Below are 42,740 nucleotides of genomic sequence, written 5' to 3' on the forward strand. Positions count from 1 at the left end.
GGCGGATGGATGCCGGGATCCGGCATCCATCCGCCCTCCCTGTTTGCGGAAGGCAATGGGAGGTCAGCCGATCGGCCTCGTCGAGCCGCGGAGGATCAGTTCGCCCGGCAGTTCGACGCGCTCATGGTGACCGTCGTCATGTCGGCGCAGCCCGCTGACCAGTTCCACGGCCTTGGCCGCCATGTCCTGCAGCGGCTGGCTCACCGAGCTGAGCGGGGGACTCAACCGCGATGCGCGCGGTTCGTCGTTGAAGCCGATCACGCTGATGTCGTCTGGGATTGACTTGCTGAGCATCTGCGCTGCGCGGTAGACGGAGGCAGCCATCTCGTCGTTGCAGGCGAAGACACCGATGTGTCCCTCGCCTGTGAGCACGCGCAGCAGCGAGTCGCTCACCGACGCCTTCGTCCAGTCCGAGTCCACGTGCACAATGTCGCGGCCAGGGGCGAACTCCTCGATGGCTTTGCGGAATCCCTCCTCACGGGCGCGGCCGAAGCGATACTGCGGTGTACCCGTCAAAACCACGAAGCGGTCCGTGCCGGACAACGCAAGATGACGGCCCGCGTCGTGGCCGCCGCGCCAATCCGTGGTGCCGACACTTGCAAGGGTTCCTTCCGGGTCTGAGCGTGGCTCGAGGAGGACGACGGGTATACGCAGTCCCCGCAGGTTGTCCAGCTGGCCGCGGGTGGGTCGGATGATCCCGATCACGACTCCGGACGGTCGTCTGGTCGCGACGCGGGCGGGCCAGTCATCATTCGGATCGTCGCGCTCAAGGGTCAGAACGAGGTCGTAGCCGCGTGCGAACGCCGCCTTCCGGGCTCCGGTGACGACGGCGTTTGTCCACCAGTCATCGAAACTGCCCAGGACGAGCTCAATGAGCCGCGGATCCAGAGTGGTGGGCCGGCCCCGTGTCACCGCGGACCGGTCATATCCGAGCTCATCGGCCGCGGCCAGGACCCGCTCGCGCAGGTCACGACTCAGTTCGCCGCGTCCGGACAGGACGCGTGACGCAGACGCGAGCGACACGCCCGCGCGCTCGGCGACCTTGCTCAGGGTCACGCGTTCTTCCGGGACATCCATCCGCTTATTGTGCCCTCCTGTTATTGCGCAAGCCAGCACGAACTTGCGCAATATTCAAGGGGAGCGTTGAGAATACACCAACCCGGCTCGTACTTTGAATCCGCACCCAAACCCTGCGTGAGGTTGCGCACACTGCCAGACAAAGCCGCTGAGCAGTCAGTCGCACACTGAGCGACAATACAAAGGAGTATGAAATGCAACGCAAGCATCTCGCCTTGCTGGTTCCGATCGCGGCCCTCGCGCTCGTTGCCACGGGCTGCACCAGCGCCGGCTCAGGTGGCGGACCGTCCGCCTCCGGAGGGGAGAAGGACACCCTGACCCTCGCCTTCGAGACGGACCCCTACGGCTGGGATCCGTCAAGCCAGCCGGGCTATCAGAACTGGCAGGCCGAAGCAGTCTGGGACACGCTCGCCTTCTGTGGCGCAGACGGTTCGCTCTCACCCGCCGCGGCCGAGAAGTTCGAGGTCTCGAACGAGAACAAGACATTCACTGCACATCTGCGTGAGGGCATGAAGTTCTCGGACGGCACTCCAGTCGACGCGGACGCCGTCCAGGCGTCCTTCGAGTACCTGATGGAGAACGGTGGGTCGACGGCCGACTACAAGGGGATCACGTTCGACTCTCCTGATGAGCAGACGATCAGCATCACGTGGCCGGAGTCGCAGCCGGTGATGGAGAACAAGATCTGCTCCCCGAAGCTGGTTCCCGCGGACTACCTCGCGGCCGGCAAGTTCGACGTGCCGGTCGGATCTGGCCCGTACGTGCTTGACACCGACAAAACCACCACCGGGTCCGTCTACACGTTCAAGAAGAACGAGGACTACTGGGGTGCGAAGGACTACCCGTACCAGAACCTGGTGATCAAGACTTTCGCGAACGAGGCGGCCGCGGTCGCCGCTCTGAAGACCGGCCAGATCGACGCGGGCCTTGTGGGGTCGGCCGATGTGGAGCAGGTCGAGGGAAGCGGATTCGACGTCCTCAAGCAGCAGGGCCAGACCACGCGTCTGCTCCTCACCGATCACCTCGGCGAGGTGGTGAAGCCGCTCGGCGATCTCAAGGTGCGTCAGGCGATGAACATGGTCTTCGACAAGGAGTCCATGGCGAAAAACCTGTACCAGGGTCTTGCCGAGCCCACGCCGCAGGTCTTCCGCAAGGGCACCGCCGCGTACATCGACGGTATGGAGGACCCGTATCCGTTCGACGTGGATGCCGCAAAGAAGCTCATGGAAGAAGCAGGGTACGCGGACGGATTCGATCTGGAGCTTCCCACCATCGAGGGCCAGAACTTCGAGACCCTGATGCCATATGTCACCGAGCAGCTCGCGAAGATCAACATCCGCGTCACGCAGGTTCCGCTTTCCGGCGCCAACGCGATCACCGACCTTCTGAGTGGAACGTATCCTGTGGTGCTGTGGCAGCTGGGCAACCTCGGCAACTCGGCGCAGCAGATCTACGTCGAGTCGACCCCTGAGGGTTGGTGGAACCTCGAGCACCAGCCGGACGAGTACGTCGACTCACGCTGGGCTCAGATCGCGACGGCGACGCCGGAGGAGTCGGCGAAGCTGCAGAAGGAGATCAACCAGTACCAGGTCGACCAGGCATGGTTCGCACCGATGGTCTACATGGGCACGAACTTCGCCTACGACGGGAACAAGGTCGTCATCGACCAGGTCTCGGACCAAGAAGCCCTGACTCCGAAGCTGCGCGACTTCAAGTAAGCCGCCGGCGACCTGCGTCTGGAGAAATCAACCATGTGGCTTTCACTTGCACGAAACCTCGGCCGGTCCATTGCCGTCCTGCTGGTCGTCACCTTCGTGACCTTCAGCCTGATGTTCGGCAATGCGTCGGGAATTGCCAAGGCCGTGCTCGGATTTTCGGCCACGGAGGAGGATGTCCAGGCGCAGGTCGCCAAGCTCGGACTAGACCGACCCCTGCTGGTGCAGTATGGCGACTGGCTGTGGTCAGCGCTGCAGGGCGACCTCGGCCAGTCCTTGTACACCGGAGAGTCGGTCACGAGCGCACTCGCCAACCGTGTCCCCGTCACTCTCGCTCTCATCGTGATCACTCTGGTGTTCACCGCGATCCTCAGCATCGCTCTCGGCGTCACGGCCGCAGTGAAGGGAGGGGGTGTGGACCGGTCGCTGCAGATCATCTCCGTGGCGGGCACGGCGATCCCGTCCTTCATCGTCGCGATCGCTCTCGTCTACTTCTTCGCGATCCAATGGCACATCTTTCCGGCAACCGGATACGTCTCACCCAGCGAGAGCGTCTCCGGATGGATGGCCTCTCTCGCCCTCCCGGTGACCGCGCTGCTGATCGGTGCCGTCGCTGGCGCCGCGCAGCAATTCCGCACCTCCGTGCTGGATAACCTCGGCAAGGACTTCGTGCGCACGCTGCGTGCCCGCGGCATCAACGAGCGGGAGATCATCCTCCGCAACGTGCTCCGAAACTCAGCCGCCCCTGGCCTGACCGCATTGGCGCTCACCGTCATCGGCCTGCTCGGCGGTGCCGTCTTCATCGAAGCGGTGTTCGCGCTGCCAGGCATGGGCCAGCTCGCCTACACCGCCGCGCTGATCAGTGACGTCCCTGTGGTGATGGGAACCGTGCTCGTAACGGCCGTCATCGTGCTGGTCGTCAATTTCCTCGGCGATCTTGGCATCGTCATTCTCAACCCGAAGGCGAGGACCCGATGAGCATCGAAACCGAAGGGGCCATGCTCGAGGAACGAGCACTCGAAGCGCGTCCGCCTCGCCGGCGATCGACGCTGCGCCGGCTGCTCCGCAACCCGATCGCCGTCGCCGCGCTCGTGTTCCTCGCGCTTGTCATCATCGTCGCGATCCTCGCTCCCTGGATCGCACCGTGGGGACCGCAGGAGACGGATCTCGACGCGACCAACGCGCCCCCCGGGACGCCCGGACACCCGCTCGGCGGAGACAGCGCAGGACTCGACATCCTCTCCCGCCTGATCTGGGGCTCGCGGCAGACGGTCCTCGCCGTCGTCATCGTCCTGATCGTCTCCCTCGTCGTCGGTGTCACCACGGGGCTCATCGCCGGCTTCTACCGCGGCAAGTTCGAAGGCGTGGCAGGATTCATCACCGATGTGGTGATGTCCCTCCCCGGCGTCGTGCTGCTGATCGCGCTGTATGCACTCACCGGCCCCAACATCGCACTTGCCATGGCGGTCTTCGGCCTGATCGTCGCGCCGACCTACTACCGACTGGTGCGCTCGATCGTGCTCGGAGTGCGCAACGAACTCTACGTCGACGCCGCACGGGTGGTCGGGCTGAGCGACAGCAGGATCATCGGACGCCATGTGCTGTGGGCAGTGCGCGCGCCTGTGATCATCCACAGCTCGTTCATCATGGCGGCGGCGATCGGAATCGAGGCAGGACTCTCATTCCTTGGTTTGGGCGACCCGACGACGGCATCATGGGGCGTGATGCTGCAGCGAGGATTCGCCGGTATCTACAACAACCCCTGGGCGGTCCTCTGGCCGGCGCTGGCGATCGGCCTGAGCATCCTGAGCCTCGTCCTGCTGGGCAACGCCCTCAGCGACGTGCTTCAGGAATCAGCGAGAAGCACGATCCCCACTCCCCGGCAACGCGAAGCGCTGCTCTCCACCGCGCAGCTCCGACTGCCGGTGGGCGACGCCGCCAGTGCCGAGCTTGACGGCGACGCCATCCTCTCCGTCCGTGATCTGCGGATCGGATACCCCGGGCCTGGAGGCACAGTCGCAGAAGTCGTGCACGGCGTCGACCTCGACCTGCGGAAAGGCGAGGTGCACGGGCTGGTCGGCGAATCAGGATCCGGCAAATCGCAGATCGCCTTCGCAACACTCGGAATCCTGCCGCGAGAAGCCCTCGTCATCAGCGGACGGATCGAACTCGATGGCGTCGATCTGCAGGCCGACCCCGCCGCGATGAAAGCAGCGCGCGGACGACGCATCGCGTACATCCCCCAGGAGCCGATGTCGAACCTGGACCCGTCCTTCACGATCGGCTCGCAGCTATCACGTGGGCTGCGCTCCTCACGGCCGATGAGCAAGAAGGCAGCGAACATCAAACTGCTCGGGCTGCTCGACCGGGTCGGCATCCGAGAACCGGAGCGGGTCATGAAGCTGTACCCGCACGAGATCTCCGGAGGAATGGCGCAGCGCATCCTGATCTGCGGAGCCGTGGCATCCGACCCCGACATCATCATCGCCGACGAGCCCACCACCGCCCTCGACGTCACCGTCCAGGCCGAGGTCCTCGAACTGCTCCGCGAACTGACCGACGAGCGTGGTCTCGCGATGCTGCTGGTGACCCACAACCTCGGCGTGGTGGCGGACCTCTGCCACCGGGTCAGCGTGATGAGAGCCGGGCACATCATCGAACACGCCGATGTCGATCAGATCTTCGCCGCACCGAGCGACCCTTACACCCGTGAACTGCTGGTCTCCTCCCGCAGCGTCGAACTGATGGCGGACCTGTCATGAGCGCGCCGCTGCTCGAAGTCCGTGACCTCGTCGTCCGCTACCGCGGGCGCCGCCGACAGGAAACGACCGTGATCGATCATGTGTCATTCGACCTTCACCCGGGAAAGACGTTGAGCCTGGTCGGCGAATCCGGATCGGGCAAGACCACCATCGGCCGCGCCATCCTGGGCCTCGCGCCAGTGTCCGAAGGAACAGTCCGCTTCCGCGGTGACCTCATCAGCGGCGTCACACGATCGAAGCGACGCCAACTGGCCACCGACATCCAGGTCGTCTTCCAGGACCCGTACTCCTCGCTCAATCCCGCGATGACCGTGGAGAACATCCTCGTCGAGCCGCTCAATGCCGCCGGCGTCGAGGGCGGGCGTCAGAAAGTACGTGACCTCCTAGATGCAGTGGGATTACCGGTGGACGCCGGTGGTCGCTACCCGCGCGAGTTCTCCGGAGGCCAACGGCAACGGGTCGCGATCGCCCGAGCCCTCGCGCTCAACCCAGCGATCATCGTCTGCGATGAGCCGACGAGTGCGCTCGACGTGACGACCCAGGCGCGCGTGCTCAAACTCTTCAAGGAGATCCAGAAGAACACGGGCGTGGCCTATCTCTTCATCAGCCACGATCTCGGCGTCGTCAACGAGATCAGCGACGACATCGCGGTGCTCTTCCGCGGGCAGATCGTAGAGATCGGGCCCGCGCAGCAGGTGGCGACCGCCCCGAGGGACGCCTACACGCGACGACTTCAGATGGCCGCTCCCATCGCCGATCCCGCCAAGCAGCGGATCAGGCGGGCGCAACGCCTCGCCCTCATCGCCACCGAGCAATCGGGCGTAGATGCCTGAGCCGCTCGCGTCCGTGATCTCGCCGGGCCTGGCCGTTCCGGCTGAGTACAACCCGATCGTCCCGGGGTTCTTTCCCGATCCGACCATCTGCCGCGTGGGCGATGACTACTACCTCGCGCATTCGAGCTTCGAGTACTTCCCCGGCGCTCCGCTGTTCCACAGTCGAGACCTGACGTCGTGGACACAGATCGGCAACATCCTCACGCGCCGTTCGCAGTTCCGGGCCGGCACGTCCGGGCCGTCGACGGGAATCTACGGCTCAACCCTGCGACACCGTGACGGCCGGTTCTGGTTCATCACCACCAATGTCAGCGACTTCGATGCAGGCCAGGTGCTCGTCAGTGCGATGGATCCGACGGGACCGTGGAGCGAGCCCGTCTTCATTCCACAGGCGATCGGAATCGACCCCGACCTGAGCTGGGACGAGGATGGCACGTGCTACCTGACGTGGCACGTGCTCGACTTCACCGTCGGCGGCCAGGGGATCCGTCAAGCGCCCATCGACCTCGGGACAGGCAGGCTGCTCGAACCTGAGTACCCGGTCTGGCAGGGAAGCGGTATGCCCATCGCGGAAGGACCGCATCTCTACCGGATCGGCGAGCACTGGTACCTGATGCTCGCCGAAGGCGGAACCGAGCGAGGCCACAGTGTGACCATCGCCCGCGGCCCGAGTCCTCGAGGTCCCTTCGAGTCGTGTCCGTGGAACCCGGTGTTCACGCACCGCAGCAGCGATCATCCCGTCCAGAACGTCGGCCACGCCGATCTGGTTGAAGGTCCTGACGGGGAGTGGGCGGCGGTGTACCTCGGCGCCCGCCCTCGCGGCTCGACACCGGGGTTCCACGTGCTCGGTCGTGAGACCTTCCTCAGCGGTGTCGAGTTCGTGGATGGCTGGCCTGTGTTCAACGAGAGACGGTATGTCATTCCGACGCCCAGCACGGGGTTCCTCGACGACTTCACCGCCGAGCGCTTGGACCCGCGGTGGGTGGTCGCCGACGGCGAGCCGGACACGATCCTCGACATCGCGTCAGGCGACGGGGCCCGATTCCGCACATGGGGGACGCCATCCTCGTTCCTCTGCACGCGCGTCCGCGACTTCGTCTGGACAGCGGATGCCGAGATCGAGCACGCCGGTTCGATCGGCCTCCGGCTCGATGATCGGCACTGGTGCGGACTCATCGCCGAGAACGGCGGAGCACGGGCGGTGGTTCAAGTCGGCGACTTCCGGTCAACGCTCGCCAACGTCGACCTTTCTGGGCGGCGGTCCACGCTGCGCATCTCCGCCGTCGCGCCCAAAGGCAAACCGCTGCCGTTCGGCTACGCGGGGCCGGACGACGTCGTGCTCTCGGTGGGGGAGGGACGTGACTTCACCGAAGTCGCGCGATTCGATGGCCGTTACTTCTCCACGGAGGTCGCAGCCGGGTTCACCGGCCGGATGCTGACCTTGGGATCGYCGTCGTCCGAGGGCAGGGTCCTTTCCTTCCGCTACGCACCCACATCGGACTGATCCGCTACCGGGGGAGTTCTTTTGCGCAAGCAATCGGCGTCCGCTTCCCGACGGGTTTGTATTGGTTGCTGGTCCTTTCGCTTTCACGCGTTGGGCGCGTATCGCGATCCCTCGGTGATGCTTCTCTCACTTGGAGCACCTCAGATGTCAGATTCACGCGCCTCCGCTTCACGCCCGTCGTACGGCGACACGTCCACCGCGAGTCTGCTCGCGGTGGTGGCAGGTCGTCCGCTGCATCCGGTGGTGTTCGTAGTGGTCCTCGGCGCGCTCACTGCGCTTGGTCCGTTCACGATGGACCTCTATCTGCCGGCATTTCCGATGGTGGCAGAGGACCTGCACACCTCCGCCACCATGGTCCAGGTGACACTCACGGCGACCGCCGTCGGTCTCGGGATCGGTCAACTGGTAGTGGGCCCCTTGAGCGACGCAGCCGGGCGCCGGATTCCGTTGATGGCGGCGACTGCACTGCATGTGGCTTGCAGCGTGATCATTGTGGTCGCACCTACGATCGAACTGGTTGCGATCGCTCGATTCGGTCAGGGATGCGGTGCCGCGGCCGGCGCGGTGGTGGCGTCGGCGATGGTGCGCGACGTGTTCGGCGGATTGCGGCTTGTGCGGATTGGCGCGCGCATCGCGCTCGTCAATGGAGCGGCGCCGATCATTGCGCCCGTCCTCGGCTCCCAGTTGCTGCTGTTCACTACGTGGCGGGGCGTGTTCGCAGTGCTCGCGCTGTTCGGGATGGCGGTTCTGATCGCCGCAGCGATCCTGCTGCCGGAGACGCGTCCGCGCAGTCGACGTATCGAATCCACGACGACCGCTCGCGCGCGCATCGCGATTCTGCTCAGAGATCGCGTCTACGTCGGGACCGTGCTGGTGTCGTCGATGGTCTTCGCGGCGATCGTGAGCTACCTCTCCACTTCCCCCTTCGTCTTTCAGGAGGGATTCGGTCTGTCGGCACAGGCGTTCGGTTGGCTGTTCGCCGTATGCGCGATCGGCCTGCTGATCGCGACCCAACTCGCTGCGCGTCTGATGCGCCGTTACCAACCGGCCAAGCTCCTCGGCGGCGCACTTCCCGTTCTGATGTTGAGCGGCCTCGGGTTTGCGCTGATTGCGGTCAGCGGGGGTGGATGGGTGTGGGCGCTGGCTGCCGGGTTCGTGCTGGTCGCGGTACACGGCTTCACCAATCCGTGCACTCACGTGCTGATCTTGGCCGACCACCCGAACGAGTCCGGAACGGCTGTCGCACTCAGCGGCTTCGTCAACTCCGTCGTCGGCGGCTCGCTGTCGCTCCTGCCCGCAGTCCTCGGAGGAGTCGGGATGCTGTCACTCGGCATCACCGTCATGGTTGTGTCGGTGATTGCCCTGATCCTCCTGTGGCTCATCGTCAGACCGCGGCACGTACCGCCTCTTTCGATCAATTGAGCAAGACAATATCCGCGGGCGCCCCGTCAAACGGCGGCATCGCCCGGCTCCGATCCGAGACACCGAAGAAGGTTCAAGATGTCCTCTCACGCGACGTACAGCGACGCACGCTTGAGCCCCGAAGAGCGCGCAGATCTGCTTCTCGCCGAGATGACACTTCGTGAGAAAGCCCACCAGCTCGTCTCGGTGCCGCCGTGGTACCTCGTGCTTGCAGACGGAAACGACCCCGCCGAACGTGCCGAGTGGCTCGCCAAGGCACCGGGCCACATCTGCAACTTCGGCGTCGACGACCCCGCGACGATGGCGCGCATCGTCGGCGATTTGCAGCGCACCGCGATCGAAGGCACACGGCTCGGCATCCCGCTGCTCGTGCACATCGAAGCCTTGAACGGCGTCCTCGCCGGCGGGCACATGGTGTTCCCGACGTCGATCGGACTAGCCGCCACCTGGAGCCCGGACCTCGTGCAGGAGATGGCCGACACCATCCGCCGTCAGCTGACGCGGGTGGGCGTTCGCCAGGCGCTTTCGCCGAACATGGATGTCGCGCTCGACCCCCGGTGGGGCAGGGTGCACGAGACCTACGGCGAGGACCCGTACCTCGTTGCCGCGCTCAGTGTCGCCTACACACGCGGCCTGCAGGGCGACGACCTCCGCACCGGCGCCATCGCGACCGCCAAGCACTTCGTCGGCTACGGTCTGCCGACCGGGGGTGTGAACCTTTCCTCGTATGAAGGCGGCCCCCGGCGGACGCGCGACCTGTTCGCCTACCCGTTCGAGGCCGCGATCCAGCTCGCCGGCCTCGCCTCCGTGATGAACTCCTACAGCGACGTCGACGGCGTCCCCGCCGCCGCGAGCCCCGAGATCCTCACGACGCTCCTTCGCGACACCATCGGCTTCACCGGGTTCGTCTCCAGCGACTACATGACGCTTGAGCACATCGTCACCCGTCAGCGCGCCGCAGCCTCCGCGGGAGATGCCGGGCGTCTCACGATCGCCGCAGGGCTCGACACCGAATTCCCCATTCCCTATGGCTACGGTGACGCGCTCGTCGCGGAGGTGGAATCCGGTCGTGCGGACATCGCCCACGTCGATCGGTCCGTTCACCGCATCCTCACCGCGAAGTTCCGGCTCGGACTGTTCGAGAACCCCTACCCCGCCGAGCGGATCGACATCGCCGAGGTTGCGGCGGAAGGCATCGATCTGTCCCGTGAGCTCGCGCGTCGCTCGGTCGTGCTCGTCAAGAACGATGGGCTGCTCCCGCTCGTGTCGGCAACCACGAGCGTGGCCGTCATCGGCCCGCACGCCGACGCGGTGAAGCTGCAGTTCCCGACCTACAGCTACCCCGCCTTCCGCGACATGACGACATTCATGTCGGGAGGCGGCATGGGCAACATGGTCGGAATCGATCCGGGCATGACGGCATGGAACGACAGCCTCTTCGCCTCGATGCCGATCGAGGATTTCGTCCGTGACCGCCTCGACGCGACATCCCTCGTGGAAGAAGTCAGCCGGCACGCCTCGGCGGTGCACCTCGCACAGGGCAGCAGCCTGACCCGCGACCTCGGCGAGGATGCGATCGCCGACGCGGTCGCCGCCGCCCAGGCCTCCGACGTGGTCGTCCTTGCCCTCGGCGGCGCGAGCCTTTGGTTCAATGGCGAGCGTACCGAGGGGGAGGCAAGCGACTCCGCAGACATCTCGCTGCCCGAGGCGCAGACGCGGCTGGCCGAAGCGGTGGCGGCGACGGGCAAGCCGGTCGTTGTGGTGCTCGTGCAAGGCCGGGCGTACACGCTTCCGACGGTGATTCAGGATGCCGCAGCCGTCGTCGTCTCGTCGTACGGTGGGCCGTTCGGCCCTGCTGCGGTGGCCGACGTGCTGTTCGGCGCCGTGAACCCGAGCGGCAGATTGCCGTACAGCATCCCTCGGCACACCGGCCAGATCCCCGTCTACCATCACCAGCGATACGGCACGGGATACCGCAACCCGCTGCCCCCCGACGTCGACCGCCACTACCTCGACATGCCGGCGACACCGCTGTACACGTTCGGGCACGGGCTGAGCTACACGAGCTTCGCGTTCTCGGACATGTCAGCGGATGCCCAGATGACGACGAGCGGCGAGACGCAGATCGCCGCGACCGTCACCAATTCGGGACAGCGCGCGGGCGACACCGTGGTGCAGCTCTACGTGAGGGTGAACACGGCGGGAGCAACTCGACCCGCTCAGCAGCTTGCCGGCTTCACAAGGGTTTCACTCGAGGCGGGGGAGTCACGGCGGGTGACGTTCACCCTCTCTGCCGCGCAACTCGGGTACACGGACATCGGCGGCGAGTTCGTTGTCGAGCCCGCCTCAGTCGATGCGTGGCTGAGCTTCGACGCGGAGACCCATCCGGTGGAGGCTGCGCTGCGCGTCACGGGTCCCCGGCGAGTCCTCGCCAGTTCCGACCGAGAGTTCCTCTCTCACTGCACGACGGCTTCGGTCTGAGGAAGGGTTGTCATCGTGAGCGTTTCGAGATTCAACACCGGCTGGCAGGTCGCGCCGAACGTCAGCGTGTTCTCCGAGATAACGGGAGGCTCTACTTCGGCCGTGGACGTCACGCTCCCGCACGATGCGATGCTCGCACTTCCACGGCGCGCGGACGCCGCCAGCGGGTCGTCGAGCGGCTACTTCGAAGGTGGGGCGGTGACCTACCGCAAGGAGTTCGAGGCGCCAGACGCCTGGCGCGAGCGCGTCATCGAGCTGGAGTTCCAGGGCGTCTACCGCGATGCGATGGTCTACCTGAATGGGATCCTCATCGGTCAGCGACCGAATGGATACTCGCCGTTTCGGGTGCGCATCGACTCTGCTCTGCGCTACGGCGAGACGAATCGGCTGCGTGTGGACGCTCGCGCGTATCGCGACTCGCGGTGGTACTCGGGACTGGGCATCTACCGGGACGTGCTCCTTCATGATCTTCCGGTCACGCACCTGGTGCCCGGCGGAGTACGTGTGACGACCCCCGACGTCGACGACGAGCGCGCCGTGGTGGAGGTCGCCATCGAGGTCGCGAACCCGGCACGTCTGGCATCCACGAGAGGCATGCGTGTCCGCGTAGTAGATCCGGCAGGTGTGGAAGTCGCCTCCGGTGAGGCCATCGTCACCACGAGATCGGGCGAGACTTCAATCGCCCGCTTGCGGCTCTATGTGACCGAGCCGCGACGGTGGAGCGTCGAGTCGCCGGACCTTTACGAGGTCGTGACCGAACTCTTGGACGATGGCGAAGTGCAGGATTCTGCGACGGTCGCCCTCGGCATCCGCACCCTCCAACTCGACCCGCAGCGGGGCTTGCGCATCAACGGCGTCACGACCAAGCTCCGCGGCGCGTGCATCCACCACGACAACGGCGTCCTTGGGGCGGTGTCGGTGCCAGAAGCCGAAGAGCGCCGCATCCGCATCCTCAAGTCCGCCGGGTTCAACGCGATCCGCTCGTCCCACAACACCGCCGGCCCGGCACTCTTGGACGCCTGTGATCGACTGGGGATGCTGGTGATCGATGAGGCGTTCGACATGTGGACCGAGGGCAAGCAGCCGTTCGATTACTCGCTCAACTTCACCGAGTGGTGGCAGCGCGACATCGAGGCGCTCGTGCGCAAGGACTTCAACCATCCGAGCGTGATCATGTACTCGATCGGCAACGAGATCCTGGATGCGGGCAAACCGCTGGGCGCTGCGATCGGCCGTGACCTCGCCGAAGCGGTCCGAGCGCTGGACCCCACACGGTTCCTCACCAACGGCATCAGTGGATTCGTGGCCACCCTTTCGGACACGGTCCCAGAGATCCAGGCCGAGCTGGGCGGTATCCCGGGCGGAATCAATGACACTCAGGGTGTCGGCAAGGCGATCCTCGATAGGGTTGGACGCTCGGAGTTCGTCACCGCAGCGACGGCCGAATCGCACTCCGTCGTCGACGTCGCCGGCCACAACTACGCCTCATGGCGATACGAGGAGGAGCGCGATCGCTTCCCGAACCGCGTAGTGCTTGGCACCGAGACGAATCCCAAAGACATCGCCGAGAACTGGAGCCTCGCCACTCGTCTTCCTTGGGTGCTGGGCGACTTCACCTGGACAGGATGGGACTACCTCGGCGAAGCCGGCCTCGGGATGGTCTCTTACCCCGAAGACGGCGCCAGCTGGGATGCCGACCGATACCCGGCACTTCTGGCCTTCTGCGGCGACATCGACATCACCGGTCATAGGCGGCCGGCCTCGTACTTCCGCGAGATCGTGTTCGGGCTGCGAGCCGAGCCATATCTCGCCGTCCACACGCCACGCGCGGACGGTCGTCACCCCGCGACGCTCGACTGGGCGTGGACGGACAGTGTCGCGGAGTGGTCGTGGGATGTGGCGTCGGGCACCCCGATGACCGTAGATGTCTACAGCGATGCGGATGAGGTGGAACTCACCCTGAACGGCGCAAGCCTGGGTCGCCTKCCCAGTGGGCCGACCCACGGGTTCCTTGCGTCCTTCACGGTGCCGTACAAGCATGGCGAGCTGACGGCCGTGAACTGGCACGATGGTGAGCCGGCCCAGAAGACGACGCTTCGGTCGTCGCACGAGGTACGCCACCTGCACGTCGAAGTCGAAGCGGTGAACCAATCTCACCTTCGCCGTGAGCACGAGTACGTGTCGATCGCTCTGACCGATGATGAGGGGCGCATCGTCCCGTTCGATGATCGGCGCGTCACGGTCATCGTCACGGGTGATGTGCAGCTGCTCGGACTCGGATCCGCCAGGCCCAGCACGGAAGACAGATATATAGGCGACGCGTGTCGCACGTATCAGGGCCGGGCGCACGCGGTCGTACGACGGATCGACGGCGGAGAGGGGAAACTCTCGGTGGAGTCGGACGGACTCGACCCCATCAGCATCGTCATCTGATGAGGTCCTCGGGCGTGGCGGCGGACGCGCTCGCTCGCGGACTCGCGCCTGCCGAGCTCGTGCCCGCATTTTGCGCAACGGACTCCACTTCTGCATGAGTTCGGGCACCGTGGGCTTATGACAATTGCGATCGAGTCACGATGAATGCGGCCCTTCACCGGAAGATCGTCGACGGCCGTTACTACCTCGACGGGAAGCCATTGCTGATCGTCGGCGGTGAGTTGCTCAACTCCAGCTCGAGCACACCCGCGGCGATCGACCGTTCCCTCGACACGATGGCGGCATTGGGGGTCAACACTGTGCTCGCGCCCGTTGCCTGGGAGTCGATCGAGCCGAAGGAAGGCGCCTTCGACTGGTCACTTGTCGACCACCTCCATGCCGCTGCGGTGAGGCGCGATCTGCACTTGATCCCACTGTGGTTTGGAACATGGAAGAACGGCATGTCCACCTATGCGCCCGCCTGGGTCAAGGTGGACACCGCGCGGTTCCCACGCATCGAGACACCCAGCACGGGACGCACCGAATCCGTCACACCCTTCTCCCCGGAAGGGTGCGCTGCGGATGGGAACGCATTCTCCGCCTTCATGAGACGGCTGCGAGAACTCGACGACGGCCGCACCATCCTCCTCGTGCAGGTCGAGAACGAGGTCGGCGTGCTGGGCGATGCGAGGGACCACTGCCCGGAGGCTCAGCTCGCATGGCAGCAACCTGTGCCGGATGGCGTCATCTCCGCCGTCGACGACGCGGGCGAAGGGCGCCTCCGGGCTGCGTGGACGGGCGCGGGGAGCCCCCGAGCATCTTCGTGGGATGAGACATTCGGTGCTGAGGCTCCTGAGGCGTTCATGGCGTATGAGTACGCCAAATACGTCGAAGCCGTCGCGGCCCTCGGCCGGAGGGAGTACGACATTCCTCTGTACGCGAATGCGTGGGTGGATGCGAATGCCGAGAGCGATGGAGGCAATTCCTCCCTCTTGCTGGCCGGCGGTGTGATGCCTGGTGTATATCCGAGTGGCGGTCCTCTTCGTCACACCGCCCCGATCTGGCGATCCACAGCGCCGACCCTGGACCTCCTCGCGCCCGACATCTACTTCGGCTCGTTCGATGCGATCGCAGCGGAGTATCGGGCCATCGACGATGTCCTGTTCATCCCCGAGATGATGAGCAACCGTGTCGGCATCGGGCACATGTTCCAGGCCGTCGGCGCGCACGGCGCAATGGGAGTGTCACCGTTCGGGATCGATGAGCTGCCGGACTCGAATGCGGATCTTCCCTACCTGCGCGACGCATTCCGAGTGCTGCGCGGGGTTGGACAGATCCTCGCCTCCCTCCCTGGCGCCTCGGCGCACGGCTTCACGTTGACGCCGGACGACCGCTCGACGCACTTCGACGCTGACGACGTCCGCTTCGAGATCACCGCCGACCATCTGGAGGGCGTGTTCCCACCTGATTACCCGGGGTACGGGTGCATCATCCACACGGCTCCAGATACCGTTTTCGTGGCTGGCCGAGGATTCGCCGTCACGCCAACGGTGCAAGACGGGCGGGTGGGCATTCTGACGGCAGAGGAACTGGAGTGGCACGGCGCGGACTGGCGAGTGACGCGAAGACTCAACGGCGACGAAGCCGGCAGGACGGTTCGAGTCACCTCGCTGCATCAGAAACAGCTCGAGCTGTTCCCGATCCCGCAGAACCTGCGGTCGACCGGCATCGTGCGGATCAAGACATACCGCTACTGAGTTCGACTCTGGTGTAACGCCCGAAAGGAACCGTGATGAGCCTGCGACCAATCCGTTGCCGGGTCCTTGGTCCTCCTTATTCACGCCCGCGGTGATGCTGCAGATCCCACGGGCTAGCGCGCGGTGATTTCGAGTCGCCCGTCAGGGTCCCCCAAGGGTCCCCGCGCATTTCGAGAATGACGATTCCGGGCGCTCCTCGAGTGCATGCAGTGCGTGGAGTGTGACCCGCCGAAGCACGGGAATCACCTGGTGAGGCCGGAGATGCGCAGGATTCCGCGGCAGGACACATATCGCAGCGACCGCGGAGGGAAACGCCGATTTCACCCTGCTAAGGTGGAGACCCCTCACGGGGTCCGAGGGTTCAAATCCCTCCGTCTCCGCTCACTGTTTTGGCCCTCGATCCCTTGAAAACACTGGGATCGCGGGCCATAGCTTTCTCATAGAATCGCCGTTTGCGTAAGGAATGCGTAAAGTCGCGGGCACATCGCTCGTGGCCAGTCGCGCATGCGATCCCGAATGGTGTTGAGGACTTGGCGGTACGACGGGTTACTCCTCGCTCGAGACAAGCTCTACGAGCCCACCGCTCACCCAGCTCGCGACCTCTTCGAGCTCGGCGGGGCTGAGCTCGATCCGGGCGCCCCGGCATAGCCCGAGCACGTTCTCTGACCAGATCGCAGCTAGATCGGAGGCCGTCGGCTCGCCTTGAAGGTCGGCGCCTGCGAAGAGCAACCCATTGATGACGAAGTTGATCGATGCACGCCCGATCGGGGAATCGCTCTGGGCACACTCGTCGCGGACACGCTTCGATGTCTCTGTGCGACTGAACGGGAACAGTGCGAGGTCGAAGGCGAGCTGTTCCAGCAGCGCACGGTACGCCGACTGGCTGAGAGGTGGGACCTCGGTGATGCTGCTCACCTGACGTTGCAGTTCGTCCGGCCCCGGAGCCGGGGCGGCGCTGGTGGGGGTCGGCTCAGGGATGTCTGCCTGGCTGAATCGCGTCGCATCCCACACATATCCGGGAGTGCGGGTGTCGACCGACAGATCCGGGAGAGTGCGCTCGAGCCATGCGCTGAAAGAACCCGAGTCATCCCAATTGGAATCGCGAAGGTATGGCTCAACACGGAGAGCGGCAGCTGCCGCCGCTGAGAGGGCCACAGGACGGGCTGCGGACTCGGCGAGATGGCGAACCGCATTGGCAGCGGCTCCTGGATTCGCGGCTGCGGCCGTTGTTGGCTCGGCAGAGTGGCCGGTACCTGACGTCGTCTGACCCTCCACCGCAGGGGCGGGCTCATGCGGCTCCGGTCTGGTCAGGAGGGCAATCAGTGCGTCCGCTCCCAGGACCGTGTCTGCAGAGGCCCGATAGGCGGCCGCTGCTGGCCCTGAAGTGATGATCGTCACATGACGGTCCGCCGCGCGGCAACGCGCAATGAGCGGGGTGAAGTCGGCGTCCGCGCTGAGGAAGATGAACTCATCGAACGTGGTCCGCGCGCTCAGTGCGTCCACGGCGTCGAGCACGAGGTTGATGTCTGCACTTGACTTGCCCTGCTGCGTGAGTGAGGGGCAATCGACCACTTGGAATCCGGCTCTGGTGAAGTTGGGTCGGTAGCGAGAGAACGGTGCCGGGTTCAAGTAGCACTTGCGAATCAGGAAGCGGCGGGTGAACGGCCCATCCACGTCGGACCCTGTTGCAAGGATGTCGACCCAACGCGMAGGATCTTCAGCGAACGACTTTGCCGCGTCGGCATCGAGGCGCTGGAGTCCTGAGTAGACGTTGTCGAAGTCGACGAACATGGCCGAGCGGAGTCTGCGCGATCCGAGCGGCCCAGCTTCACCATGAGTCACGATCACCATCTTGCCCGGCGAGATCCGATGTGAGGCTGAGCCGAGCCGGTTGACGGCTCAGGATCGCGTAACGCCCTTGTTCTGCACTTCTTCCGTTTGCAGCGCACGTAGACGTTGACCTCGCAGGGTTACGGCTGGACCATCTCCCACGTCACGTTCGAGTCGTCGAGCATGGTCACGTTGATGACGTAGCTGGACCCTGACGCGCCTGTCGCGGTACACGAGAACACATCGCCGACGTCAGATGACGGGTTCGGGGGACACGTGACGACTACCGCCTCGCCCGTCTGTGCGGTCGCCCAAGTCCCGATCTGCGATTCCAAGGCCGGGACGTCGAGCTGGTTCGCGTTCACGATCATCGTGCCGCCGATCAAGACGAGGAAGATGGACGACACCACGAGGGCGAAGATCGACTCCCGCTTCTTCGTGGGTCGCCGAATGGCGATCACAAGGCCGATGATCGCCAGAATGAACGCAGCGACCACCATGAGGATGTTGAGCGCGCCGAAGACGAGTCGCATCACTGGATCTGCGCCCGTCAGAAACCACAGGATGGCGCTGACGCCTAGCACGAGCAGCAAGATCAGAATGAGAGATGCCTTCGCCGGGCCGTTTGTCGACGTCAGCGGTGCTGAGGCGTATGAAAAGGAGCCGTACGGCTGGGGTTGCCCGTAGTGCGGACTCGTCGCGCTGGACCCTGAAGCGGTGCGGGCTGGCTGGCGCACGGGTTCGGCAGGGCGAACGTGCTCTGTCCAGCGAGTGCCGTCCCACCAGCGCGTTTGCTGGGTGTTGCTGTCGTGCAGCCAGCCGGGCGGGGGTCCGCCCGCGCTCGTTCCATCTGTCATCGTCTCCCCAGTCACATGAGCGGCGCCCCCGCGCCCGGCCTAAAGAGAAACGTATCGGGTCGTGACGACAGACTCGCGACACGTATCCCCGCCACTCGGTCAGGCGTCATCGTGGCTACCCATCTGCCACACGCCAACCTTTGTCGCTGCTCGATCAAGAGCGCTGGCCACCGCGTCGAGGTCCTCTTCAAACAGGTCCGAGTACACGTCGAGCGTCATGGCCGCAGACGTATGGCCGAGCATGCGCTGGATTGTCTTCACGTTCGCGCCCGACTGCACGGCCAATGACGCAGCCGTGTGCCGTAGGTCATGAATCGTCATCAGCGGCAGGTCAGCTTTCGCGAGCGCGGTCTTGAACCATGACTTCGAGCCATCACTCGTCCGGGTGCGCCGCATGAAGCCGCCGTCCCGAGCTGAGAACACCAGCCCGTCGCTCGAACTACCTGCGGTTGCGACCAGGAGCTCCTCGACGAGAAACGCCGGAACCGGGACGAGCCGGCCCTTGTGTGACTTCGTCGTACCGACGTGGATCTGACCGTGCACCTCGACCGCATTCGCGTGGATGTGGAGCCGACCCTTGGCTGCGTCGATGTCCTTCACACGTAGCGCGGTCGCCTCGCCCCACCGGATGCCGGTGTACGCAAGCAGCAGCACGAGCAGAGCACGATCGCCGGAGTGCCGCGCCAGCCGCATGACTTCCTCGTGGGTGAGGTAGCCGTGCCGGCCACGGGTCTTCCTCGGCAGTCCGATCCTTCCCATACGCGCAGGGTTCGATGCGATTCGGCCGTCATAGACGGCGTCATCGAGGATGCTGGCGAGCACCCCGAACGTCCGGATGGTGACCGTCGCCCCGAGCTCGCCCGTCAGCTTCGCGACCCAAGCGCGAACGTCGGTGTGTCGAATGTCCGCCACTTCCCAGCGTCCCCAGATCGGCTTCACCCTCAGACGCCACGCGGTCTCTACCGGAGCAAACGAGGATGGCTTCATCGACGCCCGCTTCGCTTCGAGCCAGATAGGCCCAAGCGTCTCGATGGTGACCTTGGCAGCCTGAGGGTCGATGTACGCACCCTTCGCACGCGACGTCTCGATCTCGGCGAGCCAGACCTCGGCATCCCGCTTGCGAATGAAGCCACGCCTGCCGCCGTGCGAACCGTCGGGCTTCTTGTAGCGGACCTCGTACCGCTTGCCCTTGGCCGTCGTGTAGGCCTGGACGCTACCCACCAGCCGGTCGACCGGCGTTGTAATTCATGCCCTCGAGGCGGCCCGCCTTGCGCGCGTCGATGATCCACTGGGATGCGGTGCGGTGGGGGATGCCGAGTTCGTGCTGGAGCAGCTTTGCCGGCGGCAGTCCAGCCAGGGCCGCGCTGCCGTAAAGCAGTTCGACGACCTCCATGCGAGCGTCTCCTCCACCGCGCTTGACGACCTCGGCGGCGACACGAGGCGGAAGGATGCGGCCGGCGGCCGTCGTCAGCTGATCCACCGACAGCCATTCCGCGAGCGGATCGTCCTCGTCCTCGAGCGTCAGGAAGATGCAGCGTGGGGCTGCCATCTGCACGATCGCCTGCATTCCCACCTTCGCGACGGTGGGGTAGTTGAGTTCGACGTCGTCGCGCGTGGCGGTGTTCGTTACGCCCTTGATCACATAGCGACCCTGGGAGCGCACGTAGCGGGCCGTGACGGTTGTCTCGACTCCCACTGCCGCATCCGTCGTCGTTGCCACGAATGCGGGCGCGATGCGCAGTGCGGACCCGATGGGCTGGGTGGCTTCACGCCACGTGACCCTCCGACCATCGAGTGTCTTCACGTCGACTTTCACCTCCCTAGTCTGTCTAACCGCACGGCGCTTCTGCATTACCTCTTGCATAGGGTATCAGAAAGTGCTTCACTGAGGTTAAACCTACTGGAGGATATGCAACGGAGGGTCAATCGTGTTCACACTCACACCGATCGACTGCACTGATCCGGACCACACCTACCTCAGCCCCTTCGAGCTGGCCGAACGCCTGAGGTGTCCGCTCAGTCGGCTAACAGGGTGGCGAAAGTACGGCGGTGGCCCGGAGTTCACGAAGTTCGGCAAATCGGTCGCATACAGCGTTCGCGCCATCCACGACTGGGAGAAGGCGAATACCCATCGGCAGATCGGCGATGGTCGACTGAGCATGGGGCGGCGGTCGAGATGACCAGGGTTGTCGTCTACACGACAGGTGACGCCTGCATGCAGTGCAGGCTGACAAAGCAGGTGATGGATGCTGTCGGCCTCGCGTTCGAGAGCATCGACATCACCGAACCCGCCCACGCCCGTGATCGCGACCATGTGACGCGCGACCTCGGCTACGCGAGTGCTCCGGTCGTGGAGATCGATGGATGCGAGCACTGGTCGGGATTCGAACCCGAGCGCATTCGGGCGCTCGCCGCACGTTTCCAGCTTTCATCGGGCATCGAGGAGCGCTGAACCATGGCTGAGGCCTTTCGGGAGGGCCGGGGCCGGGAGGCGGCCTCCGAGGAGGAACGGATTGAACGGAAGCGCGCGAGCGCTCTGCGATACAGCGAAAAGCACGCTGACCACATTCGACAGAAGAGTCGGCAGTGGAAGGCCGCGCATCCGGAGAAGGTGAAGGAGTACAGAGACCGGTTCAATGAAGTACACCGAGATCGCGTCCTCGCCGAGAAGCGCGATTACGCCCGCCGACGTGTAGCTCAACTTCGCAAGGAGGCGGCAGAGAAGGAAGGCCGCCGCGTGAAAGCGCGGAAACGCTACGCGGCCAACCCGGAGGCGCACCTCGAGTATCAGCGGGAGCGCCGCGCGGCTCAGCGAGCAGCCGACCCGGAGGGATACCGCGAGGCGAAGCGGCTGCGCAACAAGCGGTGGCACGACACTCACCGCGAGCAGGAGAACGCGAAGCTGCGCGCCAAACATCGCGAGAATCCCGAGGCGAAGCGCGAGGCGGCGCTGCGCTACTACGCCGAGCACGGTGGAGAGGTGAAAGAGCGGCGCCGCGCGTACTACTGGGCGAATCGGGAGAAGCAGCTGGAGAAGCAGAGGCAGTGGCGGGCGCGGGAGAAACGCCGGCGCGAGGTCGGGCTTCCCGCGCGCCGGATCCACCGGCTCCCACAGCAAGAGCTCGCCGCGAACCGCGAAGCGGCCGACGACTTCTTCACCCGTCCTCGCAGCCCAGGAGATCTTGCGGTTCTCCGCAGTGAGCCGAAGCCCACGCCCAAGGAACTCGCCGTGTGGGCGCGAGACTGCGAGCGTGCTCGCATCGCATCAGCCATCGCCGAAGACGCTGACCGCGCGCGTCCGGTTCGCACGAGCGAGCAGCGGGCGCGAGAGGCGACTGCACGGGCCAAACGAGAAGCGGATGCCGCGGAGCAGGCTCGCATGGACGCGATCGCCCGCCTCATCAACGACCGACTCCGCCACGAACCGCGCCGCACTGCGCCGGTGCATGCGCCGCGTCCCACATTCACGATGACATCTGGAGGACTATCGCTATGAACATCCTGACGAGAGGAGCCGTCGTGTTCTTGGAGCCCGAGGTCGTCGACACCGTCCTCGCCCGCGTAGCCTCGGCGACATTCGCCTACTACCCCGGGAAGAACGTCGAAGAGGTCGGATACACCGTCTACGAGGACGTCGACTGGGCGATGGCTCCGGCACGAGGGCTGGACCCGCTCGTGCGCGCGGAATGGCGTCGGCGAATCGCCGAGGTAATCTCGAACCCTGACGCCGATCGTCGTGCCTTCATCGCCGATCTCAGGGCGCTGGCAGGGCCGCGATGACCAGCCCTCCGAGCGCGAGAGTGTGGCGGACGTGTCCGGCTTCGCGCCGGGCTTTCGATGCTTCTATGTGTGTCAAGCGGTCCGTGATGAGTGGTCGTCGGGGTGGTTTCCTTCCTCCGACGGCGAGAGGGTAGCGGGGAGGTGACGACTCCGTTCCTGTCGTGCGCTATTTGCAGACTCCGCTCTCCGCTGCGCTCCGAGCTCCGCTTATCAACCGCTCACTCGGGCACTCCGTCCTCACCTCCCCGCGTGATCAGCCGATTGTCGGAGCGAAGGTGACGCTCGAGGAGGATCCATCGGGTGCGCTTCCATAGAGCGGTCAAGAGTCACAGACGGCATATGCTCGGCCCTCCGCTTCGCTCCGGGCCTCCGCTATTCCACGACCCGGCACTCCGCCACCCCCGACCGCTTGATGCGCCAATGTCGGAGGGATGGACGGAACTGGGCTAAGGAATGTGGATACCGAGGAGCGCCGTAACTGAATGTCTGTGCCCCGGATCACACTGGCCCCAACAAACCCCTCCGAGAGTCTGAGGTTGCCATGAACACGCAGACCGTCTTCGTCATGGCGTTCACTGCGCTCGCGGTGTGCAGCGTCGCCTTCATGCTCGTCCTACCCGCGCTGGCGTCGGCAGCTGTGCACGGCAACCGTCGCGGAGGGCTGAGACTTGCAGTCCTGTTGGGGGTGCTCACTGCCGCCGCGGTCGCGATCTCCATCGCGCTCGGCGCGAATCCGGAGGCTTACTCGACCCTGGCTTGATCGCTGCTCAGCAGCTTTCTTGGCTGGGGATCGTGGCTCAAATCGAGATACCGCGGTCAGGTTGCGGCGCCGGAATGACCGGCGTGGGCGCCGGTGCGGGGCTGGGCGGACGCGAAACCGAAGTTGCCTCCCTTATCGCAACCAGTTGGCGGACAACGTTCGCCTCGACGGTCGGCCGCGCGACCGAGTCCTGCGGGAGCCCGAGCTCGGGAAGAACCTCCCGCAATGCGAGCTCATGCAACTCGATCAGCACCTCTGCCAACGGCTCTGCGATCGAGCGCAGTGACAAGGTGTAGTCCGTCATCGCTCGCAGCTCTGAGAGCCACCGCATCGCCTTCGAGGCAGACATCGGCGCAGACTGCTCTAGTTCGAGTACGCGTCCGGCCCCGACGAAGCTCGTTTCATCGGTGCGAACAGCATCGAATCGCAAGAGACCTTCACGGTCCAGGACGGTGACGCGATCAACGCTCGGCTTTGCCTCAAGTGCGGCGATTAGCTCACGCGTCTCCGCGAACCTCGTGTCGTGCTCTGCAACGCCCGTGAAGGGCGTCGACCGTCCGGCCTTCGCGTCGAGAAGGAACTTGGATGCTGTCGACAGCAGGCTCTCGGGCCTCGGTGTGGCGACCATGACGACCCGGGTGGTGAACCCGCTGTTCGAGAACAGACGGATGGCGGTGAGGCTGGTCTCCACCGCGCTGCGTGCTCCGTCGAGCAATAGAGATCGCCGTGTCGTGCGCGCGTGCCGGAGAGCGCCTTGCATCCAGGTTGCAGCCGATGTGGCAAGTAGGCGCGGAGCCTCCGGAGAGCGCGAGCGCGAGAGCTCAAGAAACTGCGGATGGAATGCGCGAAGTTCAGCCGCGGAGACCCTCGCCATCCCGTTAGGCGTTTGACGCACCAACTCGCTCGCAGCGCGGAGCGGCGCAGCGCCGGGCTGACCGACGAGGAGCACCATGACCGGTGAGCCGGCCGAAGGGGGATCGGCGAAAACCACCGGGGCGATCTTCTCGTCAAAGAGCCTCTGAAGCTCCTCGTCGCTGAGTGTCCCGCTGGTCACCGCAGAAGTCCTGAGAGTTCGGCGACGCGCTCGTTCAACCGCTCGAGGAGAGCATCGACGTCTGCGCGATCGAATGCATTGATGCTGAGCAGGTCGAGTTGAATGCGTTGGGCTTCGATGATCGCCAGTGCTGGCTCGAGAGCGTCAGCGTCGGACACGGCAAAGAGAAGCGCTGTCAGGGTGTTCGCGGCGTCCCGCGCAGCTTCGTACGCAGCTGCATCACCTGCGCGCCACGCCGAAGATTCGTGCCCCATTCTGCCTCCAGCCGAATTCTATCGAGCCGCTGACCGGGTCAACGAAGGAGTGCGGTGTCGCTGGAAGACCCGCGCGGCGCCAGGCTACGGGCACAATCGCAACAGTGACGATTAGCCACCGTGGATGCTCGGTCCATCGAAATGCACTGGTTGCTGCTGCTGTTGCACAATCGTGGGTGTGTAGACGTGTCCGCAAGCCGGGCAATTCCAGCCCCCGGGAATGTCGCGCATCACGATGCCGTCGTTCKGGCACCGGGGCTGCGCGCCGTCAAGCATGTCGCTCACATCAGGAGCGTATCCCGGCGGTCTGTCATTCGCGGCCCGAAAGGTCGTCCCTACAGCTGACCGGTTCGCTACCTGCCTGGAGCTCGCAAGGGATCCCTCAGCGGGCCGCTCGAATAGCCGCGGAGATCGCCTTGCTCCGCCCAACGCCAGGACGCTCGCGACCAGTAGCTTGAGATGGTGACTGATCTCGACCTCGAAGCACTGGAGCTCTCGGAACTGTTCGATCTGCATACCCGCATTCAGCGCGAGTTCAATCGACGTGGCGTGGCGCGCACCTCCGGTGCGATTCAGGGTGAGGTCGGGGAAGGATTAGCGCTTGCTGTTTACGGCGGCACGCTGCCGCCTCCCGGAACCAAAGCGTATGACCTGACTGATGCGCAGGGGCGCCTCGTTCAAGTAAAGACCCGCACGTTGCCAAAGGGCGACGACCGCATCTTCCAGTTCCACAGTCTCGACTTCGATCTCGCGCTTTGCATCAGATTCGATCGCGACTCGAATGAACTCGACTGGGCGCGCGAGTACGACGTTCACGAGCTACGTTCGCTTGTTAGCCCACACGCGCAGGGCCCACGGCTTCCGATGGGTCGAGCGCGGGCGAATGGCCGCGACGTGTCGGCCAGTTTCCGGGCCGCATACGACACTTTTCGGGGCCTCGGGATCACACCTAGCGTGCAGGGGTGATTGAGCTCCCTCTGCTCTTAGTCTGCGGTCGGATTGCCTCGACCGATCGAGTCACTGACGATCGCTGAGCAATCCGCGCGCGGCGGGCTGCGGGCACATTGCTTACGTCTAGAGCGACACCGAAGCCGATCCCTCGGATCGCACTGTGTCCCCGCCCTTGACGCCGCACATCCAGAACTGCAATCTGGATTGCGATCGCTTGGCAGCTGACTGACGTGCCGGTTAGGCGGAATCGGTCGAGTAAACCTCGGGCATGGGATGACCCACTCCCTTCCGCCACTGATGCAGATAAGCATTCTGATCGGCGTCTGCCTTGAACTGATCGCCGCCACGTGAGTGGCCCCCGCACTCACACCGCCAGTGCCAAAAGGTCCCAGACCTGGCGTAGTAGGGGTTGACGTCGGCACCGGGTCGACCCTTGTCGCCGCCCTCGCTGTCCGAGTTTGTGATCGCGTCCGCGAGTTTTCGAAGGAAGTTCGCGACCATCAGCGGGCACCTTTCTCTCGCTCGCACGTTGTCATCGGGCGTCGGCGGTTGTCAAGCAGCCTCATGCGCTTCACAATCGCCGATCTGAGCCGCATCCAACGTCGTTCGTCGCGGGCGTCGAAGAGCAAGGCTCAGATGCTGCGGCACGGTGCTGGCTTCAGTGGCGTCGCATGATGATGATCTCATCGCCCCAACTGACCGCCTATGCGCGTTCCAGATCCTATCGCTCAGCGGGCACGGGCTTTCGGTAACAACGGCTTCCTGCAGGAAGGTGCAAAAGCATCGAACAGCCGCAGCCCGGGGCGGTCGGGCGACGGCCAGCGGGAACGCAAGACAATCAGTAATACTCCCGAATGTAGCCAAGTGCCTTTTCGTAGACGTCGTTGTCTCGGATCTTGAACTGCACGTACAGCGTCTGCCGCAGCGCCTTGCGTACCTCCTGGTCGCCGGCGATGGTGGACTGCCAACCGTCGAAGCGGACAGCCCGAACGACTTCGTCGATGCGGTTGACGACGTTGGACACGATGATCGGCGTTGCATCGCCCTTGAGCGCCTCGAAGAGCTCCGTGAGAGCTGTTCTGCCCTTCTCCTCGCGAGGGATCTCGTTCTCAGCCTTCTCGGCCGCGACGGTGTCCTTGGCCAGGTCCAGCAGTTCGCGGAGGAAGTCGAGGCTGGACTGCTGGATGTCGGCGTATTTCTCGCGCAGCGCATTGAGACGCTGACCGAGCTCAATGAACACGGGATTGTTGAGGTGGCGTGCAATGCGGGCAGTGATCTGCTTCTCGATCTGCTCTGTCGGCACGTCAGTGCGCTTGCCGGTCATGAGGTCCTCGATCGTCTGCGCGTCGAGCACGATCGTCTCCGCGCCCTGCGGGATTTCGACCTGGATGCTCTCGTTGATCAGCTCGATCGTCTTCGCACCGAGCGCATGCCACACGAGCCGGCCGGTGATATCGGCCGGCCGCACGGACTCGTAGACATCGGTGAGCCACTTGTAGTCGTCACGGAACGGTCCGAGCATCGGGTCCGGGCTCAGCGCCTCCCACAGCTGTGAGACCACGCTGTACGCCAAACCGAACGCATCCTTCACGCCCTCATCCGCGATCGCCGCCTGCGCCTGAATCAGACCTTCATACCCCCCGACCGAACGGTCCACCCCAGGGAAGAAGGAGAGAGCCGCGGCCATCGCCGGCGTCAACTCCTGCTTCAGTTCCTCGATATTCGATATGACCTGTTGGACGGCAGTCTCATCGAAGGCGAGGGACTTCGCGACATCGTCGAAGATGCCGAGGTAGTCGACGATCAGCCCGTGAGTCTTGTGCGGGGGGTAGACGCGGTTGGTGCGCGTGATCGCCTGAAGGAGGGTGTGCTCTTTGAGCGGCTTGTCGAGGTACTGCGTCTGCAAGATCGGTGCATCGAACCCGGTCAGGAGTTTGGCTGTGACGATGATGATCTTGAGCGGATCCGCTGGGTCGTTGAAGCGCGAGACTACCTGTTCGAGTTCGTCGGCGCCGGGGGTCCACTTCGCCCACGACGTGGGGTCGGTGCGAGCCTTGGACATCACGATGGTGGATGCCTCCGGCTGCAGCATCGTGTCGAGCGCTTCCTTATAGGCCACGCAGGATGCCTTGTCGTAGGCGACCAGCTGCGCCTTATAGCCCTCCGGCTCGACTTTGGCTGTGAAGTGCTCGACTACGTCGGCGGCGATCTGGCGGATACGATCGGGGGCCTTGATCAGCACCTCGATGGATGCTGCCTTCTTCGACAGCGTGATCTTCTCGCCCTCCGTCAGATTCCTTTCAGTGGCGAGTTCCTCGAAGGCCGCGTCGATCTTCTCGTGGTCGAGGTGGATCTCTGACAGGCGCGGCTCGAAGTGCAGTGGCAGGGTGGCGCCGTCGCGGATGGAGTCCTGGAAGGTATACCTCGACAGGTATCCGCCCTCATCCTCCGGTGAGCCGAACCACATGAACGTGTTGCGATCGCGCTTGTTGATGGGCGTACCGGTCAGTCCGAACAGGAATGCATTGGGCAGCGCTTCGCGCATCTTCTGCCCATAGTCACCCTCCTGTGAGCGGTGCGCTTCGTCGACCATGGCKATGATGTTGTGTCGGTCGTTGAGTACACCGGATGCCTCACCGAATTTCTGGATCGTCGTGATGATGATCTTGCGCGCACCCTGGCTCAGCAGCGTTTGCAGTTCTTTGCGGGAGTCGGTCGAGACGAGACCGGGGACGTCGGATGCGTTGAAGGTGCCGGTGATCTGGGTGTCGAGGTCGATGCGGTCGACCACGATCAGGATCGTCGGATTCGTCAGCTCTGCGATCGCACGTAACTTCAACGCCGTGAACACCATCAGCAGCGATTTGCCCGAACCCTGGAAGTGCCAGATGAGGCCCTGCTTGACCTTGCCGTGCAGCACACGCTGCACAACGAGGTTGGTCGCCTGGAACTGCTGGAACCGTGCGATCATCTTGATCTTGCGGTGCTTCGAGTCGGTCGCGTACACCGTGAAGAACCGCAGGAAGTCCAACACTGCCGCCGGCTTAAGCGCACCGCTGACCGCATCCTTGACCACTTMAAGCCCGATCTTTGCGGGAGCGTCGGGGTCGGTCTCTTCCTCGCGCCACGGACCCCAGAGCTCGACCGGCATGCCGACCGTGCCGTAGCGGAAGTCTTTGCCCTCGGTCGCGAAAGAGAAGACGTTGGGCACGAAGAACTGGGGCACGCTGGCCTCGTAGTCGTCGTGGACCTGAGCGGCACCGTCGATCCACGTATATGCCGCCCGGATCGGCGTCTTCGCCTCACCAACCACGAGTGGAAAGCCGTTACACCACAGCACCAGGTCGAATCGCTTGCCGAGCCGCCCGATCTGGAAGCTCACCTCGGTGGAGATCATCCACTGGTTAGACGAGTCATCGTCCGGGTGGTCGAAGTCGATCAGGCGGACGGTGGTGTGCTCCCCGTTGGCACCGAACGGCATCGACTTCTGCCCAGTCAGCCAAGCCATGAACTCCTCGTTCGCTACCACTGGGTGGGGGCTGTTTCGAGCGGAAATCAGGATTGCACGTAGGACGTGGATGACCTCGTCGGCCTTGAGAGGGTCAGCCTCAATCTCGGGGTTCAGACGGACCAGCGCGGCTTTGACGAGGCCTTCAAGCAGAATCTCGTCGGTGCGGCGCACGACTTCGCTGCCCGGAACAAACTGCACATCGATCGTCGTCACGACATCGCGGATGTAKTCCCGCACCGAGTTGGCCTCATTGAACTGGGTCATCGGCCATCGCCAAACAAGTCATCAAGGAGGGCTTGGCTCAATGAAGATAGCCTTGCCGTCTCGGCTGCAGCAGCCTCTATTGCACCTCGTGAGGATCGGATGTTCGCGACGAACTGAGCCTCATGCGGAGTGACTCTGACCTTTAATCCCCGGGCCGTGCCCAGGGTCAATTTGGGCTTGACGGTTGTCGAGAGGTAGGGGGTTAGGTCGTAGTGCATCAGCGTGAATAGTAGCCAGTCGGTACTCACCGATTTGGCACGAAGTACATGGGCGTGGTTGTTGACCCACGCGGGACCGTCTATCCGGTACGCGATGGGTCGCTCGTCCCACCCAGCCAGTCCGAAACCGTCCTCGCATAGAAGGATAAGGGGTTCATCAAACAGGTGGTCGTCCACAGAATCGATCTGTCCACCCGCGCCGTAATACGGCACCAAACCCTTGCGGCCGGAACGCTCTGTGGCGCTGAGGGGAACCCGTTTGCTGTCCAGCACGTCGACAACGTCCCCCACGGTTAAGCCGTCCTGAATGTCAGGCACACAGTAGTCGCGGAGCATCTGGCGAAACATCCTTTGCGCCGCGCCCCTCAAGTCTTGCGTGACACGCCGGTGGTGTTCGATGGCCCAGAGAAGGCCTGTGATTCGCTCCTGTTCTTCGAGCGGCGGAAGGTCGAACTCGAACCGTTCGATGTCGGACCAGTTGACGTAAGGATTCACAGATCCCTTCGACTCGGCGATCGCGAACGCATGGAATGGCTCCGAACTCATGATGAAGGGTAGGAACTCCTGGAGTAGGACGTTCTCGTCCCTCGTCTCGACGACGAAGGTCGTATTTGCGCAGACACCGGCGAAGTTTGCAACGGCGACCTTCCGCAGATAGGTCCTGCGAGATCCGTACAACACTTGTCCCGGCCGGAACCGGCGGTGGAATGCCGGGCCCAGGTCAACCTCGCCGACATCCCCCCAGCGATGAATCTTGAGGTCGTCGGTGTCCATGTGTTCGCCGGCCACGAAACGCTCGACGCTGCCATCGGCCGGGTCGACCTTCTCTCTGGATGCCGTCGCGACGTCCCCGAGTGCGAATCTTGTCCAGGCCGACTTGTCAAGATCCAGACTCATGCGGTCACTTCCGTCCGCAACAGGTCGAGGACGTCCGCGATGGCATCCTCGGAAGCTACGACGGCTTCGCGCCAACCGGTCAGTGCGTGATCCAGATCCATCTGTGTACCGGTGCCGGCGGCCTTGGCGCCGGCGACATACAGCGGGATCGCGAGGCTGTACCCCTTGCTTGCAATCTGGTCGAGCGTGGCTGCGGCCGCAAAATGGTCGACGTCTTTGAAATTCCGGTAAACGTCGAGGATCTTCGTTTGATCTGACTCGCGAAGGAATGACCTCGCCTGTTGCCGCGCAACGTCGTTGACGGCATTGATGAACAGCACCTTGCCTTTGCGGTCCGCCGACTTCCGAGTTCGCATGATGACGATGGTCGCGGGCATCGGAGAGTTGTAGAAGAGGCCCTCGCCCATCCCGATCACGCACTCCACCAGATCCGACGTCACGAGCGCCTCGCGCAACGATGCCTCGTCCTTGCGGAAGAGTACGCCGTGCGGGAACAGGATCGCGGCGCGTCCGGTCGACTGGTCCAGACTCTTGGCAATGTGTTGGAAGAACGCGTAGTCGGCGCGCCCTTGCGGCGGCACGCCCCATATGTTGCGGCCATATGGGTCCCTGGCGAACGCATCCCGATTCCAAGCCTTGATAGAGTACGGCGGGTTCGCGAGGACGACGTCGAAGGTCCGTAACCCTCCCTTGCCGTCGAGGAACGCGGGACGGGCAAGCGTGTCGCCATGGGCGATCTGTCCATCGGCAATTCCGTGCAGGAACAGGTTCATGCGGGCGATGGCCGCGGTTCCGTAGTTGAGCTCCTGCCCATACAGCTTGAGGTTGCGCCACTCCCTGCCATGACRCTTCAGCTCGGCGGCAGTGGAAATGAGCATCCCGCCGGTGCCACACGTGGGGTCGTAGATGGACTCGCCAGGGTGCGGTTCGAGCAACAGAGTCATCAGGTGGACGAGGGTGCGGTTGGTGTAAAACTCCTGGGCCGTGTGACCGGAGTCGTCGGCGAACTTCTTGATCAGGAATTCATACCCGTTGCCGAGTTCGTCCTCGGGAAGGTTCGCGATCGAGAGAGTCCTGGTGGAGAGGTGCTCGATCAAGTCGGCGAGGGTGGAGTCGGGCAGGAGATTCTTATTGCCCCAGTCTCCGTCGCCGAAGACGCCAGGGAGCGTTTCCGGGTTGGCAGACTCGATTGCCCGCATCGCTTTCAGCAGTGTGGCTCCGATGTTCTCGGTCACCGAACGAACGTCACTCCATTGGCATCCGTTGGGGATCACGAAGCGATGGTTTTCTGGGAAGTCCGCGAGCTCCTCATCCTCGTAAGTCTCGAGCGCCTCCGCGTGCTCTTCGTCATACACATCCGAGATCCGCTTCAGGAAGACGAGCGGGAAGATGTACTGCTTGTAGTCGCCTGCGTCGATGAGGCCTCGAAGCACGACGGCCGCACCCCACAGGTAGGTCTCCAACTCGCGCTGGGTGATTCGGCCGCTCATGCGCTCAGACCCCACTCTTCGAGCTCGGCCTCGAGCGCGGCCCTGCTCTCCAGCGCCGCGGCATGCGCAGCTTCGAGGTTCGCGAGGGCGTCAGCGAGGGTGGTCTTCTCGCTCGTGTCGGCCGGCGTGACATACAGCGGGATGTTGAGGTTGAAATCGTTGCGTTCGATCTCGGCGAGATGGACAACGCGTGCGCGCCCGTCGATGTCGGCGAACCCGCTGCACGCGTCGAACAGCGCCTTTGTGTGTTCGGGCTCGAGGGTGTTCTGGTTGCGTCCCCTCTTCATAAGGTCTTCGCCGTTGATGAACAGCACCTTGCGTTCGCGTTCGGCCAGCTTCTGCTGGCGCAGGATGACCACACATGCAGCGAGACCGGTGCCGTAGAACAGGTTCGGGGCAAGTCCGATGATGGCTTCGATCTTGTCTGCGTTTAGGAAGTGGGTACGGATGCGCGCCTCCGCGCCTTGGCGGAACAATGCCCCTTGCGGGAGGACGACGGCAACGCGGCCGGTTGTGGGGTTCGCGGAGGTGAGCATGTGTTGGACCCAGGCCCAGTCGGCATACCCCTTCGGCGGCACCCCGCCCAGTTGGTTGCGGCCCCACTTGTCGGATGCCCACTCAACGTCGCCCCAGTTCTTCAGCGAGAAGGGCGGATTGGCGACGACACAGTCGAACTGCGCGAGGCGGTTGCCCGTGTAGAACGCCGGGTTGCGCAGTGTGTCCTCGCGAACGATCTTGAAGTCCTCGACGCCGTGGAGCAGCAGGTTCATGCGGGCGATCGCGGAAGTGGCGAGGACCTTCTCCTGACCGTACAGCTTGCCCCACAAGGTCTTGGGGCTGCCCCCGCCAGTCCTCACGTGCTCAATGACCTCGATCAGCATGCCGCCCGTGCCGCATGCAGGATCGTAGACGCTCTCGCCTTCTTGCGGGTCGAGGATGTTCACCAGGAGACCGACCACGGAGCGCGGCGTGTAGTACTCGCCGGCCTTCTTGTTGGATTGGTCAGCGAACCGCTTGATGAGGTACTCGTAGGCGTTGCCGAACACGTCCGGTGCGACGTTGGCATTCGACAAGGTCGTGGTGGAAAAGTGCTCGATCAGGTCGGCGAGCTTGCGGTCTGGCAACTTGTCCTTGTTGGTCCAGTTTGCGTTGCCGAAGATGCCGTAGAGCGTCTCAGGGTTGGCCTTCTCGATGTCGCGGAACGCGGTCTGCAGCGCGGTGCCGATGTTCTCGGTCTTGGCGCGCACGTCGGCCCAGAGGTTTCCGTCGGAGATCGCGAAGCGGTGGTTCTCCGCGAACGCCGCGAAGTCATGATCACCGCCGGACTCCTCGAGCGCTTGCTCGAACTCCTCGAGGTAGACATCACTGATCCGCTTGAAGAACATCAGCGGGAAGATGTACGCCTTGAAGTCGGCTTGGTCGATGCTGCCTCGCAGCAGATCAGCGGCCTTCGCGAGGTACTGCTCCATTTCGGACAGCGGCATGCGTCCTGTGGTCATGTCATCGCCACCGCGCTCTTGGTGCCGGTCTGGACGCTACCGGTGTCCTCAGCGGGCGGTCGGCGTCGGCGGGGCACGCGATCAAGCCGACTGGAGCGCAGCAGGGGTCCAAGTGCGTTCGCCAAGCCGCCCTCACAGCGCTCGGAGGTGCTGACGTCGGTGGACGTCGAGGGCAATATCGAAGCGACTCGCGAACTCCCGCACATCAAGGCCGACGACCTGCGCCAACTGCTCGAGGCTGAATTCGTGCTCATCCAAGTGGACTCTGACGATGTTGCGCATAACCGACGGCACGTCTCGCTCGATCGGCGCGGGCTCTGTCAATCGCCAGCCGCGCTGCGATATCTGGACGTTGAGGCTTCGATACCGCGCATCATCAATCACCCCAAGGTCACGGGCGCGTCGAATCAGAGCTGCCATCGACACTCTCCAAACCATCTTTAGTTGCGCGGCACGCTGCAGCGATATTCCTTTGAGCTGCGTTCTGATCTCTGCGGAGGGCATCAAAAACTCAGCGGCGAACTCATCAGCCTCAAACTCCGCAGTTTCGGGGGCGATTGCCTCGCCATGCAGTACCAGATGTGCCAACTCGTGAGCAAGTGTGAATCGCTCGCGGTCCGCTGGCTGTTTGCTATTGACAAACATCAGATGAGGCGCGCCGTCAAGCGGGGGAATGCTAATTGCAGAGATCTTTTGAGACTGAAGGTCAGCGGGGATGATCACGATCCCGGCGCGCTCCAAAATTGCGGCGAGGTTCCGAATCGGCCCCATCGGAACTGACCACATCGCCCGGACTGCGCGAGCCGCCGCGGCCGGACCGCCGATCTCAGCTGTGTCGAGGACAGGAACGTCGAATCGGGCGTCGATCTCGATGGACCTCGAAAGCCGCTCCAGTCGCATTCGCGTGAGATTTACCTGAGCCTGAATGCTTCTGAGCGTCGTCTGAGGTAACGACTGCTGCTTTCGGTGGTAGAAGACCGAGCTTCCGAATCCATACACCTCGTCGGACCACGCGAAGACACCCGTCGGGTAGTCGAGGGTTTCGGCGATGCGACTGAGCCTGTCTTCGTCGACCGGTGCGAACCCGTGTTCGATCTTCGACATCGTTGCCGGCGAAACACCAATCGCCTTCGCGAGCTGTGAGCTGGACATGGCCCGTGACTCACGCAGAAGTTGGAGCATCTGCGGGTTCATCACTGTGCCTCCGTCTTGCCTTCCTCGGTGCTGGTGGACTTGATGGTGCTGCGAACCGTTGGCCMTTCGTCAGGTGAAGCGGTCATCAGGAGCTGAGCCGGCGAGGCGATCGTTGTGCCGTCAGCACGGAGGTCGATCGACCAGAGCAACTCCCGTCCAAAGCTGCACGCCACCGCCACCACGTCCAGCTCGAGCCCGAGATCGTCCGGGTAGTAGCCGACAGTGATGTGGGTTACGGTGAGCCCCTGGAGGGCCACCTGCTGATGCAGCATCGCGCGCCTCTGGAACGTCGGAATGCCGGATGTCGTCAGGCGATGGGGATTGCTGAACTTCTTGATCCGAACCTCGATGGTGCCATCGGCGAGCGAGACCGTCAGGAAGCCGCGCGACTTCGACGTCGGAATCCCGAGATCGTCGAAGTACGACTCAAGTCGCGCACTGATGTGGTCGTAAACGATGTTGGCGCGTGAGGTCTTTCGTCCCAGCGCGAGAGATGGCGCCGCATGAACATTGCGGTGCCACTCAGCCCAACCGCCTTCGATGCACTCGCGAATAGGGTCGAGGTGTGGTTCGAGGTGAGGTCGAGCCTCGTCCTCGGAGAGAAGTTCATTAATCACAAGGCTCAGCCTGGACCCTTAAATCTTGTGTGTCAATCTTTCGTGAATGTTTCCTTCGACGGCTGGTCATGCGGCACTCCGGAGCTCTTGCGCGCTCGTCGTGGTCTCGCGCGCTCGCGGTAAAGATCAATCAGTTCTTCAGCACGCACGCAAGCAGTTGCGAGAAAGCTGGCGACGAAGCTGAGCCGCGAGGTTCGCGTCGCAGGCTGTCCGACCTCTTCGTCTGGGTGTCGCTCCAGGATGTGGGTCATCGAGACGGAATTCGCATGCACGATTGAGCTGCAAATCCTCCACGCCTCGAGTCCGGAGATGGATGTGCGTTGCGACTCAGCTACGGGGTGCACCTGGTCGACGACTCCGATGACCGATGAGCTGCGAACGGCTTTCTCATAGTCAGTCGACGAGATTCCACGAAGGCGATCGTGTGCGCGATGGGCTTCTCGGGCAAGCGTGTTGTGGTCATCGGATGGCCGTCCGACAAACTCGTTCCACATCGTGCGGTCGGACGCAATGTTCTGACGGTAGATGCGAAGGGTGCGGCTTGCCGAAAGTTGATCGCTCTTCGCGTCCAGAACCCACAGCCCGAGCGAGGACGCCTCGATGGCCGATCGAATCATTGAGTACAGCGCGAACGGCGGAAGATCGCGTCGGAGAACACGCTCCGTCTGCCGGATGTTGTCAGCGGCTACGAGCGCGAAGGTGCGGGCAATCTGCGACGTCTCGAATGGCGTCGTCATGGCGTCGACTCGACCCAGCCAGCTGCTGGTGTCGGGTGGTGGGAGTCGCGCGCTCTGTTGGATCACCTTCAAGACCGTCGGGCGCAGAGTGTCGAGGTACGAGGTGGCCGCTCTTTCCAAGGCGACGCCTTCGCGCGTATCCAGTAACCTCACTGACTCCATAAGACCGAATGTAGCGAAAGCCTCGAGCTAGTCGGCCGACGACGGCTGGCACGTACGAAGGCCGGGGTGTCGCCCGCGCAATGAGAGCCCCATGACTCGGAACGTCGGAGGCGACTCGTAGCATTAGCCGGAGTCCTCGGACGCACGTGACCCAGTCGCCACCCGCAAGGAGAGTTTCAATTGAACAGCCCGAGTGACAAGCGGTCGGTCTTCGTCGTGCATGGACGCAATGAGGCGCTCCGTAAGGCGATGTTCGACTTCCTCCGCAGCATCAACCTGTCCCCGATGGAGTGGACGACTGCGGTCGAACTGACGGGCGAGGGTTCACCGTACATCGGGCAGGTACTCGACGCGGCATTCGAGCACGCCACGGCCATCGTCGTGCTCATGACGCCGGACGAAGTCGCCTACCTCCAGCCGCGCTACGCCAACACTGAGGGCGACGTCGAGACTCAGCCCGCAGCGCAGGCCCGGCCAAACGTGCTCTTCGAAGCCGGAATGGCGCTCGGTCGTGATGCGAAGCGCACTGTGCTGGTCGAGGTCGGCGAGGTGCGCCCGTTCAGCGACATTGCCGGTCGCCACGCGATCCGACTGAACAACTCCTCGGCAAGCCGCCAGGCGCTCGCAAACAGACTCAAGACCGCGGGCTGTGATGTCGATCTGACCGGAACGGACTGGCACGCCACGGGCGACTTCACCTCGCCGCCGCCGCCTGGCGACGGCCTCGCGCTCGGGCGGCGCCTACCAAGCGCAGCACCGGCCCGTAAGCCGATCGACTTCGACCTCAAATACATCAACAAGGGCGGTAACCGGATCGACAAGCTCCAGGTAATCAACCGCGGTACGGAGACCGCGTACGACGTCACGCTCACGCTGCCCGAGAAGGCGGGCATCGATCTGCGCTCCACCGGTCTACCCGTGATTCCCAAGATCCCCGGTGGTGGGCGCTCTGTGACCATTGACGTGATGACCTCACGGATGGTCTTCGGCGGCGCGGGCATGGACGACGCTTTCGATGTCACCATCACTGCCCGCACCGATGGCGGCGAGCAGCAAACCCAGGACGTTTTTCTCGACATGAACGGGTAACCACCGATGGATGAAGAGATCCGAATTCCCGTGAGCCTTCCCCTCGACAGCGACGGCTTCCTCCGGCGCGAATGCCCGACCTGTGAGCGCGAGTTCAAGTGGTTTAGCCACGACGAAGGCGACCCGAACGCTGAGCTAGCGACGCAGTACTTCTGCCCGCTCTGCGGCTCGCCCTCCGGTCTCGACTCGTGGTGGACGCCTGCTCAGCTCGAGTATGGCTACGGCAGCGCCGGAGGAGCGATCGATCAGGTTGTCGAGGACGCGATTGCAGACATGCTCAAGGGCCTGAAGGGCATCACCTACAAACCCAACCCCTCGTTCAGTCTGGACATCGAGACGCCTGAGCCACTGATCGAACCGGACGACATGGTGATCGTCGAGCCGCCGTGCCACCCCAATGAGCCACTGAAGGTTCCCGATGAATCCGCCGAGCGGATCCACTGCCTAATTTGCGGGTCAGTTTTCGCCGCGTAGTGCAGCGGAAAACACCGCTTCGGGACTCTCCATGTCTCGCCACTTGCCAACGACCCCACTCGCCAGGTCGGTCGCCTGAGCGAACGCAAGCCGGTCCCTGGGCGACGCTGGTGCGACAGTCATTGCTGCGACCGAGTTCCGCGACATTGCTGCGGTGATGAGTTGCAGTAGGCCCACTCGCGAAACGGCCCGATGAGCGCACCACTAATGAAGCCGGCGAACGGAATCCCGCGCAAGAGCCCCCGCGAAGGCCCCGCGAAGAGCGAAGACCCCCCCGCGAAGCAACGAGAGAGCAATGCACGCAGGCACTTGCTGTGTAAGCACTCGTAAGTTAGACACATTCGGCGTACCCTGAACCCATGCGCGGTGGCCTCGAACGCTGGAAGCGGGGTGTCGAATCGCAGGGGGTTCGGCAGGCGCTGGCGTACGCGTTCAAGGGCAGTTGCGACTCGCACCTTCGCAGCGTCACGGGCGTCGAGGCGCTCGCCGCTTACAGCGGCGGCGATGCTGCCCGCGTCACTCGGTTCGCGGTCGCGGCCGGCTCCATCACGATCGACGGCCTCGATGCGGACGAACTGCGCCGCTGGGTCGACGGCCACGACCCGCTCACCGACGAGCCGCGCGGCCGCGAACTCACCTCTCCGCACGCTGACCTCATCCTCGACGGCACCATCAATGCCCCGAAGTCCTACAGCATCGCCGCACTGATCAACGAAGAGCTCGCAAGCGAGTACGAAGCCTTGCAAGACCGCCTGCGCACGCGCATCATCACGACCTGGCAGCGCGAGCTGAACGCTCGGCGCGGCGCGGGCGGCAGCGTCCGGGAAGCACTCAAACGTATCGAGGTCGTCGAACTGCAGCACAGGCGGTCGCGGGCGCTCGATCCGCACATCCACCGGCATCTGTGGCTGAACGTCAAGGTGCTCGGCGAGGACGGCAGGTGGTCGAACGTCGACTCCCGCGTCGCGATGAAGCTGCACACGCTCATCAACGCCGAGGGGGAGCTCGCGGCTCGCACCGACCCGGCATGGCTCGACGCGCTCGCCCGCAACGGCTACACGCTCAACGACGCGGGCGAGATCACCGAGCTCGCGGATGCCGTGCGGCCGCTCTCGCGGCGCTCAAACCAGATCGAGGCGAATCGCGCCAAGTTGCTGCTCGAGTGGCGGTCGGAGCATCCGGGACAGGAGCCCGACCACGACATCCTGCAGCACATCGATCGGCTGGCGTGGGCGAAGAATCGGCCGAACAAGCCCGGTGTGGTGGACGAGTCCGAGTGGGAGCAGCTCATCCGAGACGAGCTGCGGGCGATCGACCCCGATCTGCTGCGGACGCGGCCGGCGACGCGTCCGCGGGCGGTGGCAATCGAGGACGTCGACCGAGATCTGCTCGCGGCGCGGGCGATCGTGGATGCCGACTCCCGCTCGACCGCGTGCGGCGGAAGGTTCAGCCGCTACGACCTGCGGGCCGGGGCGACGCGTGCGGTCGCGGCATCTGGAATCGTCGCCCACCGCGACGACCTGCAGGAACTCATCGATGACGTTGTGGAGCGCGGCCTCGCTCAGATCGTCGACCTGCTCGAGGCGGAAGGCGAGCGGCCGGAGCACATCAAAGGCTTGATGGCCGCGACGACCGCGGGTATGAAGGTCGCGCTCGCCGCGCGGTTCGATGCGCTGACAAGCGCGGGGGAGGCGGTCAGTCGCGAAGACATCACCGACATCGCGGATCAGATTCTGGATGCCGACCTCACGCTCGACGCAGGCCAGGCGGATGCCGCGGCCGCGATCGCCGGCACCGACCGGCTCGTGTCGGTGACAGGGCCCGCGGGTGCGGGCAAGACGACGATGCTGCGCGTCGCGCGCGCGGCGCTGCAGCGGCAGGGACGACAGTTGATGGTGGTCGCGCCGACGAAGAAGGCTGCTTCGGTCGCGGGTCGCGAGATCGGCGCGACCGCACTGAGCCTTCACGCGCTGCTCGCCGACCACGGATGGCGCTGGGGTCGCGATGAGGCCGGCGCCGAGATCTGGGCGCGGCTGCGCGTGGGCGAAATCGATCCGCGTACTGGTGCGGTGTTCGCGGGGCCGCGTCGGTTTGCGCTCCGGCCCGGCGATCGGGTCGTCGTCGATGAGGCCGGGATGGTCGACTTGCAGACCGCTTCTGCACTCGCGGCGGTCGCCGGCGATACGGGTGCGGGCATCGCGATGGTCGGCGATCACCTGCAGGCGATGCCGGTGGGCCACGCCGGTGCGATGGCGTGCATGACCCGCCGCGCCACCGCGGTCGTCGAGCTGACGGCGGTGCATCGCTTCCGCGATCCCGAATACGCTGCCCTGACCCTTCGCATGCGGGAGCCTTCTTCGCGCGACGAGGCCGTTGCGGTCGCTGCCGAGCTCGATGCTCGTGGTGCGATTCATCGAGTGGCGGATGCCTCGCAAGCCCGCGACGTGATGGTCGAGGCCTGGTTTCGCTGGGCCGTGGGGTGTCGACGGGTGGCGTTGGTCACGAGCACCAACGAGGAAGCCGATGCGATCAACGAGGCCATCCAGGAACGGCGCGTGGAGCTGGCGCAGCTACGCGCCGACCGGCTTGCTGTCGGGCAGGGGGAGCAACGCTTGCTGGAGGGCGACGTCGTGCAGACTCGGCGGAACGACCGGGTGGCGGACGTCGACAACAGAGCGTTGTGGACGATCAGGCGGATCGGATCGTCGGATGTCGAGTTGACCGCGCTGGGGGATAGCGGCGACGTGCGGCGGGTGTCGCTCGAGTATGCCGCCGAGTACATGCATCTCGCGTACGCGGCGACCGTGCATGGGATCCAGGGTGAGACGACGGATGCCTCAATCGTCGGTCCGGGCGTGGACGCCTCGGGGCTGTATGTCGGGATGACGCGGGGGCGGGTGCACAACGAGGCGATCGCGATCGCGTGGAATTCGGATGTCGCGCGTGAGCAGATCGCGGACAGCATGATGCGGGGCGTCCAAGAGGTGAGCATCGACGACTCGGTGCGGGCTGCCCGCAGTGAGCTTGGGAGGGCTGCTCGCGTGCAGGCGGCACCTCGTCGTGACGGCGGAGTAAAGGGGGCGGTCCGTGTCCGAGGCTCCGATGCCGCTCGGGCGGATCGGGACGGCGATTGGCTCCCGGCGGCAATCACTACCCTGGTCGCGCTCGAGGCTCAGATCGGCAGCGAGCGCGCGTTGCACCACGCGCGCCGGCCGGTCGACTCAACGCGGCACGAGCGGTTGGTCAGTCAGCGCGACCGGCTCCGTTTGGTCATCAGAGATGTTGCTGGGGCTCAGGAGAGTGCGGCTGAGGCGGCGCTGAAGCCTGAAGCTGTCCCGCGCGACCGTTCGCGCGCTCCGCACGAGGTAAACCACGCCGTGGATGGCGCCTCCCCGGGTCTCTAGCCGGGCGAGAAGGTCGACCCCGCTCAGCACGGCTGACCGCGCGCGTTTGGCGCCCCCATTCGCGCATCTCACCGGGCCGGGTAGGTGGGCAGTCTTGGTCGTCGGTTGACCCTACGGCGTGAGGGCCGGCCAACCCAATGCCTTCTGCCGCCCGCACAAGGACCGGCATTCGTGCGCAGGGATAGGTCCCGGCGGTGTCTGTACGAACATTCGTAGCGAGACGAACGGACCGGCACTTAGCGGGCAGTTGGCATGGTTCGACATCGCCGTGACGAGCGTCCCCCTACACTCGTCATGCGTTGCCCAGATGAAGAAGGCGAGAGTCGATGAGCACTCAAGGCAGACCTCCTCGATTCTGGCCTTGGGTCGTTGCTGCGATCGGGGTGATTGCCGGCGTCTTCGGAATCGTTACATTCCTGACGGGTAACAATCTTCCCGACTTCTTCAACCAGTCCAACTCCGGTAACGCCGGCACGGAAACCACCAATCAGCCCACGTACGAGAAGATCATCTTCCCTGCGACGGTCTTCGACTTCGCACGAATGGACAATCCGACGCGCCAGTCGTACTTGCTGACTGCCTCCGAAGCTGGCGCGACCGCCTATGCCTACAGCTACTGGCAAGATCCAGCTTCCGTGTGGATGGACGCGACTGCCGCCGCAGGCGGAAACACTGCCACAGTTGTGGGTCACATGGTCTCTGAGGCCGGTGCGGCCGGCCAGCGCACCGATTCGGATGGCCCGACCACGTGTGTCTGGGATCAGGACAGCGATCCGAACACTCCGATGCACTCTGTCAAATGCTTCCGCATTGACAACTCGACTAACCGCGCGCTGATTATCTGGACCGAGGCCCAAAGCGTCGGGGATCCCAACGCTCGCCGCCTCACCGAAGAATTGTGGAATCAGACAACGTGGGAGTAGGGAGCCAGCAGGTAGGTACCGCTTCACCCTTTACGAGGCAATCGTCCAACACATCTGAGTGGCGCCCTAGGCTATTTGTCTCGCGCACGGAAGGCGGCTGCACTCCACCCCGTTGGTCCGCCCTCGTCACCCAATGCGTCCGCTCTGACCATCTGAGCGCGTAATGACCCAGCGCTGGAGTGCGACCGAACGAGGGCGCGCCAATTCATAGCTGTATCGGCATGCACGGCTACGCTTGGCTGATTGTTCGCTTGTTCGTGGGATGGGGAGTCCGTTAGTGGCCGCAGGGGATTGGCCAACCCACGACAACAAGGCGTGGCGGGCTGTACTTGATAGAGCCCGTGCGCTCGGCTGGCCAACGCCTGCGTGGACGTCGAGTCATCCGAAGCTTGTGATGAAGTGCCCCGCTGGGAACCCAGCCTGCACAATCACCGCATTTTCTACAGGCAACAACACCGAGCGTGTGGCCATTCAGTCACTCGCTCGCCTCGATCGCTGTCCACACAGGGCAGTCAAGGATGACCTTGCCAAAGTGGATATTGCCCTAGACATGGCCGAGCGGTTTCTCGGCGCGGCTGAGACGTTGCGGCAGCGTGGGGTCGCGGGGGCACGCTTGTCAGAACTTCTCGAACTAGCGAGCACCGAAGTGGACGCGGCAGCCAAAGTACTCGAAAGAGAGTTCGACCATGTCAGCGAGACATACGAGGAATTGAGCGCACTGGCCGGCACTCTCTTGGAGAGTGACCCAGACACGGTTGACTTCTCGCAAGTCACCGCGGAAGCGGACTCCAATCTCCGCACGGCCCGGAAGG

General features: G+C 64.1%; 33 protein-coding genes and 1 pseudogene. 19 read left to right on the plus strand and 15 right to left on the minus strand.

Annotated elements, in window-relative coordinates; translation table 11 throughout:
* Nucleotides 1-63 precede the first annotated feature (63 nt).
* Nucleotides 64-1,077 (minus strand): LacI family DNA-binding transcriptional regulator, encoded by a 1,014-nt coding sequence (locus tag AC1DVT_RS01460; protein ID WP_477385900.1) that lies wholly within the window; start codon nucleotides 1,075-1,077, stop codon nucleotides 64-66.
* A gap of 194 nt (nucleotides 1,078-1,271) precedes the next feature.
* Here AC1DVT_RS01460 and AC1DVT_RS01465 point away from each other — a divergent pair, with 194 nt between their 5' ends.
* The 9 genes from AC1DVT_RS01465 to AC1DVT_RS01505 all read left to right on the plus strand — a co-directional run bounded on the left by AC1DVT_RS01465 (nucleotide 1,272) and on the right by AC1DVT_RS01505 (nucleotide 15,963).
* Nucleotides 1,272-2,795, plus strand: a complete 1,524-nt coding sequence (locus AC1DVT_RS01465) for an ABC transporter substrate-binding protein (protein ID WP_477385902.1) — start codon at nucleotides 1,272-1,274, stop codon at nucleotides 2,793-2,795.
* A gap of 33 nt (nucleotides 2,796-2,828) precedes the next feature.
* Nucleotides 2,829-3,770: an ABC transporter permease gene (locus AC1DVT_RS01470; protein WP_477385904.1), complete on the plus strand. Its 942-nt coding sequence runs from the start codon at nucleotides 2,829-2,831 to the stop codon at nucleotides 3,768-3,770.
* Nucleotides 3,767-5,554 (plus strand): dipeptide/oligopeptide/nickel ABC transporter permease/ATP-binding protein, encoded by a 1,788-nt coding sequence (locus AC1DVT_RS01475; protein WP_477385906.1) that lies wholly within the window; start codon nucleotides 3,767-3,769, stop codon nucleotides 5,552-5,554. The genes AC1DVT_RS01470 and AC1DVT_RS01475 overlap by 4 nt, the downstream gene beginning before the upstream one ends.
* Nucleotides 5,551-6,387, plus strand: a complete 837-nt coding sequence (locus AC1DVT_RS01480) for an ABC transporter ATP-binding protein (protein WP_477385908.1) — start codon at nucleotides 5,551-5,553, stop codon at nucleotides 6,385-6,387. The genes AC1DVT_RS01475 and AC1DVT_RS01480 overlap by 4 nt, the downstream gene beginning before the upstream one ends.
* The gene (locus tag AC1DVT_RS01485) at nucleotides 6,380-7,891 is read left to right on the plus strand and encodes a glycoside hydrolase family 43 protein (RefSeq protein ID WP_477385909.1); all 1,512 of its coding nucleotides are present in this window, start codon (nucleotides 6,380-6,382) and stop codon (nucleotides 7,889-7,891) included. The genes AC1DVT_RS01480 and AC1DVT_RS01485 overlap by 8 nt, the downstream gene beginning before the upstream one ends.
* A gap of 216 nt (nucleotides 7,892-8,107) precedes the next feature.
* Nucleotides 8,108-9,313 (plus strand): multidrug effflux MFS transporter, encoded by a 1,206-nt coding sequence (locus AC1DVT_RS01490; protein WP_477385911.1) that lies wholly within the window; start codon nucleotides 8,108-8,110, stop codon nucleotides 9,311-9,313.
* A 78-nt stretch (nucleotides 9,314-9,391) separates the two neighbouring features.
* Nucleotides 9,392-11,794, plus strand: a complete 2,403-nt coding sequence (locus AC1DVT_RS01495; RefSeq protein WP_477385913.1) for a glycoside hydrolase family 3 N-terminal domain-containing protein — start codon at nucleotides 9,392-9,394, stop codon at nucleotides 11,792-11,794.
* Nucleotides 11,795-11,809: 15 nt separating this feature from the next.
* A complete protein-coding gene (locus AC1DVT_RS01500; protein ID WP_477385915.1) occupies nucleotides 11,810-14,227 on the plus strand; it encodes a glycoside hydrolase family 2 TIM barrel-domain containing protein in 2,418 nt (805 codons plus the stop codon).
* 140 nt (nucleotides 14,228-14,367) lie between these two features.
* On the plus strand, nucleotides 14,368-15,963 hold the full coding sequence (locus AC1DVT_RS01505; protein WP_477385917.1) for a DUF5597 domain-containing protein: 1,596 nt from the start codon (nucleotides 14,368-14,370) through the stop codon (nucleotides 15,961-15,963).
* A 546-nt stretch (nucleotides 15,964-16,509) separates the two neighbouring features.
* Here the strand turns inward: AC1DVT_RS01505 and AC1DVT_RS01510 are convergent.
* From AC1DVT_RS01510 to AC1DVT_RS01530, 5 genes and pseudogenes are all read right to left on the minus strand, one after another.
* The gene (locus AC1DVT_RS01510; protein ID WP_477385919.1) at nucleotides 16,510-17,754 is read right to left on the minus strand and encodes an NYN domain-containing protein; all 1,245 of its coding nucleotides are present in this window, start codon (nucleotides 17,752-17,754) and stop codon (nucleotides 16,510-16,512) included.
* 179 nt (nucleotides 17,755-17,933) lie between these two features.
* Nucleotides 17,934-18,377, minus strand: a complete 444-nt coding sequence (locus AC1DVT_RS01515) for a DUF4333 domain-containing protein (protein WP_477385957.1) — start codon at nucleotides 18,375-18,377, stop codon at nucleotides 17,934-17,936.
* A 162-nt stretch (nucleotides 18,378-18,539) separates the two neighbouring features.
* Nucleotides 18,540-18,650 (minus strand): annotated as a pseudogene (locus AC1DVT_RS01520) (DUF2510 domain-containing protein); the annotation flags it as partial.
* A gap of 99 nt (nucleotides 18,651-18,749) precedes the next feature.
* Nucleotides 18,750-19,871 carry a tyrosine-type recombinase/integrase gene (locus AC1DVT_RS01525; RefSeq protein WP_457100669.1) on the minus strand — a complete coding sequence of 374 codons (1,122 nt, stop codon included), beginning with the start codon at nucleotides 19,869-19,871 and terminating at the stop codon, nucleotides 18,750-18,752.
* The gene (locus tag AC1DVT_RS01530) at nucleotides 19,864-20,466 is read right to left on the minus strand and encodes a hypothetical protein (RefSeq protein WP_477385921.1); all 603 of its coding nucleotides are present in this window, start codon (nucleotides 20,464-20,466) and stop codon (nucleotides 19,864-19,866) included. The genes AC1DVT_RS01525 and AC1DVT_RS01530 overlap by 8 nt, the downstream gene beginning before the upstream one ends.
* Before the next feature lie 360 nt (nucleotides 20,467-20,826).
* On the opposite strand from AC1DVT_RS01530, the gene AC1DVT_RS01535 reads away from it, so the two are divergent.
* The 4 genes from AC1DVT_RS01535 (at nucleotide 20,827) to AC1DVT_RS01550 (ending at nucleotide 23,190) form a co-directional block, all read left to right on the plus strand.
* The gene (locus AC1DVT_RS01535; RefSeq protein WP_477385923.1) at nucleotides 20,827-21,102 is read left to right on the plus strand and encodes a glutaredoxin domain-containing protein; all 276 of its coding nucleotides are present in this window, start codon (nucleotides 20,827-20,829) and stop codon (nucleotides 21,100-21,102) included.
* A 285-nt stretch (nucleotides 21,103-21,387) separates the two neighbouring features.
* Entirely contained in the window at nucleotides 21,388-22,146 is a 759-nt protein-coding gene (locus AC1DVT_RS01540; protein ID WP_477385925.1) for a hypothetical protein, read from the plus strand.
* Nucleotides 22,147-22,169: 23 nt separating this feature from the next.
* A complete protein-coding gene (locus AC1DVT_RS01545) occupies nucleotides 22,170-22,430 on the plus strand; it encodes a hypothetical protein (RefSeq protein WP_477385927.1) in 261 nt (86 codons plus the stop codon).
* Nucleotides 22,431-22,971: 541 nt separating this feature from the next.
* Complete coding sequence (locus AC1DVT_RS01550; protein WP_477385929.1) at nucleotides 22,972-23,190, plus strand: hypothetical protein; 219 nt, start codon at nucleotides 22,972-22,974, stop codon at nucleotides 23,188-23,190.
* Nucleotides 23,191-23,227: 37 nt separating this feature from the next.
* On the opposite strand, the gene AC1DVT_RS01555 is transcribed toward AC1DVT_RS01550, so the two are convergent.
* Both AC1DVT_RS01555 and AC1DVT_RS01560 read right to left on the minus strand, forming a co-directional pair.
* Complete coding sequence (locus AC1DVT_RS01555) at nucleotides 23,228-24,244, minus strand: zeta toxin family protein (protein WP_477385931.1); 1,017 nt, start codon at nucleotides 24,242-24,244, stop codon at nucleotides 23,228-23,230.
* A complete protein-coding gene (locus tag AC1DVT_RS01560; protein WP_457100677.1) occupies nucleotides 24,241-24,498 on the minus strand; it encodes a hypothetical protein in 258 nt (85 codons plus the stop codon). Before AC1DVT_RS01560 ends, AC1DVT_RS01555 begins: the two co-directional genes overlap by 4 nt.
* A gap of 462 nt (nucleotides 24,499-24,960) precedes the next feature.
* On the opposite strand from AC1DVT_RS01560, the gene AC1DVT_RS01565 reads away from it, so the two are divergent.
* On the plus strand, nucleotides 24,961-25,464 hold the full coding sequence (locus tag AC1DVT_RS01565; protein ID WP_477385933.1) for a DUF6998 domain-containing protein: 504 nt from the start codon (nucleotides 24,961-24,963) through the stop codon (nucleotides 25,462-25,464).
* A gap of 823 nt (nucleotides 25,465-26,287) precedes the next feature.
* Here AC1DVT_RS01565 and AC1DVT_RS01570 read toward each other — a convergent pair.
* From AC1DVT_RS01570 to AC1DVT_RS01600, 7 genes are all read right to left on the minus strand, one after another.
* The gene (locus tag AC1DVT_RS01570; RefSeq protein WP_477385935.1) at nucleotides 26,288-29,224 is read right to left on the minus strand and encodes a type I restriction endonuclease subunit R; all 2,937 of its coding nucleotides are present in this window, start codon (nucleotides 29,222-29,224) and stop codon (nucleotides 26,288-26,290) included.
* A complete protein-coding gene (locus AC1DVT_RS01575; protein WP_477385937.1) occupies nucleotides 29,221-30,339 on the minus strand; it encodes a restriction endonuclease subunit S in 1,119 nt (372 codons plus the stop codon). Before AC1DVT_RS01575 ends, AC1DVT_RS01570 begins: the two co-directional genes overlap by 4 nt.
* Nucleotides 30,336-31,829, minus strand: a complete 1,494-nt coding sequence (locus AC1DVT_RS01580; RefSeq protein ID WP_477385939.1) for a type I restriction-modification system subunit M — start codon at nucleotides 31,827-31,829, stop codon at nucleotides 30,336-30,338. Before AC1DVT_RS01580 ends, AC1DVT_RS01575 begins: the two co-directional genes overlap by 4 nt.
* The gene (locus AC1DVT_RS01585) at nucleotides 31,826-33,298 is read right to left on the minus strand and encodes a type I restriction-modification system subunit M (protein WP_477385941.1); all 1,473 of its coding nucleotides are present in this window, start codon (nucleotides 33,296-33,298) and stop codon (nucleotides 31,826-31,828) included. The genes AC1DVT_RS01580 and AC1DVT_RS01585 overlap by 4 nt, the downstream gene beginning before the upstream one ends.
* Before the next feature lie 162 nt (nucleotides 33,299-33,460).
* Nucleotides 33,461-34,522: an XRE family transcriptional regulator gene (locus AC1DVT_RS01590; RefSeq protein ID WP_477385959.1), complete on the minus strand. Its 1,062-nt coding sequence runs from the start codon at nucleotides 34,520-34,522 to the stop codon at nucleotides 33,461-33,463.
* Nucleotides 34,522-35,139 carry a hypothetical protein gene (locus tag AC1DVT_RS01595; protein ID WP_477385943.1) on the minus strand — a complete coding sequence of 206 codons (618 nt, stop codon included), beginning with the start codon at nucleotides 35,137-35,139 and terminating at the stop codon, nucleotides 34,522-34,524. Before AC1DVT_RS01595 ends, AC1DVT_RS01590 begins: the two co-directional genes overlap by 1 nt.
* Nucleotides 35,140-35,171: 32 nt before the next feature.
* Nucleotides 35,172-35,876: a hypothetical protein gene (locus AC1DVT_RS01600; RefSeq protein ID WP_477385945.1), complete on the minus strand. Its 705-nt coding sequence runs from the start codon at nucleotides 35,874-35,876 to the stop codon at nucleotides 35,172-35,174.
* Nucleotides 35,877-36,218: 342 nt separating this feature from the next.
* Here AC1DVT_RS01600 and AC1DVT_RS01605 point away from each other — a divergent pair, with 342 nt between their 5' ends.
* The 5 genes from AC1DVT_RS01605 to AC1DVT_RS01625 all read left to right on the plus strand — a co-directional run.
* Nucleotides 36,219-37,127, plus strand: coding sequence for a TIR domain-containing protein (locus AC1DVT_RS01605; protein ID WP_477385947.1), 909 nt, complete (start codon nucleotides 36,219-36,221; stop codon nucleotides 37,125-37,127).
* 6 nt (nucleotides 37,128-37,133) lie between these two features.
* Nucleotides 37,134-37,601 carry a hypothetical protein gene (locus tag AC1DVT_RS01610; protein WP_477385949.1) on the plus strand — a complete coding sequence of 156 codons (468 nt, stop codon included), beginning with the start codon at nucleotides 37,134-37,136 and terminating at the stop codon, nucleotides 37,599-37,601.
* Between the two features lie 359 nt (nucleotides 37,602-37,960).
* On the plus strand, nucleotides 37,961-41,005 hold the full coding sequence (locus AC1DVT_RS01615; RefSeq protein ID WP_477385951.1) for an AAA family ATPase: 3,045 nt from the start codon (nucleotides 37,961-37,963) through the stop codon (nucleotides 41,003-41,005).
* A gap of 326 nt (nucleotides 41,006-41,331) precedes the next feature.
* Nucleotides 41,332-41,928: a hypothetical protein gene (locus AC1DVT_RS01620; RefSeq protein ID WP_477385953.1), complete on the plus strand. Its 597-nt coding sequence runs from the start codon at nucleotides 41,332-41,334 to the stop codon at nucleotides 41,926-41,928.
* A gap of 463 nt (nucleotides 41,929-42,391) precedes the next feature.
* The coding region (locus tag AC1DVT_RS01625) for a hypothetical protein (protein WP_477385955.1) at nucleotides 42,392-42,740 on the plus strand (349 nt) is incomplete at its 3' end.

Source organism: Microbacterium sp. P2_F9 (assembly GCF_056403635.1).

Bases quoted from the DNA above. Each gene is read 5' to 3' on its own strand.
- AC1DVT_RS01535 (WP_477385923.1), top strand. From the start codon at position 20,827: ATGACCAGGGTTGTCGTCTACACGACAGGTGACGCCTGCATGCAGTGC.
- AC1DVT_RS01560 (WP_457100677.1), bottom strand. From the start codon at position 24,498: ATGGGGCACGAATCTTCGGCGTGGCGCGCAGGTGATGCAGCTGCGTAC.
- AC1DVT_RS01600 (WP_477385945.1), bottom strand. From the start codon at position 35,876: ATGACGACGCCATTCGAGACGTCGCAGATTGCCCGCACCTTCGCGCTC.
- AC1DVT_RS01620 (WP_477385953.1), top strand. From the start codon at position 41,332: ATGAGCACTCAAGGCAGACCTCCTCGATTCTGGCCTTGGGTCGTTGCT.
- AC1DVT_RS01475 (WP_477385906.1), top strand. From the start codon at position 3,767: ATGAGCATCGAAACCGAAGGGGCCATGCTCGAGGAACGAGCACTCGAA.
- AC1DVT_RS01465 (WP_477385902.1), top strand. From the start codon at position 1,272: ATGCAACGCAAGCATCTCGCCTTGCTGGTTCCGATCGCGGCCCTCGCG.
- AC1DVT_RS01460 (WP_477385900.1), bottom strand. From the start codon at position 1,077: ATGGATGTCCCGGAAGAACGCGTGACCCTGAGCAAGGTCGCCGAGCGC.
- AC1DVT_RS01615 (WP_477385951.1), top strand. From the start codon at position 37,961: ATGCGCGGTGGCCTCGAACGCTGGAAGCGGGGTGTCGAATCGCAGGGG.
- AC1DVT_RS01575 (WP_477385937.1), bottom strand. From the start codon at position 30,339: ATGAGTCTGGATCTTGACAAGTCGGCCTGGACAAGATTCGCACTCGGG.
- AC1DVT_RS01505 (WP_477385917.1), top strand. From the start codon at position 14,368: ATGAATGCGGCCCTTCACCGGAAGATCGTCGACGGCCGTTACTACCTC.
- AC1DVT_RS01480 (WP_477385908.1), top strand. From the start codon at position 5,551: ATGAGCGCGCCGCTGCTCGAAGTCCGTGACCTCGTCGTCCGCTACCGC.
- AC1DVT_RS01495 (WP_477385913.1), top strand. From the start codon at position 9,392: ATGTCCTCTCACGCGACGTACAGCGACGCACGCTTGAGCCCCGAAGAG.
- AC1DVT_RS01550 (WP_477385929.1), top strand. From the start codon at position 22,972: ATGAACACGCAGACCGTCTTCGTCATGGCGTTCACTGCGCTCGCGGTG.
- AC1DVT_RS01470 (WP_477385904.1), top strand. From the start codon at position 2,829: ATGTGGCTTTCACTTGCACGAAACCTCGGCCGGTCCATTGCCGTCCTG.
- AC1DVT_RS01585 (WP_477385941.1), bottom strand. From the start codon at position 33,298: ATGGAGCAGTACCTCGCGAAGGCCGCTGATCTGCTGCGAGGCAGCATC.
- AC1DVT_RS01590 (WP_477385959.1), bottom strand. From the start codon at position 34,522: ATGAACCCGCAGATGCTCCAACTTCTGCGTGAGTCACGGGCCATGTCC.
- AC1DVT_RS01610 (WP_477385949.1), top strand. From the start codon at position 37,134: ATGGATGAAGAGATCCGAATTCCCGTGAGCCTTCCCCTCGACAGCGAC.